Annotated in this window: 53 protein-coding genes and 1 other RNA gene (2 of these 54 cut by a window edge); 38 read left to right on the top strand and 16 right to left on the bottom strand. The window is 37.1% G+C overall.

All coding sequences use genetic code 11. The annotated features are described in order from the left end of the window. Window positions 1–1265 carry the 5' portion of a glutamine-hydrolyzing GMP synthase gene (gene guaA, locus BZZ03_RS04890; protein WP_017370164.1) on the bottom strand. Its footprint begins 277 nt before the window's first position, so 1265 of the gene's 1542 nt are visible here — the first part of the coding sequence; it begins with the start codon at window positions 1263–1265; its stop codon lies off the left edge, out of view. A 116-nt stretch (window positions 1266–1381) separates the two neighbouring features. Further along, entirely contained in the window at window positions 1382–2302 is a 921-nt protein-coding gene (coaA, locus tag BZZ03_RS04885) for a type I pantothenate kinase (RefSeq protein WP_019292344.1), read from the bottom strand. A 233-nt stretch (window positions 2303–2535) separates the two neighbouring features. On the opposite strand from coaA, the gene BZZ03_RS04880 reads away from it, so the two are divergent. The 7 genes from BZZ03_RS04880 (at window position 2536) to BZZ03_RS04850 (ending at window position 7759) form a co-directional block, all read left to right on the top strand. Next, window positions 2536–3141, top strand: a complete 606-nt coding sequence (locus tag BZZ03_RS04880; protein WP_086582668.1) for a class I SAM-dependent methyltransferase — start codon at window positions 2536–2538, stop codon at window positions 3139–3141. After that, the gene (locus tag BZZ03_RS04875) at window positions 3138–4430 is read left to right on the top strand and encodes a pyrimidine-nucleoside phosphorylase (RefSeq protein ID WP_086582667.1); all 1293 of its coding nucleotides are present in this window, start codon (window positions 3138–3140) and stop codon (window positions 4428–4430) included. The genes BZZ03_RS04880 and BZZ03_RS04875 overlap by 4 nt, the downstream gene beginning before the upstream one ends. Further along, window positions 4430–4624, top strand: a complete 195-nt coding sequence (locus BZZ03_RS04870; protein ID WP_086582666.1) for a hypothetical protein — start codon at window positions 4430–4432, stop codon at window positions 4622–4624. Before BZZ03_RS04875 ends, BZZ03_RS04870 begins: the two co-directional genes overlap by 1 nt. Before the next feature lie 71 nt (window positions 4625–4695). Continuing rightward, window positions 4696–5358, top strand: coding sequence for a deoxyribose-phosphate aldolase (deoC, locus tag BZZ03_RS04865; RefSeq protein WP_019293373.1), 663 nt, complete (start codon window positions 4696–4698; stop codon window positions 5356–5358). Next, complete coding sequence (locus BZZ03_RS04860; RefSeq protein WP_019293372.1) at window positions 5345–5737, top strand: cytidine deaminase; 393 nt, start codon at window positions 5345–5347, stop codon at window positions 5735–5737. Before deoC ends, BZZ03_RS04860 begins: the two co-directional genes overlap by 14 nt. Window positions 5738–5908: 171 nt before the next feature. After that, window positions 5909–6961: a BMP family lipoprotein gene (locus BZZ03_RS04855; protein ID WP_086582665.1), complete on the top strand. Its 1053-nt coding sequence runs from the start codon at window positions 5909–5911 to the stop codon at window positions 6959–6961. 90 nt (window positions 6962–7051) lie between these two features. Further along, window positions 7052–7759: a GntR family transcriptional regulator gene (locus BZZ03_RS04850; RefSeq protein ID WP_086582664.1), complete on the top strand. Its 708-nt coding sequence runs from the start codon at window positions 7052–7054 to the stop codon at window positions 7757–7759. 38 nt (window positions 7760–7797) lie between these two features. On the opposite strand, the gene BZZ03_RS04845 is transcribed toward BZZ03_RS04850, so the two are convergent. After that, window positions 7798–9378, bottom strand: coding sequence for a sensor histidine kinase (locus tag BZZ03_RS04845; protein ID WP_086582663.1), 1581 nt, complete (start codon window positions 9376–9378; stop codon window positions 7798–7800). After that, window positions 9347–10045, bottom strand: a complete 699-nt coding sequence (locus BZZ03_RS04840; protein ID WP_004256833.1) for a response regulator transcription factor — start codon at window positions 10043–10045, stop codon at window positions 9347–9349. The genes BZZ03_RS04845 and BZZ03_RS04840 overlap by 32 nt, the downstream gene beginning before the upstream one ends. A gap of 307 nt (window positions 10046–10352) precedes the next feature. Between BZZ03_RS04840 and BZZ03_RS04835 the strand changes: the two genes are divergently transcribed. From BZZ03_RS04835 to ssrA, 5 genes are all read left to right on the top strand, one after another. Next, on the top strand, window positions 10353–10688 hold the full coding sequence (locus tag BZZ03_RS04835; RefSeq protein ID WP_019294085.1) for a putative DNA-binding protein: 336 nt from the start codon (window positions 10353–10355) through the stop codon (window positions 10686–10688). A 24-nt stretch (window positions 10689–10712) separates the two neighbouring features. Beyond that, window positions 10713–10901, top strand: a complete 189-nt coding sequence (locus tag BZZ03_RS12415) for a PLDc N-terminal domain-containing protein (RefSeq protein ID WP_086582662.1) — start codon at window positions 10713–10715, stop codon at window positions 10899–10901. Next, the gene (locus tag BZZ03_RS04825; RefSeq protein WP_086582661.1) at window positions 10894–11781 is read left to right on the top strand and encodes an ABC transporter ATP-binding protein; all 888 of its coding nucleotides are present in this window, start codon (window positions 10894–10896) and stop codon (window positions 11779–11781) included. The genes BZZ03_RS12415 and BZZ03_RS04825 overlap by 8 nt, the downstream gene beginning before the upstream one ends. After that, the gene (locus BZZ03_RS04820) at window positions 11778–12527 is read left to right on the top strand and encodes a hypothetical protein (protein WP_019294082.1); all 750 of its coding nucleotides are present in this window, start codon (window positions 11778–11780) and stop codon (window positions 12525–12527) included. The genes BZZ03_RS04825 and BZZ03_RS04820 overlap by 4 nt, the downstream gene beginning before the upstream one ends. Before the next feature lie 45 nt (window positions 12528–12572). Then, window positions 12573–12929, top strand: a transfer-messenger RNA (tmRNA) gene (gene ssrA / locus BZZ03_RS04815). Window positions 12930–13022: 93 nt separating this feature from the next. Here the strand turns inward: ssrA and BZZ03_RS12160 are convergent. From BZZ03_RS12160 to BZZ03_RS04805, 3 genes are all read right to left on the bottom strand, one after another. Continuing rightward, window positions 13023–13181 carry a hypothetical protein gene (locus tag BZZ03_RS12160; RefSeq protein WP_165716880.1) on the bottom strand — a complete coding sequence of 53 codons (159 nt, stop codon included), beginning with the start codon at window positions 13179–13181 and terminating at the stop codon, window positions 13023–13025. A 105-nt stretch (window positions 13182–13286) separates the two neighbouring features. Further along, window positions 13287–13826, bottom strand: a complete 540-nt coding sequence (locus BZZ03_RS04810) for a YagU family protein (protein WP_061413011.1) — start codon at window positions 13824–13826, stop codon at window positions 13287–13289. Window positions 13827–14005: 179 nt separating this feature from the next. Continuing rightward, window positions 14006–15559, bottom strand: coding sequence for a glycosyltransferase family 39 protein (locus BZZ03_RS04805; protein WP_086582660.1), 1554 nt, complete (start codon window positions 15557–15559; stop codon window positions 14006–14008). A 401-nt stretch (window positions 15560–15960) separates the two neighbouring features. On the opposite strand from BZZ03_RS04805, the gene BZZ03_RS04800 reads away from it, so the two are divergent. Both BZZ03_RS04800 and BZZ03_RS04795 read left to right on the top strand, forming a co-directional pair. Beyond that, a complete protein-coding gene (locus BZZ03_RS04800; protein ID WP_086582659.1) occupies window positions 15961–16308 on the top strand; it encodes a YxeA family protein in 348 nt (115 codons plus the stop codon). 116 nt (window positions 16309–16424) lie between these two features. Beyond that, window positions 16425–16772, top strand: coding sequence for a YxeA family protein (locus BZZ03_RS04795; RefSeq protein ID WP_086582658.1), 348 nt, complete (start codon window positions 16425–16427; stop codon window positions 16770–16772). A 77-nt stretch (window positions 16773–16849) separates the two neighbouring features. Here BZZ03_RS04795 and BZZ03_RS04790 read toward each other — a convergent pair whose 3' ends face one another. Next, entirely contained in the window at window positions 16850–17593 is a 744-nt protein-coding gene (locus BZZ03_RS04790; RefSeq protein ID WP_086582657.1) for a hypothetical protein, read from the bottom strand. Between the two features lie 215 nt (window positions 17594–17808). Here BZZ03_RS04790 and BZZ03_RS04785 point away from each other — a divergent pair, with 215 nt between their 5' ends. After that, window positions 17809–18684, top strand: coding sequence for a cation diffusion facilitator family transporter (locus BZZ03_RS04785; protein WP_086582656.1), 876 nt, complete (start codon window positions 17809–17811; stop codon window positions 18682–18684). Between the two features lie 431 nt (window positions 18685–19115). Here the strand turns inward: BZZ03_RS04785 and BZZ03_RS04780 are convergent, their stop codons facing one another. Together BZZ03_RS04780 and BZZ03_RS04775 are read right to left on the bottom strand one after the other, a co-directional pair. Next, window positions 19116–19553, bottom strand: a complete 438-nt coding sequence (locus BZZ03_RS04780) for a DUF1398 family protein (protein WP_086582655.1) — start codon at window positions 19551–19553, stop codon at window positions 19116–19118. A gap of 185 nt (window positions 19554–19738) precedes the next feature. Then, on the bottom strand, window positions 19739–19894 hold the full coding sequence (locus BZZ03_RS04775; protein WP_225210226.1) for a hypothetical protein: 156 nt from the start codon (window positions 19892–19894) through the stop codon (window positions 19739–19741). A 220-nt stretch (window positions 19895–20114) separates the two neighbouring features. Here BZZ03_RS04775 and BZZ03_RS04770 point away from each other — a divergent pair, with 220 nt between their 5' ends. The 13 genes from BZZ03_RS04770 to BZZ03_RS04635 all read left to right on the top strand — a co-directional run bounded on the left by BZZ03_RS04770 (window position 20115) and on the right by BZZ03_RS04635 (window position 43867). Next, a complete protein-coding gene (locus BZZ03_RS04770) occupies window positions 20115–20540 on the top strand; it encodes a universal stress protein (RefSeq protein WP_086582694.1) in 426 nt (141 codons plus the stop codon). 245 nt (window positions 20541–20785) lie between these two features. After that, window positions 20786–21220, top strand: a complete 435-nt coding sequence (locus BZZ03_RS04765) for a universal stress protein (RefSeq protein ID WP_004256982.1) — start codon at window positions 20786–20788, stop codon at window positions 21218–21220. Window positions 21221–21867: 647 nt separating this feature from the next. Then, a complete protein-coding gene (locus BZZ03_RS04760) occupies window positions 21868–24195 on the top strand; it encodes a preprotein translocase subunit SecA (RefSeq protein WP_086582654.1) in 2328 nt (775 codons plus the stop codon). A 19-nt stretch (window positions 24196–24214) separates the two neighbouring features. Continuing rightward, window positions 24215–25243 (top strand): sugar transferase, encoded by a 1029-nt coding sequence (locus tag BZZ03_RS04755; protein WP_019294054.1) that lies wholly within the window; start codon window positions 24215–24217, stop codon window positions 25241–25243. Next, on the top strand, window positions 25230–26732 hold the full coding sequence (gene gtfA / locus BZZ03_RS04750; RefSeq protein WP_086582653.1) for an accessory Sec system glycosyltransferase GtfA: 1503 nt from the start codon (window positions 25230–25232) through the stop codon (window positions 26730–26732). The genes BZZ03_RS04755 and gtfA overlap by 14 nt, the downstream gene beginning before the upstream one ends. Beyond that, a complete protein-coding gene (gene gtfB / locus BZZ03_RS04745) occupies window positions 26725–28071 on the top strand; it encodes an accessory Sec system glycosylation chaperone GtfB (RefSeq protein WP_086582652.1) in 1347 nt (448 codons plus the stop codon). Before gtfA ends, gtfB begins: the two co-directional genes overlap by 8 nt. After that, window positions 28068–28247, top strand: coding sequence for a hypothetical protein (locus tag BZZ03_RS04740; RefSeq protein WP_017370017.1), 180 nt, complete (start codon window positions 28068–28070; stop codon window positions 28245–28247). Before gtfB ends, BZZ03_RS04740 begins: the two co-directional genes overlap by 4 nt. Window positions 28248–28276: 29 nt before the next feature. After that, window positions 28277–29524 carry an accessory Sec system protein translocase subunit SecY2 gene (gene secY2, locus BZZ03_RS04735; protein ID WP_086582651.1) on the top strand — a complete coding sequence of 416 codons (1248 nt, stop codon included), beginning with the start codon at window positions 28277–28279 and terminating at the stop codon, window positions 29522–29524. A 21-nt stretch (window positions 29525–29545) separates the two neighbouring features. Further along, on the top strand, window positions 29546–31120 hold the full coding sequence (gene asp1, locus BZZ03_RS04730; RefSeq protein WP_086582650.1) for an accessory Sec system protein Asp1: 1575 nt from the start codon (window positions 29546–29548) through the stop codon (window positions 31118–31120). Then, the gene (gene asp2 / locus BZZ03_RS04725) at window positions 31113–32666 is read left to right on the top strand and encodes an accessory Sec system protein Asp2 (RefSeq protein ID WP_086582649.1); all 1554 of its coding nucleotides are present in this window, start codon (window positions 31113–31115) and stop codon (window positions 32664–32666) included. The genes asp1 and asp2 overlap by 8 nt, the downstream gene beginning before the upstream one ends. After that, on the top strand, window positions 32656–33099 hold the full coding sequence (gene asp3 / locus BZZ03_RS04720) for an accessory Sec system protein Asp3 (RefSeq protein ID WP_019294048.1): 444 nt from the start codon (window positions 32656–32658) through the stop codon (window positions 33097–33099). The genes asp2 and asp3 overlap by 11 nt, the downstream gene beginning before the upstream one ends. Before the next feature lie 34 nt (window positions 33100–33133). Continuing rightward, window positions 33134–43207, top strand: a complete 10074-nt coding sequence (locus BZZ03_RS11980) for a KxYKxGKxW signal peptide domain-containing protein (RefSeq protein WP_158092867.1) — start codon at window positions 33134–33136, stop codon at window positions 43205–43207. 180 nt (window positions 43208–43387) lie between these two features. Continuing rightward, the gene (locus tag BZZ03_RS04635) at window positions 43388–43867 is read left to right on the top strand and encodes an SNARE-associated domain-containing protein (RefSeq protein WP_019294046.1); all 480 of its coding nucleotides are present in this window, start codon (window positions 43388–43390) and stop codon (window positions 43865–43867) included. 74 nt (window positions 43868–43941) lie between these two features. Here the strand turns inward: BZZ03_RS04635 and BZZ03_RS04630 are convergent, their stop codons facing one another. The 3 genes from BZZ03_RS04630 to BZZ03_RS04620 all read right to left on the bottom strand — a co-directional run bounded on the left by BZZ03_RS04630 (window position 43942) and on the right by BZZ03_RS04620 (window position 46099). Continuing rightward, entirely contained in the window at window positions 43942–44538 is a 597-nt protein-coding gene (locus BZZ03_RS04630) for a lipoprotein BA_5634 family protein (RefSeq protein WP_019294045.1), read from the bottom strand. Window positions 44539–44653: 115 nt separating this feature from the next. Then, entirely contained in the window at window positions 44654–45457 is an 804-nt protein-coding gene (locus BZZ03_RS04625; RefSeq protein ID WP_086582646.1) for a pyruvate, water dikinase regulatory protein, read from the bottom strand. Window positions 45458–45466: 9 nt separating this feature from the next. After that, window positions 45467–46099 carry a helix-turn-helix transcriptional regulator gene (locus BZZ03_RS04620; protein ID WP_019294043.1) on the bottom strand — a complete coding sequence of 211 codons (633 nt, stop codon included), beginning with the start codon at window positions 46097–46099 and terminating at the stop codon, window positions 45467–45469. 200 nt (window positions 46100–46299) lie between these two features. On the opposite strand from BZZ03_RS04620, the gene ppdK reads away from it, so the two are divergent. Next, window positions 46300–48918, top strand: coding sequence for a pyruvate, phosphate dikinase (ppdK, locus tag BZZ03_RS04615; RefSeq protein ID WP_086582645.1), 2619 nt, complete (start codon window positions 46300–46302; stop codon window positions 48916–48918). A 40-nt stretch (window positions 48919–48958) separates the two neighbouring features. Here ppdK and BZZ03_RS04610 read toward each other — a convergent pair whose 3' ends face one another. Further along, the gene (locus BZZ03_RS04610) at window positions 48959–49357 is read right to left on the bottom strand and encodes a phosphate-starvation-inducible PsiE family protein (protein WP_004257024.1); all 399 of its coding nucleotides are present in this window, start codon (window positions 49355–49357) and stop codon (window positions 48959–48961) included. A gap of 296 nt (window positions 49358–49653) precedes the next feature. Between BZZ03_RS04610 and BZZ03_RS04605 the strand changes: the two genes are divergently transcribed. After that, window positions 49654–50034, top strand: coding sequence for a VOC family protein (locus BZZ03_RS04605; protein ID WP_019294041.1), 381 nt, complete (start codon window positions 49654–49656; stop codon window positions 50032–50034). An 11-nt stretch (window positions 50035–50045) separates the two neighbouring features. On the opposite strand, the gene BZZ03_RS04600 is transcribed toward BZZ03_RS04605, so the two are convergent. After that, the gene (locus tag BZZ03_RS04600; protein WP_019294040.1) at window positions 50046–50228 is read right to left on the bottom strand and encodes a hypothetical protein; all 183 of its coding nucleotides are present in this window, start codon (window positions 50226–50228) and stop codon (window positions 50046–50048) included. Beyond that, a complete protein-coding gene (locus tag BZZ03_RS04595) occupies window positions 50218–51669 on the bottom strand; it encodes a Y-family DNA polymerase (protein ID WP_086582644.1) in 1452 nt (483 codons plus the stop codon). The genes BZZ03_RS04600 and BZZ03_RS04595 overlap by 11 nt, the downstream gene beginning before the upstream one ends. A 223-nt stretch (window positions 51670–51892) precedes the next feature. Here BZZ03_RS04595 and BZZ03_RS04590 point away from each other — a divergent pair, with 223 nt between their 5' ends. The 8 genes from BZZ03_RS04590 to ylqF form a co-directional block, all read left to right on the top strand. Beyond that, window positions 51893–52384: a hypothetical protein gene (locus tag BZZ03_RS04590; RefSeq protein ID WP_019294038.1), complete on the top strand. Its 492-nt coding sequence runs from the start codon at window positions 51893–51895 to the stop codon at window positions 52382–52384. A gap of 159 nt (window positions 52385–52543) precedes the next feature. Continuing rightward, complete coding sequence (locus BZZ03_RS04585) at window positions 52544–53683, top strand: ArgE/DapE family deacylase (RefSeq protein WP_086582643.1); 1140 nt, start codon at window positions 52544–52546, stop codon at window positions 53681–53683. A gap of 61 nt (window positions 53684–53744) precedes the next feature. Then, the gene (locus BZZ03_RS12260; RefSeq protein ID WP_233128955.1) at window positions 53745–54791 is read left to right on the top strand and encodes a hypothetical protein; all 1047 of its coding nucleotides are present in this window, start codon (window positions 53745–53747) and stop codon (window positions 54789–54791) included. A gap of 298 nt (window positions 54792–55089) precedes the next feature. Then, window positions 55090–55536: a hypothetical protein gene (locus tag BZZ03_RS04575; protein WP_086582642.1), complete on the top strand. Its 447-nt coding sequence runs from the start codon at window positions 55090–55092 to the stop codon at window positions 55534–55536. A gap of 190 nt (window positions 55537–55726) precedes the next feature. Then, window positions 55727–56143 (top strand): hypothetical protein, encoded by a 417-nt coding sequence (locus BZZ03_RS04570; protein ID WP_143466330.1) that lies wholly within the window; start codon window positions 55727–55729, stop codon window positions 56141–56143. Between the two features lie 49 nt (window positions 56144–56192). Further along, window positions 56193–56600 carry an NUDIX domain-containing protein gene (locus tag BZZ03_RS04565; RefSeq protein ID WP_233128954.1) on the top strand — a complete coding sequence of 136 codons (408 nt, stop codon included), beginning with the start codon at window positions 56193–56195 and terminating at the stop codon, window positions 56598–56600. Window positions 56601–56767: 167 nt separating this feature from the next. Then, a complete protein-coding gene (locus BZZ03_RS04560) occupies window positions 56768–57388 on the top strand; it encodes a DNA-3-methyladenine glycosylase (protein ID WP_086582640.1) in 621 nt (206 codons plus the stop codon). 278 nt (window positions 57389–57666) lie between these two features. Then, window positions 57667–57671, top strand: the 5' portion of a protein-coding gene (ylqF, locus tag BZZ03_RS04555) for a ribosome biogenesis GTPase YlqF (RefSeq protein ID WP_019294031.1). 853 nt of this gene lie beyond the right edge of the window; only the first 5 of its 858 coding nucleotides appear in the window; the start codon lies at window positions 57667–57669; its stop codon lies beyond the right edge, outside the window.

Raw genomic sequence — 57671 nt, 5'->3', positions numbered from 1 at the left:
TCTTCACGAAGAATAGCATCTGAATCACGGACGACCGCAATTTTCTCAGGTGTCAAGTCACCCATAACACGAATGGCAAGACCAGGTCCTGGGAATGGTTGACGCCATACAATCTCATCAGGCATACCAAGTTCTGTACCAAGGGCACGAACTTCGTCTTTGAAGAGAGTATTTAAAGGTTCAATCAATTCGAACTGCATATCTTCTGGCAAGCCACCAACATTGTGATGTGATTTGATTGTTTGAGCAGTATCTGTTCCTGACTCAATGACATCTGTATAAAGTGTACCTTGAGCGAGGAATTTAACATCTTTAAGTTTAGAAGCTTCATCATCAAAGACGTAAACAAATTCGTTACCGATGATTTTACGTTTTTTCTCTGGATCAGACACACCAGCTAACTTATTCATGAAACGTTCTTCAGCATTAACACGGATAATATTTAAGCCGAATTTGTCTCCCAACATGTTCATCACTTGATCACCCTCGCCTTTACGAAGGAAACCATGGTCCACAAAGATTGAAGTCAATTGGTCACCGATAGCACGCTGTAAGAGCACACCAACTACAGATGAGTCTACACCACCAGAGAGACCAAGCAAGACTTTTTTGTCTCCCACTTGTTCGCGGATTTTTTCAATTTGCATGTCAATGAAGCTCTCCATTGACCAATCACCCTTAGCGCCACAAATATTTAAAGCAAAGTTGCGAAGCATATCTGTTCCGTATACAGAGTGACGTACTTCAGGGTGGAATTGAATACCGTAAATGTTACGTTCTGTGTTTTCAACCGCTGCAAATGGGCTGTTTGGAGAAGTAGCAACCACATGGAAGCCTTCAGGGATTTCAACAACACGGTCACCGTGGCTCATGAGAACATCTTGTGTTTCAGGAGTATGAGCGAAAAGTTCAGATTTTGCTTTAAGTTCGATAGGTGCAACACCATATTCGCTTTCAGAAGCACTCTCAACTTTACCACCTAATTTGTGACTAATCAGTTGCATACCATAGCAGATACCTAAAATAGGTAATCCAAGTTCGAAAATTTCAGGATCAATATCAAATGAACCCTCGTCGTAAACAGAGTTAGGACCCCCAGAAAGTACAATCCCCAAAGGGTTTATTTCACGGATTTCTTGAGCTGTGACTTTGTGACTCATCAGCTCTGAGAAAACACCAATTTCACGAATGCGACGTGCAATCAATTGATTATATTGACTACCATAGTCAAGAACGATAATTTTTTCAAGTTGTTTATCAGACAAGTGGGCCTCCTAAAAATTAATATTAAAATATTTTATCATAAAAGAACAGATTATAAAAACGTTTGATACAAAAATACAGCATTTTTAATTAAAGAGTAAATTAATGTTATGCTTTTTCAAAACTTTTTCAAATAAATTTTATCAATGTAATGATTCTCTGTTTTATGTAAGATGACTTCCGCACGATTGCGAGTGGGCTCAATGTAGTCACGCAAATTAGGCAAATTTGTATTGGCCCAAGTCTGACGCGCTAGCTGCATCACTTCATCGTAAGGCATTTTTGTAAATTGGTGATAATAATTATTTGGATCATTTTCGGCAAGTTTGAGTAGACTGTCAAAACGCTCCAAATACCATCTTTCAATCACAGCTTCATCCGCATCGACATAAATAGAAAAATCATAAAAATCACTAACATACAGATGCTCGCTCTGTGGATTTTGGAGAACATTTATCCCTTCGACAATTAAGATATCAGGTTGATCAATTGTTTGAGTTTGATCTTTGAGTATATCGTAATTTTCGTGCGAATAAATCGGAATCTCACACGTTTCGCCGTTTTTTACGCGGTAAAGAAAGTTTAAGAGGTGCTCCATGTCATAACTTTCAGGGAATCCTTTACGGTCTAACATGTTTCGCTCTTCTAAAACGGCTGTAGGATAAAGAAAGCCATCGGTTGTCACAAGCTCTACGCTTAATTTTTTAAATTCACGGGACAAAAGAAGTTGAACAAGGCGTGCTGCAGTCGATTTTCCAACTGCAACAGAACCGGAGATTCCGATAATTAATGGCGGCGTTTTAACAATTTTTTGTAAAAATAAGCCTTTTGAAAAGCTTAAATCTTCAATATTTTTCTTATAGAGGCGGACCAGATAAATTAAAGGCAAGTATACATCGATAACGTCTTGGAGTGAAATTTCATCATTGAGTGAACGAATGGCATCGAGCTCCTTATTTGTCAAAGGCACGATTGAAGAAAGGTAGAGATTTTGCCACGTTTCTCGCGAAATTTCATCATAATTGATGAATTTATTCATAAGGATATTTTAGCATATTTTGCTTGTCGGCTGTGTTTAGAGACTTGTTTTAACAGCAAGATTAACTTTATAAAATTATCAAGAAAGCCCTAAACCTAAGCAGTATCCAAGCTAGGAAGCTCCGACTTGCTTGAAAAAACAAGATTAGAATGTAAGGGTTTTCTAATCCTTCCTCTCTATCTGTAAAGGTTTTCCCAGAAAAAATGAAATATTTTGTGATAAAATAAACTGTAATGGTAAAAACAAATATGTATTATGAAGACAATCGAGATTTAGCACATGACGTGCAGGAACTATCGGTTGAACTTTTAGGGCTTCCCCTCCACTTTCTGACAGATGCAGGTGTATTTTCTAAAAACGCTATTGATTACGGTTCACGTGTTTTACTGGATAATTTTCAACCAGAAGGAGCGAAGACTTTGCTCGATGTCGGTTGTGGTTATGGTACCCTAGCTTTAACTTTAGCAAAAAAATATGGCTTGAAAGCCACACTTGTAGATGTAAATAGCCGCGCCCTTGATTTAGCTAAGAAAAATGCTGATAAAAATAATATAGAAGTTAATGATATTTTTTTATCAAACATATATGATCAGGTTGAAGGAAAGTTTGATGCTATTATTTCTAATCCCCCGATTCGTGCGGGGAAAGAAGTGGTACACACTATTTTATCCGACGCCTATGAGTATTTAAATGACGGTGGGCACTTAACGATCGTTATTCAAAAAAAACAGGGAGCGCCCAGTGCGCAAAAGAAAATGAAGGATGTCTTTGACAATTGTGAGATTGTCGCCAAAGATAAAGGATATTACATTTTAAGAAGTTATAAGGAGAAACTATGACCTACAGAATGGTAGACCTGATTCAAAAAAAACGTGATGGCGGCCACTTTGAGAAAGCAGAAATCGATTGGCTTATCTCTGGTTATGCAACGGGTGAGGTTCCAGATTACCAAATGGCAGCACTTGCTATGGCGCTTTATTTTAAAGGCATGACGACAGAAGAAACAGCCAACTTAACCATGGCCATGGTTGCTTCAGGTAAAGAATTTGATTTATCGGCTATTCCTGGTGTGAAGGTAGACAAACACTCTACTGGCGGTGTAGGTGATAAAGTAACGATTATTTTAGCGCCTTTAGTGGCGAGTTTTGATGTCCCTGTCGCTAAGATGTCCGGCCGTGGTTTAGGACATACTGGTGGAACACTAGATAAGTTAGAATCCATTCCCGGATTTGAAATTGAAAAAACAGAAGAAGACTTTATCACCCAAGTGAAGAATTCCGGAATTGCGGTGATTGGTCAGTCTGATGAGTTGGTTAAAGCAGACAAGCTTCTCTATGCCCTTCGGGATGTGACAGCCACAGTCGATATTATTCCATTGATTGCAAGCTCGATCATGTCTAAGAAAATTGCTTCGGGGTCAAATGCCATTTTGCTTGATGTGACTGTCGGCGATGGTGCTTTCATGAAGAATATTGAAGATGCGCGTCTCTTGGCTCGCACGATGGTAGACTTAGGGAAAGCTGTTGGCCGTGAAACGGTAGCAGTTTTGACCAATATGAACCAGCCTTTAGGCCATGCTATTGGTAATCGTAATGAAATTACGGAAGCCGTAAATACGCTAAATGGCAAAGGTACACCAGAATTCCGTCACTTTATTGCGGAACTGGCTCAAATTATGCTTGCATTAGCAGGTGTAGAAAAAACCATTCCAGAAATCATCGAAAATCTTGATAATGGTAAAGCTTATGGTAAATTCCTTGCTATGTGTGAAGCGCAACACGGAGATGCAACAGCATTTAACCATCTGACTGCAGAGTTAAATGTGGCACATACTGTTGAAATCTATGCTGAGCGTGATGGTTTTATCTCACAAGAAAAAGCAATGGGAGTCGGCATTGTTGCGATGAAGCTAGGCGCTGGAAGAGCAACCAAGACAGATACAATCGATTTTGAAGCAGGTATTAATCTTGCGAAAAAAGTAGGCGATTCAGTCCAAAAAGGCGATCTTATTGCTACACTTTATAGCAATCGTGCAATTTCTTCCGATTTGATTGCGGAGTTTAAAGACAATATCGAAATTTCTGACCAACAAATCCATGCACCTGAAATTTTGGAAGTTATTCGCTGATGAAAAATGAACTTCCCCCTATTCCTAACGGAATAAAAGCTCTCCAAAGTGTAACAGCTGCTGTACTTGGCGCAATTGGAATGAATCTTTGGGCACAGAATACACTGCTTAAAGTTACACTTTTTATCCTTATCTTTATCTCGGTTTATACGATTATTGGTATGCTTTACCTTAAAAATCGCAAGCCCAAATAAATTTTAATGTTCACAACTAAAGCGTACTTGAAAGTCCGCATAATAAATAATAACTAGGAGAAGACCTAAAAATGAAAATCAATCAATACATTGACCACACAATCCTCAAAGCAGATGCAACACAAGAAAAAGTCCAAGCTATCATTGATGAAGCAAAAAAATACGAGTTTGCAAGTGTTTGTATCAATCCAACATGGGTAGCATTTGCTGCTGAACAACTTAAAGATGAAGTTTCAAAAGTATGTACAGTTATCGGTTTCCCTCTCGGGGCAAACACTTCAGAAGTCAAAGCCTTTGAAGCTGTAGATGCAATCAAAAAAGGTGCAGACGAAGTGGACATGGTGATTAATATTGGTGCAGCTAAAGACGGTAAATGGGACTTAGTGGAAAGTGATATTGCAGCAGTTAACGCTGTTAAAGATGGCCGTATCCTTAAAGTTATTATCGAAACAAGCCTTTTGACAGATGAAGAAAAAGTCAAAGCTTGTCAAGCAGCACAACGTGCAGGCGCAGATTTTGTTAAAACATCAACAGGATTTTCAACAGCTGGTGCCAAAGTTGAAGATGTAAAATTGATGCGTGAAACGGTCGGACCTGATATGGGTGTCAAAGCTTCAGGTGGTATCCGCAATCTTGAGGATGCCAAAGCCATGATCGCAGCTGGTGCAAACCGCTTGGGCTGTTCTTCAGGTGTCGCAATCATGGAAGGTGAAACAGCCAATGCCAGCTACTAAAGAACTTATTGAAGCAGCACGTGAAGCGAGCAGTCATGCTTATGTCCCTTATTCCAACTTTCCTGTAGGTGCAGCGCTTGTAACTACCGATGGTAAAGTATACCAAGGGTGTAATATTGAGAATGCGAGCTTTGGCTTGAGCAATTGCGCGGAGAGAACAGCTATTTTTAAGGCTGTATCCGAAGATCATTTGGAATTTTCAAGTCTGTATATTTATGGAGAAACTGCCGCTCCAATCAGTCCTTGTGGTGCATGTCGTCAAGTTGTTTCTGAATTTTGTGAAGCTGATATGCCAGTGTATCTTCTCTCAAAAACGGGAGAAGTCAAAGAGACATCAGTGGGTCAATTGTTGCCTTATTCCTTTAAAGAATTGGAATAAAATTCTAAAATTGACAGAAAAAAAGCTATTTCCGAACAAAGATGTGGATAAATCCCACATTTTTCTTTTTGGCTTGAATTAATATACAAAATATCTTAAAATAAACTTATACATAAAAACTCTTACTTGCGAGAGTTTTAAAAATTTTTAAATTTGGAGGAAAACGTTTCCATGAAAAAACGTATTTTCGCAGTTGGTGCTCTTGCACTTGCATCAGTAGCAGTTCTGGCAGGTTGCCGTGGACGTGACGCAGCTTCAGGTGGTGAAGCCAAAACAGATCTCAATGTAGCGATGATTACCGATACTGGTGGTGTTGATGACCGTTCATTCAACCAATCAGCTTGGGAAGGTTTGCAAGCATGGGGTAAAGAGAACAACCTTTCAAGAGGTAAAGGTATCAACTATTTCCAATCTAACTCAGCTTCTGACTACACAGCTAACTTCAACTCAGCTGTATCTGGTGGATATGACTTAGTTTTTGGTATTGGATTCGGCCTCCAAGAAGCAACTTCACAAGCTGCTAAAAACAATCCAGATACTAAATTTGCAATTATTGACTCTGTGATTGAAAATCAAGAAAACGTTGTTTCAGCAACATTTGCTGACCAAGAATCAGCTTATCTTGCCGGTGTTGCAGCAGCAAAAACAACCAAAACTGACCATGTTGGCTTCATCGGAGGGATTGCGTCAGATATCATCACAGCCTTCCAAGTTGGTTTCCAAGAAGGTGTTAAATCTGTCAATCCAAACATCAAAGTAGATGTTCAATATGCAGGTTCATTTAGCGATGCAGGTAAAGGTAAAACTATCGCTTCAGCAATGTACTCTGGTGGCGCAGATATTATCTATCAAGCAGCCGGTGGTGTAGGTACAGGTGTATTTACAGAAGCACGTGTTCTTAACGAAACAAAGAACGAAGCAGATAAAGTTTGGGTTATCGGTGTTGACCGTGACCAAGAAGACGAAGGTAAATTTAAATCTAAAGATGGTAAAGAATCTAACTTCGTATTAGCTTCTACACTTAAAGAAGTAGGTAATGTTGTCAAAGACGTTTCAAACAAAACTAAAGACGACAAATTCCCTGGTGGTGAAATTCTTAAGTACGATTTGAAAAACTCAGGTGTAGCTCTCGCTCGTAACAATACTTCAGATGAAGCATGGAAAGCTGTTGAAACTGCTAAAGAAAAAATCATCAATGGTGAAATCACAGTCCCTGCAAAATAATTATACCAATTATGTAAATCAGCTATTATAGCTGGTTTTTTATTTGAAATTGGTATATAATAATAAAAAAACAAGGCAGAGGGAGACACCATGCAAAGAAGCAATGTTCCAAATTATATAAGAATTCATGACGCGATAAAAGAAGAAGTTGAAAAAACAGTTTGGAAGATTGGTGAGCGGCTGCCGAGTGAACGAGATTTGGCTGAGCGCTTTGGTGTAAGTCGGATGACTGCGCGACAAGCTGTAACGTCACTTGTAGAGGAAGGAATCCTAGAGCGCCGTGTGGGGAGTGGGACGTATGTTGCCAGCCGCCGAGTGCGCGAAAAGATGCGGGGCACAACATCCTTCACAGAAATTATTACTGCTCAGGGAAAAACACCGTCAACTGAAGTTTTAAGTTATCTCAAAACTTTGCCTAACGAAGTCGAGTGCGAGAAGCTGGAAATTTCGAAAGAACAAATGATCATCCGGATGGAACGTGTGCGTTATGCAGATCAAGTACCCATCTGTTATGAAGTTGCAAGCATTCCTTATGATTTAGTAAAATCTTTTGAAAAGAAAAATATTACCTCTAACTTTTTTAATACACTGACACAAGCAGGTTATGAAATTGATCGCAGTCAACAAATTATTTCTGCCAAAAAAGTCAGCACCGAAGTTGCTGAATACCTGAAGATTAAGTCGGGCGATGCTATTTTAGGACTGACGCAAATTTCTTATTTGGCCGATGGTCGCGCATTTGAGTATGTCCTCTCTCAGTATGTTGGGGAGCGTTTTGAGTTTTATTTGGAACGCTAAAAGAAAAAAGACTCTCTTTAGAGAAGTCTTTTTTCTTTTCATAAAGTAACAGTAAATGTCGTTCCTTTACCAGGAACGCTGATTACCTCAATATGTCCTTGAAGTTCTCTAACGTTTTTATCCACGATAGACAATCCTAGACCAGTTCCTGTGACTTGGGTACGGCTTTCATCTACGCGGTAGAAGCGTTCAAAGATACGTGATTTTTCAATTTCTGTTAAACCAGGACCGTTATCCGTGACGGTAAAAACAACTTTTTTCTTGTTTTGATGGAGACCAACGTAGATTTTTCCATGGTCATCCGTGTACTTGATGGCATTTTCAATCAAATTTTCAAAAATGCTATGCACCATCTGACGGTTGGTAACTTGAGAGATAGGAGCAATATCTGTCTGAAGTGACAGGTGCTTTTCATCAAGCAAGGGTTGTGAAGTGTTTAAGATCTCTTCGACAAGGGCGGAGAGATTGATTTTTTTCTTGTCAATATGAATGTTTTGCTTGGTTAGGAGTAGAGTGTCTTGAACCAAAGCAATCAAGCGTGAACTTTCTTTGCTGATAATATGAGAAAACTCGTGACGGTCTGCTTCCGAAAGTGTGTCGTCTTTTAGTAACTCAGCGAATCCTTTAATTGAAGTTAGAGGCGTCTTCAGTTCGTGACTAACATTAGCAATCAGTTCGTTGTGGGCATTTAGTGTTCGTTTAAACGCAGTTATATCAAGTAAAGTGACTAAAAAACGGTTGTCCAAGTCTGGCAGGGGAGAAATACGTACCTGATAATAAGCGTTGATGTTTTCAAAGTAAAAGTTCTTTTCTTGTGTTGTCGGATTGAGCATCTTATCCACTAAGAAACTTAAAAAGTCAGCATAAGGACTGAAAATATCAAGGTTATGTGTATCCGCAAATTCATTTTTGAAAGCAGCATTTGTTTTACGAATTTTTCCTTTAGCATTGTAAATGAAAATAGGAAATTGAAATAGTTCAATGAATTCGTAAATGTTCTCTTTCTTTTCACTGTGCGATAAAATCTGATTTTGGATGTATTCGCCCAGAGAGTTTAGCGCCAGGGTTACTTTATCATCGTTTTCGCTCATCAAGTAACTCTGCGTGAGCGGGCTGCGTTCGATATTTTTAATTTTAGCAACAATATCTTGAGTGAAAAGATAATTACGTCTGGCATGAACAAAAACGTAAGAAGCACAAGCAAGATAAACAATTAAAGCAAAACCACCGACCATTAAGTTGGTAAACCAAGGCGAAGTTCGACTATCTTCAGCATGAAGATAACCTGTTATCACACCGTCAACACGGATAGGACTTGTAATTTCAATAGTATGACGGCTGACAGACTGTGCATAGTCTGCGCCCTCTTCAATTTTTGCGGTCTCCTGGTTGTGTGTACCTGCTGGAAGATACTGAAACTTGTTAGGAAGCGCAGAATTTGGATTTTCTGCGAGGAGTGTTTTTGTAGTGTCAATAGTGTGCAAGACACGATTGGTGTCGGTTTTTAGAATCTGTATGTTGAGAAAAACAAGCAGAATCACAGTCGCAACAAGATAAATGATTGTCGAGATGACAATATTTTTTAGCTTAATCTTTTTCATCAGAGAAGTAGTACCCAAATCCTCGTTTTGTTTTTATAAATTGATTGTCTAACTTTTTACGAATTTTGCTGATTAAAACGTCAATGGTTCGCGTTTCGGCAGCGGAAGAAATGCCCCAAAAGTGCTGCAACAATTCTTCACGCGAAATCACATCGCCTGAGCGTTCAATTAAAAGCTCTAAAATTTCAAATTCACGTTTAGTTAGCTCTAAAGGTTGTCCATCAAAGATACAAACTTTTTTAGTGAAATCAAGCTCCAATCGGTCAAATTTAATACCAGATTTTTCCGCAGATTTTTCATTTTCAATCGTTTTATTATAGTGCTGGTGGCGTCGAATGAGTGCATTTACTCGGACAATGATCTCCTTCATAGGAGTTGCTTTATCCAAGTATTCATCAGAACCTGAATTAAGACCAGTCAGTTTCATCTCTTCGTCATCACGCGCTGTAAGTATCAAAATTGGCGTGAAGTTTTGCTTTTTTCGCAAAATTTCCGTCACTTCAATACCAGAGAGTTCGGGCATCATTAAATCCAGCAAAATTAAATCGTAATGATTTCTCTTAGCTTTATCCAGAGCTTGTTTGCCATCACTGACTGTGGTCACTTCAAAATCACTCTGCCTAAAATTATAAGAAAGTAAGGTTAAAATCGAGCGATCATCATCCGCAATTAAAATCTTTTTCATTCCTCCATTATAACATATTGATAACAAGACAAAGAGAGATTTCGACTGAGGGAAGCAAAACTATTTTTGAGAGAGGACGAAGTTGTGTGACTTGCATAAATTTATGTTGAGATTTTCTGGTCTATTAGGGACATTGAGGTTCATGACAAGTTTCTATCTTAAAACAAAGCTACAAATCTGGGAAGATGTCCTTATGATTACGGCGATAATTATGATAAAATTATAAAAGATAACGGACAATTAAGTTATAAATAAGGATGAAAACAGCGATTAAAAATCAGGTGTTTTCTTAGAATATTAGGAAATTATGGAAATCGAAAAAACAAATCGTATGAACACGCTATTTGAGTTCTACGCGACTCTTTTGACGGACAAACAGATGAATTATATTGAACTTTATTATGCAGATAATTATAGCTTAGCTGAGATTGCTGAGGAATTCAATGTCAGTCGTCAAGCTGTATATGATAATATTAAGCGAACAGAAAAAGTATTGGAAGGTTATGAGGAGAAGTTGCATCTTTTTTCTAATTATGTGGTGCGCAATCAGTTGATTGATGAGCTTTTAGCAGAGTACGCATCGGATCAACACCTAACAACAATATTGCGTGAAATTCAAAAAATCGATGAAGATGAATTTTAAAAGACAAAGAATGGAGTGTACAAAATGGATACACGTATAATTGTTCCTTTAATTTTGCTGGTTTGTCTCTACTTAGGGGCTTGTTTTTACAGTATTTTTAAAAGTGCACATGTTAAGTACCTGCCAAGATGGGCTTGGGCACTTGTCTGTATCATTTCGATTCCTTTAGGCGGAATTCTTTATTTTATTGTAGGAAGGGACACATATGAATAAAATCATTGAAATAGAAGATTTAACGGTTTCTTTCGGTAATTTTGACGCTTTAAAAAACGTGACATGCTCAATTAGTGCAGATCCAGGAATTATTGGGTTAATTGGTCCTAATGGTGCCGGAAAAACAACTTTAATTCATGCGATTTTAGGTCAACATAAAGCTAGTCAGGGAGAAATTAAACTTGCGAATCAAGCATTGGCCTATTGTCCGGACACACCTGAATTTCCTGCCTACCTTACCGCAACAGAGGTGTTGCAACAAAGTTGCGCCTTGAACGAAAAAGCAGAAGACCTTCAACAAATTGAGGCGACACTCGAAAAAGTCGGTTTATCAGAGTATCCCAATAAGAAAGTGGGTGGCTATTCGCGGGGGATGAAGCAACGTCTGGGAATAGCTGTGGCACTCTTACTTGATCCCGTTTTGATATTTCTAGACGAACCAACAAGTGCCCTAGATCCTATTGGACGAATTGAGATTTTGCAACTGATTACTAAAGTATCACAGGAAAAAACAGTAGTTGTTTCCAGTCACCTTCTTGCAGATATTGAAAATATTGCTGATCGTCTCCTTGTTTTAAATCATGGAGAACTTATTTTTCAAGGCACACTTTATCAGTTCATTGAAAATAGTCAGATGGACGAGTTTGCAGAACTAGAGATTAAAAGTGAGCAAGTCAAACAAGAAGTCATGGATATTCTTCAGGTAAATGATATTGAATTCTATCCTGAAATTACGGGAAAATTGATGATTAAAAGTGAATACACAGAGAAACTGCTACAAATTTTCCCGGATATTGGGCAAAAAATAAGTACTTATCGTGCTACGAGCAACAGTCTTGAGATGGCTTTTGAGCGTGCGATTACAGGAGGAGAAAAGTGAGAAGATTAATTCTTTTGGAAACGAAAATGTGGTGGCGCAATAGCCGGCTCCTCATTCTTTTCTTTTTATTTGCTTTTTTTGGTATTACCTCACCTGTCTTGATTTATTATATGAAGGAATTTCTGGCGACTTTTGGTGGGACAGAAGGGACGATTATTCTCATGCCCGATCCCAACTGGAAAGCTTTGATGGAGTCGTATTTTAGTAATATTTCTCAGATTGGCCTTTTTGTTTTGGTTTACTTTACTGCTGATACTTTTAAGCTGAAAAAGGAGAGTTCCCTCGGACTCTACTACTCAACAGTAGCCCGAAATTCGTTTATTCTATGGACGCCTAAGCTTATCCTCGCCTTTTTAGTAACCCTAGTGAGCAATTTGGTAGGTGTGGTAAGTGCCACATATGTAACTTGGGTTTTCTTTCCTGAAATTGAGTTGGGCAGAGTGCTCTCAGCGAGTTTGCTCCAAAGTCTAGCTCTACTTACCTTGGTCATATTTGGCAGTGCTGTTGCTGTCTGGACACGGAAGGCATTTCTAGCAGTTGTTTCCGCAATAGTACTGATGGTAGTGAGTTCAATTATTCAGACACTGAGTGATATTTCCGACTGGTTGCCTCTCAGTTTGCTTTCTCCAATTAATGTGTTAAATGCGCCAGGGCAAGTTAATTTTGGTACTGTCAGCATTTGCGTTGGCATTATAGTACTCTCAATTATTGCTATCTTGGTTCGACCATTGCGCGTGAAATATTAAATGACTTGTGCTATAATTAATGTCTGGAAGTTATTCCACCGTAACGGGGGCGTTACGGATTCGACAGGCATTGTCGCGCATGAACTGCAACTGGTGGTGATGTCACCTAAATCCATCGCAGATAAATATAACTGCTAAAAATAACACTTCTTACGCACTCGCTGCCTAAACACCAGCTTGCGTAGCTGATGATCGTTCGCCGATGGCGGCCTGAAGCTCTAAACCTCAGTCGGATACGTTTTTATGGTGGCTTTACATAAAAAAAGAGATTTTAAAGCACCGCAAATTTCTGCTGTTTGAGACTGGCTTTGGAAATTTGTTAAACTAGAGAAAGTCCTATGGTTGTAGACGTTGATGTAGCAAGGTGTCTGGACAGGGGTTCAACTCCCCTCGCCTCCATTGTATATATAACTACTTTATTGTAGTTTAATAAAACCGCTCTATTGAGCGGTTTTTTTCATACAAAAAAGCGCCTAATCAAATAGGCGCTGTTAGTTATGCTATCGCTTCTAAATTATACACGGCTTCTTCAATGGTGTTGCCGAGACTACTTAATGAAGTAGTTGCATCTACCATAGAAGCTTTAAATAAATTCGTTGAAGTATCTAGAGATACTGTGTATTTGAAGTTTTTAGTGTTATTAGTGAATGTCATATGCATTCCCCTTTCTTGTTTCTCATCGAAAGGACACTATAACGAATATAACGAAATTCTATCCTTATTGTAGCACAATAAACTTAAAACACAAACTTAATTTACTTAAATGTTTGTTAAAATTCCACTGCTATCCTTTGATATTAAATAATATAGACAGGCAGCGATGGACCATGCCCAAACGATATGTCCAAAAAACTCTGAGAAATGTTCTGCGAAAGGCTGTTTCCAAGGTGCAGGGATGGTTTTCATCACAGGCAATAAAACGATATGCCAAACGAACCAGATGATGATTCCATAAGCAGCACCTTGCCAAAGGGCAATCCATGGCCAATATTGTGCAATGAAAATAAATAATGTAGCAAAGACTATGGAAAAACTAAAATGCAAAATTAAAGAAAACCAATACACTTTTTGATCACGCGAATACAAAACATAAGCATGAGTAAGTGAAGAAGGCACTCCAAATTGCTCCAGCATACGTTGGGGTGGATTAGTGGCATTCCTTTCAGAGGTTCTAGGTGGAAGGATTGCTTCCCAACCAATCTTAACCATTCCAGAAATCATACCTGAAATAAAGCCATACCAGATACTTTGAAAAATTATTTCCTGAAGAGAAGCGCTAGGGATAGTAAATGAAAACATAGAATGACTCCTTTTAATATAATTTATATTTTAACAAAAAAACTTTGTAAAATTGTGTACTAAAGCTTCATAAATAAAACCCCTATACAGTAGGAGTTTATCTATTTATGAAGTTGTGAGTTGTATAAGGAGTAAGCAGAGTCAGAATAGTTTTTGACTGTTAGATTTTTATTTACTTATTAATCCTTTTTTAAATCTTGAGTGCTAAATTTTGAATGATATCCATAAGCTGCTAAGATAACAAATACAGGCAAGGCTTGAATAAGATAGCGACTTCTCCCACCTTCAAAGAGAAGCAAGAAGAGCATAAGTCCAATCATAGATAAAAGTAACCACATAACTTTAAAATCATATCTTGATTTTAGAGTTGAAAGTAAAATCCCAAAAATCATAACGATATAGATAATTTGTGCAAAGAACCTGTAGAAAAAAGTATTTTTTCCATTGGCATAACCTTTACCATTGCTATCAGTATAAATAAAGCTTCTTAAAAACTTTCCGAAATTTGAATGAATAAAAGGTGAGAGTTTTTTGCTTGGATTGAGATTCTGTGTGACAAGGAAACCAGTTTTACCTCCACCGTCTGCGCCCCAAGCATAGGCACCATCACGGACAGTTTTACAATACTTTCCATATAGGAATTTGACATATCCTAGAGTTCCTAATTGTTTTAGTCTTTGCTTGAAGACGTCAATATTCACCTCTTTCTTTTCCTTAGCAGTTTTGGCTGATCTGGTAAGTCTCACGTCAGGTACATTATACATACCATTTTTAGAGATGCCTAACATCAAAAAATGAGTCATAGGAAACGCTTTATTTTTATCAAATTGAACATAGTTTTGATTGTTTTTATAAAGTGTAAAAGGCATTGCAAACATTAAAGCACCAATAATAAAGACTAAGAAGGAGATAAAGAAAGGTTTGAGTTTTCTTAGCTTAAGTATAGAAATTAAAAAGTATGCTATCACAAAAATAATTGCAGAGGGCTTTAGATAGTAAGCTATGGAGCTGAAAAAACCAGCAGAGAGTAAAGATATAAGTCTATAGTGAGCCGAAATATTGTCTTGGTTCCATCGAGTCAAAAAGAACATCCCTAAGCTCACAAAAGGCAACACAAAGGTGTCACTATATGTGTTTAAAAACCAAGGACTAAAACCGAGGGTTGCTATAAAAATTAAGATACTGTATCGAGCGGTTTGTTTATCGAAAAGATGCTTTGCTGTAAAATATGACATTGCTATAGAAAAATCTATTGCTATGATATTTAAAAGTTGTAAAAGAGTTAGACTATGAACGACTCTCATGAATAAGAAAAGTAAAAAATTATTAGGATAGTTCTGGAGATAGGTCCATTTTTGAGAATTTATATCGCCCATAGCAGCATGATATACTCCGTAAACATCATATCCTGAGAGGCCTGAAGCAAATAAAAGGGTAACTATTTGAAAGAGAACCATAATCCCAAATACTGCGACAATATTATTACCTAAAAATCTTATAACAGAGGATAACCCATGTTTTAAATTATCGCGATTCAGATAAGATACGATCAATGCTATTAAGCTAAGTATGAAGATATAAGCTCCATTTTTTGAGTAAATTTGCTCTAAAGAAAAATTTTCTGAACGAACAGCACTGAAAAGCCAAAAAGAACTCAAGAGAAAAGCTGCTACAAATAGTGCCTCATATAGAAAAAATTTTTTAGTGATTATTTTTTTTGAATTCTTTATCAAGAATGATTACTCCCATAAGTATAGTGGTCCCATATTTAAACTGAACAGAAAATTCCCTTGGAGATAAAATGAGTTATATTTTCTGTCTATTTAATCTTGGGCTTTTATACCTGTATTATAGATAAAAAATACCGATTATGCAATTTTTTATACGACTAAAGTTGCATATTTTTGATAATTTTTTTTAAAATATTTTCTAAAATAAAGACACAAAAAAGAGACATGTATATAGAAGAAATAATTATAGAATCATAAATAAAATTAAGAGTTTGTGTGGACGAATTCGCCCAGAGTTAAGAGGTCTCAAATTTGATTATTACAATAATGTAAGTCTATTTTAGACAAATTTGGAGTAAAATAATGCTAACAACTTAATGTTGTGAGTTGAATGGAAAAATAAAATGAAAAAAATATTGTTTGGTTTTTTAGGTGTACTCTTAATTTTAGACATTGGCTTTTTTTGGGAAAATATTAGCTATACACAAACGATTTACTTTGCACATGTTCAAGGGAAGGTAAATACGAAGACACTTAAAAATTCGGCTGGTACCTTAGGTCACTATAATTATACAGTAAAGGGAGTGAGCTCTAGAGGAGCTCTTAGGGAGATTCATCTTGAAACGGATCAACAACTCCACGCTGGGACTTATCTAGAAATTCACGCGGACAACAAAAAGGACGCAACCAGCTGGAAAATCAGGAAAGAATATGAAATCCCTAGAACGGCATTAGATAAACTTGATGAATAGTGGGTTCTTCAAATTTAATAAAAAATGAACATTACTTTCTTAAGAAAATGTAAGTTGTAACTGCAAAAATAAAGGTAAAATAATTTTATAGAAGAAAAATAAATGAGGTATGAAATATGAAAAAAGTATTAGTAGGAATCATGGCACTTGTATTAATTGTTGTCGGCGGAGGTTATGCTTGGTATCACACAGCATATGGTGGCGACAGTTACTACGTTCATATTCGAGAAGATGGTGTTGCTAAAAAAGAAAAAGACGATTCAGGGCAAGAATTTACGAGGTACTATTATACGTTGACCGGTTATAATGAAAAGGGTGAAGCCAAAGAAATGGAATTCACTGGAAGTCATAATCTCAGACATGATGCTTATTTAAGGCTAGTATATAACGATAAGAAAGGCGTAACCAGCTGGGAGGAAGTTCAGAAGCAAGATATTCCTCAAAAAGTACAGAATAAAATTTAGAAAAATTTACTTATAAAAAATCTACGGTCTAAGAACGTAGATTTTTTATTTATTATTTATAATGTAGGAATAATTGGTTATTCGGCTTTGGGGTATGTATTTGTTGCTACATCATAAGTTACAAGATAAATAGTGCCATTAGGTAAAACCTTGTATAAACCAACGGTTCCGCTCCCACCATTTGCTCGCATTTCTTTTGAAAAAACTTGAATTACAAAAGAATCTTGCGTATTCACAGCATCAAAATAATAATCATCTGGATTGGAAAGATAGCTCTTAAAATAATTAAGTACAGTATCCTTAGTAAAATTATTGCTGTCAAGTTGGGCAGCTAAAGTAAAATCAGCAGTAGTACCAGCATTATCTGTAATCTGAATTGTTTCAATCTTATCTGCTGTTGCATTAAAGTTGATCTCTATCTGGCCTTGATTAAAAAGATAAATTTGGTTAAAGGGTTGATTTTCGGTCTTAGATTTAAAAGTACTTTCGTTGATAATGACAGAGCCAATATCTTTTCCGGTATGAGAATAATATTCAATGTGGTCTTTGGTGATGATTAGAACATCATTGTTGCTGTTTTTATAGAGCCCATGAAAGTTTGAATAGTCTCCTTTAGCAAACTGTTCTAAAGCTTCAGGATAACTTTTTTGCTGCTCACTTGATGCGGCAGTATCCTGAGAAGAATTAGGAGCAGATGTAGAGGAGGAACTGTGAGCACTTGACTGTTTATCTTGAGCAAAATTGGCAGTATCCTCTTTTTTATCCGCTCCACAACCAACAAGTAAAAGTAGTGGAATAAGTCCTAATATAATTTTTTTCATAAATTAATCTCCTAGTTACAGTATATCACAGATGGAAAGAGTACGCTTTCTTTTACTGTAAAAGAGTAATTTTATAGAATAAAAGGAAAAAAGATGTGAGAAACCTAAAAATAATGCTCTAAACTTTCTTGATTAAATTAAAACAACATTTCATTTTGTTTTTACAATAGTCGATGATACAATAGAAAGGTTACTTTTTGCAGAAGGAGAAGGATATGGAAAACAAGAGATATAAAGAACTGAAAATCGCTGAGAAGGGCGCGTGGATTAGTATTTCAGCATATATCATTTTAGCTTTTACAAAGATATTTATGGGGATATTTGCAAATTCGGAAGCGTTGCGTGCGGATGGTTTGAATAATTTTACAGATGTGATTGCTTCAGTTTCCGTACTCATAGGCTTGAAACTTGCCCGCAAACCAAAGGATAATGATCATCGTTATGGACATTGGAAATTTGAGAATATTGCGAGTATGATTACTTCCTTTATCATGCTGATGGTTGGACTTGAAGTTTTATATTCTTCTTTTGAAAAGATTGTCAATAATTCTTTCACACCACCAAATCCTTTATCTGCATTAGTCGGTATTGGTTCTGCTTTAATCATGGTGGCTGTGTACATTTATAATAGTAGATTAGCAAAAAAAGTTAATTCGCAAGCCTTGATGGCAGCAGCAAAGGATAACTTAAGTGATGCTTATACATCAATTGGTGCGGCTGTAGCAATTGCGGCTTCTTATCTTCACTTTTATATTTTAGATACAGTAGCGGCTTTTATTATTGGTATTATCATTATCAAAACGGCCGTTGAAATTTTCAGAGAGAGTAGTTTTACTTTATCTGATGGTTTTCCTGAGGAAGATTTGGAAAAATATAAGAAGGATATTTTAAAAATTCCTGGTGTGAAAGGAGTACCTTTTCTTAGAGGAAGAACTTATGGTGCCAATATTTTTCTAGATATCGTTATCTATGTGGATGCTCAACTTTCAGTTGCGGAAAGCCACATGATTACCGAGGAAATTGAAAAACAACTGTCCGAAAAGTTTGAAGTTTTTGATATTGATGTACACGTAGAACCTTTTCCTGAATAAAAAAGTACCGGTAATTTACCGGTACTTTTTTGCTTACATGATAGGTAAGAATGAAGGTAACATCATCATTCCAAAAGAAATAATGATGAAAAGAGCAATCGCTACTTTAATAATTGAGGTAAATAAAATTTTAACCATTCCTTAATTCTATCAAAAGAAAGAAGATAAGCAAAAGAAGCTTAAAATTTTTTAAGCAATGAAGGCCAGCATTTTTGTGCCTACATAAATAAGAAGAAAGAGGCAAACTGCTAAAATAAGCAGTGCTTGAATTAATGCCTTAAAATAAATTTTTATCATAGATGAATTTTAACAAAAATGGCAACGAGAAGCAAAACTTCTGTGATAATGGTTTATCTTATGAAGATGAAAAAACATCACACTCTGCATAGTCGGTAATAAAAAAAGACCTTGACATTTCAAGAGCTTTTTAATTAGGGGAGAAAAGATTCGGTAGATGAAGTCTCGATTTCAACAGTGGGATAGTTTTCTTGATAGACTTGGTCAAATGCGCCAAAATAACTCATCTGTCGTGTAGTGAAATCAATCTCATATCGGATTACGCCCGCTTTCCAAAGTGAAACCAAGAATTCAGGGAAGGAAATTTTACCAGCTTGGTTTGCACGAATATTTTTGATAAGAGCAATTTGATCAAAATCTGGGCAAGGCCCAACACGTCCAATTAAAGGGTTCCCCGGATTTACAAGTGAGCCAGCTTGCGAAAAGTAGAAGCTGTCTCCAGAAGGGAGGTGCCATATATTTTTTACAATTCCTTCCTGTCTTAAACATTCGGCTAGATAGGGAAATCCCTTAGATTCAGCGCCGATATGGTTTGCTTTGAGCATTGCTCTTTGAATATTTTTTGAAATCATGTGTACAATCTCTTTTCTATTCAGATGTCTATGATGCCATTAAACCATAATTTAGGTAAGAAGTAAATTTTTGAGGATATATTTAGGGGAAGAGAATTAGATTTTTGAGTACAAAAAAAGGCATCTACTTAAACGTGTGAAGTAGATACCATCACGAGGAATATTCATCCATTGCTATGAGCTCCTTATGCTAATTCTTCCAAGTTTTGCATTGCTTCTTCGATGGTACGACCAAGCCCAAAAACAGCTGGATCATTAGCCAAAAATACTTTAAAAATATCTTTTGAAGTATCCAAAGATACAGTATACTTGAAATTTTTGTTTTTGTTAGTGAATGTCATAATGCATTCTCCTTTCTCTATATTATATCGACGAAAGGACACTATAACGTACATAACGAAATTCCATAATTATTGTAACACATTCTTTTAAAAAGTACAAAAAAGCTACTTTTAAAAGTAAACCTGAACATTTGCTCTAATTTTTCACTGAAATATTTGAATTGTTACGAGGAAAGAGCGATAATAGACTTAAGGAAAGAATGAAGCGGAGGTACTAATGATGGAAAAACAATATCACAATATTTTAGTTGCACTAGATGGTTCAGATCAATCTTATAATGCAGTGCACGAAGCAATTACTTTAGCAAAGAGAAACAACGCAAAACTTCATGTTTTGACTGTTAAGGATATGGAGCATCATTATGGCATGACAGGCTTTGGTGTCGTCGAAAATCCTGAAATTGATATGATGGCGCAAGATATCCTGAAGAAAGCAGCAGAGATTATTGGCGAAGAAGTACCTTATGAGAGTTATGAGATTGTTGGTGCACCTAAGCATATGATTGTCCAATTTTCCGAAGATAAGAAGATGGATTTGATTGTTATTGGCGCAACTGGAGCAGGTATGATTAATAAACTTATGTTAGGTTCAACCACCCAGTTTGTTGTAAATCATGCACCATGTAATGTCTTGGTCGTTAAATAGATCCAAAAAGTAGCTTGTCATCGACTTATTTAAAAGCATTAATTTTTAGTGTTACTTAAGAAAGTGGCGATATAATACAAGTATTCCAGTAAGATGTTTATCTTATCACTTCAATGCGCTCACTTTGTGGGCGTATTTCTTTTATGCTTTTTTCGGTCGAGCATTGCTTTCAAGGAAATGATTTCGTTTTTAGGGGAAGAAAATGTACAATAGAAGTAGAGAAAGATATAAAAGGAGGAATGATTATGACTGACTATTATAAAAATATTTTGGTTCCTGTGGACGGATCTGAACAATCTTACAAAGCAGTAGATGAAGCGATTCGTATTGCCCGTCTCAATCATGCAAAACTACATGTTCTGACTGTAAAAGATATCAATAAATATTATGGTGCTGTGCATAAAGGTATTGTAGAAACACCAGGATTGGATCAACTTGCGCAAGATATTTTGGCAAACTGTAAAGATATTATCCGCGAACAAGTTGAATATGAAACTTACGAAATTGCAGGTAAGCCAAAACTAAGAATTGTTAATTTTGCAGAAGAAGAAGATAAAAATATTGACTTAATCGTCATTGGTGCAACCGGAACAGATATGTTTGACCGCCTTTTAGTAGGCTCAACAACAAATTACGTCATTAATCACGCACCTTGCAATGTTATTGTGGTTAAAAAATAGTATCCTTTGTTTGATTTAAGAAAGAAAGGTTATACTTTACTTGTTCCAAAATTTTTCATAAAACTCCCCAGTCCTCGTATTGCGAGGGCTTTTTTAATTTTTAAATAACAGTCTCGAAGAACCTTCCTTCCATTTGACATACAACCTATAAGCCAGTAAGGTAAAAGCAAATTTTGTTGTATTTTTGATCCTGTTAAAGTGCAAAAAAATATTTGGATAAGAAAAGGACTTTCGTATTTTTGTTTTTTGGAAAGATTTGCTTATTGTGTTCATTTTAAATATATGATATTATGTAAGTGTGAGATAAATGAGAAGTTTTTTGTGAAATAATATTTCGCTACAAAATTTTCTTATGAACATCTGTAAAAAAAACCTTAATTTTATTGAAAGAAGCTCCTGTTTTCAGGGGCTTTTTTCAATATTTTTTTATTTTTTAGCCCATTTTTTATTGAATTATATGATTTTCTCTTTCAAAATAACTTTTCTATTATTATTTGAGAAAAATATCGTGAATAGATATACAAAAAAGTGAATTTTATTTCATTTTTTCTGTATAATTTTTTGTTTATACAGGTTAATTGGCAATAAAATTAAGGTTTGTCTAAAAAATGCGAGTGAATAAATAGTTAAAGAAGGAAGAGTAGAGAGTGTACAAGAAGCTGCTAAAAAAAATAAATAATTTATCAGAAATTGTAATGAAATTTAGTGACAAAGAACTCAGGAATAAAACCGATGAATTAAAAAAACGTATTTTAAATAATGAGAAAGAAATTGATATTATTGCCGAGGCATTTGCGGTAGTTCGCGAAGCAGATCGAAGGGTGCTAGGTTTATATCCTACAGATGAACAAGTGCTCGGTGCTTTAGCCCTTTATGAGGGGCAAATTGCTGAGATGAAGACTGGTGAAGGAAAGAGCTTAGTGGCTACTTTACCTCTTTATTTAAAAGCTTTGTATCTGGATACAGTCTTTTTAGTGACAACGAATGACTATTTAGCCAGTAGGGACTTTGAACGTATTGGTATTGTCTACCAATGGTTAGGGTTAGAAGTTGCTAATGGTACGAGTGATCCTGAGGAAGAAGAATTTGATGTAAAAAAAAGACAAGCAGTTTATGCTGCAAATATTATTTATATTTCAAATGGAACTTTGGCTTTTGATTTTTTAATTGATGGTTTGTCTGAAAAAAGAGAAGAAAAATTTATGTCGACATTGACTTATGCTCTTTTAGATGAGGTGGATGAAATCCTTCTAGATAGTGCGCAAATGCCTTTAATCATTTCAGGTGCTCCAAAAGTTCAGTCCAATTATTTTGAAAACACGAATGCCTTCATTACGATACTCCAAAAAGAAGCTGATTTTAAATTGGATGAAGAACAGAAAAATGTTTGGTTGACAGAAAAAGGCATTACAAAAGCGAAGAAATATTTTTCGATTTCAAATCTTCTTGATCAACAGTTCTTTACACTCTACCAACATATAATATTGGCCTTAAAAGCACATCATACATTAAAACGAGACCGAGATTATCTTGTGGAAGAGGGTGAAGTTAAACTGCTTGACCGCAAAGATGGACGAATTTTAGAAGGCTCGAATCTACAAAATGGCTTACATCAAGCTATTGAAGCAAAAGAATTTGTTGAATTAAGTAATGAAACACAGACGATTTCATCTATAACTTATCAAAATTTATTCCGTCAGTTTCGACAGTTGGCTGGTATGTCAGGCACAGCAAAAGTTGCGGAAAATGAATTTATCAATACCTATAATCTCCCAGTAAAAATGATAAAAACTCATAAAAAAAGTATCCGAGTTGATCACAAACCGAAAAGTTACACAAATTTTGCGGCTAAATTAGAAGCAAGCCTTGAAAAAATAACTTCTTTACATGCTGAAGGACGTCCTGTTCTCGTCATTACAGGGTCTGTTGATGCTTCAGAACTTTATTCTTTGAATTTACTTAATATAGGAATTCCTCATAATATCCTTAATGCAAAGAGCAGCTCTAAAGAAGCGCAAATTATCTCTGAAGCAGGACAGGTCGGAGCGGTGACTATTTCTACCTCTATGGCTGGTCGAGGTACGGATATTAAAATCTCGGAAGAAGCTAGTGAAAAGGGTGGACTTGCAGTTGTTATAACTGAGCGGATGTTAAATAGACGTATTGAATTACAAGCCAAAGGTCGAGCAGGTAGACAGGGAGAACCTGGGGATACTTATACCTTTGAGTCTTTAGAAGATGATGTTATTAAAAATTTCGTCCAAGAAAGCATACAAACTTATTATGAAAAATATAAAGAAGTTACAAAACCGATTCGTAATTATAAGGTAAAGCGTGCTTTTAGGAAAGCTCAAAAAATTTCAGAACAAAATGGTTATGATGAGCGAATAAAGGCTCTCCAATTTGATGAAGTTTTACGCCTGCAGAAAGAGCAAGTAAATAAGAAGCGTCAAGAAATTATGGAACTTAGAAGTGTGTCTGAAGCTTTATTAATCGTAAATTGGAGTGCAGAAATTGTCGTTAATGATTATTTTTCAACTAAAGAGAGACAGACATCACATACTATACAACGTTTTATTTTAGATCATATTGACTATAATTTTAAAAATGTTAATGAAGAATATCTGAAAACAAATGAACTTAAACAATGGTATATAAGGCATGTTTTAAAAGAAAATCTTCAAGCAAAAAGAGAAAAAATTGGCGATGATAGAGCTTTTCTTCAATATTTACAGATTACAATGCTGAAAGCTATAGATAATTCTTGGAGTAATCAAGTAGACGCAATGAATCAACTCCGCTTTGTTGTGCAAAGTCGATCGACAGCACAAAAAAAGCCCATTGCTGAATTTGAAAAGGAGGCTCAAAGAAGTTACCAAAAAAGACAAAGTGAGGTCTCACTCCTAATTCTAAAAAACGCTGCATTAAGTTTGCTAGATATTAAGAAAGGGGAACTTATCGTAACTTTTCCTTAGAGAAGTGATAAGAGGATAGATGAGAAAGTATATAACAAATTTATATGGACAAAGTGAACAAAGCACGGCTATGACTGCGCAACATATGATTACTAAGCTTGCACACGATGAAGGATTTAAAGAAATCAGTGTTTCGGCTTATTCGGTGAGTGAAGATACACCAGAGGAAAAAGAAAAAAGAATCATTGGCATGCTGTCTTCTGTCACACAAGGAGATTTGGCCATTGCTCAAATGCCATCTTGGAACGGGATTGCATTTGATGAAGTTTTTTTGAAAATACTTCGTGAAAGAGTAGATAAACTAGTCGTCTTTATTCATGATTTTGTGCCTCTTATGTTTCAAAATAATGACTATTTATTTGAGCGGTACTTAGAGGCTTACAATTTAGCTGACTTAGTAATATTGCCTTCGGAACGAATGGAGAAAAAACTACGAGAACGAGGTCTGACAAGCCCTGTGAAAATACAAGGTATCTGGGACCATTTGGTAGGAATTGATAATTTGAAATATCCAAAATTTCAACGCAAATTGAAATTTGCTGGAAATATTACACGTTTTCCTTTTGTGAAAGAATGGAGCAGTGATTTACCATTAGAAGTTTTTAGCAATGGTGAAGTGAATGCAAGAGGCTTTTTAAAGATGAAAGGTTGGCAACATGATGATCAACTTTTACGTGAACTTAATAAAGGTGGTTTTGGGTTAGTTTGGAGCGAAAATATTGAAAACCAATTTGAACGAGAATACTCAGAAATGAATGCTTCTTTTAAATTTAGCACCTATCTTGCTGCAGGCTTACCAATTATTGTTAATAAAGGTTTAGCAAAACAAAGCTTTGTGGAAGAGCAAGAGATTGGTTTAGTGGCAAATAATCTTGAGGAGGCAATAGATTATGTGAAATGCATGTCCTCTTCAGAGTACATGCGAATCAGTTCCAACGTGCAACGTGTGGGGGCACTTGTGAAGGAAGGTTTTTTCACTAAACAATTGCTTATGGAGATACAAAATTACTTATTTTTAGAAAAGGGAAAAGAAAATGACCATTTATAATTTCAATCTTGGCATAGGCTGGGCCAGTTCAGGAGTGGAGTATGCACAAGCTTATCGTTCCAATATTTTTAAGAAGAATAAACAAGAGGCAAAATTTATTTTTACAGATATTTTCCATGAAAACTTGGAACCAATGACTAAAAATATTGGTTTTGAAGACCATGAAGTTATTTGGCTCTATCAATACTTTACAAATATTAAAATTAGCCCGACAACTTTTACACTTAAACAACTTGAAAATAGCTTTGCAAACAAACCACAACATATAGAGAAAAATGAAAATTTAGTTTCATATATCTGGGAAGGCATACGGGTTACAGCTTTTATAGACAAAACAGGAGCAAGTGGGGCAGTCTACAAAACAGAAACGATTGTCAATGGGAATTTAATTCAGAGGGATTATTATAACTATGTCAAAATCTTTTCTGAATATTTTAAACCTGTCAATAATCAAGCGAATCTTTATCAACGTCGTTTCTTCAATGAAGATGGCTCCACTGCCTACGATGAGCTTCTTAATGGAGAACAAAGTTTATATATTTTTGAGGATAGAACCATTTATTCTAAAGAAAATCTTTTGATTCATTTTGTTGAAAGCCTAGGTTTAACTAAAAAGGATATTCTAATTATCGATCGTTCGACAGGAATGGGTCCAGAAATCATCAAGGCTAAAGGTGAAGCTAAAGTTGGTGTCGTTATTCATGCAGAACATTATAATGCGCCGTTAACGACCGAGAAGAAGATTCTTTGGAACAATTATTACGATTATCAGTTCGAAAATGCACGAAGTATTGACTTTTTCGTTACTGCCACAGAAGTTCAGAAGCAAGTTTTGGAACAACAGTTTTTTAAATATGGAAAAGGTCCAATCACTGTTTACGCAATACCAGTAGGTAGCATTGATAAACTCATGGTCAATAAAAAAAGGAAAGCCAATACCTTAATCACTGCTTCACGCTTAGCAAGCGAGAAACATTTGGACTGGCTTATACGGGCAACGGTGCAAGCACGAAAACAGATAAAAAATCTTAGCCTTGATATTTATGGACGCGGTGGTGATGAACCGATTTTAAGAAAGTTAATCGAGGAACTCGAAGCGAGTGATTATATACATTTAATGGGACAGCATAATTTAAAAAATATATATAAAAATTATACGACTTATGTTTCGACATCAACAAGTGAGGGTTTTGGACTTACATTATTAGAAGCAGTTGGTTCAGGTTTAGGAATGATTGGCTATGATGTTCCTTATGGCAATCAAACTTTTATTCAATCTGAAGTAAATGGCTTATTAGTGTCTTATAGTAAAAATGAAACACCTAAAAATATTTCAGCAATTGCAGAAGCAATTGTGAAACATCAAAAGCAAAGCCAGACAGCACTTGAAAAAGTTCGCGAGGCATCTTATCACATTGCTCAACCATTTCTAACCTCTCATATTCAAAAGAAATGGGCACAACTTGAAGCGGAGGTCACACATGATTAACTTATTTGAAAACTATCGCGAGGAAGAGAAAGATTTAGAAAGTTCCCTTCAACAGGCTGGCTATAAACATCAAACAATTGTTTTGAATGAAGATGGCTATCTTCCAGAACATGTCACTTCACCTATCAGTTTTTTTACCGGAATGAAAGAAGATAATTCCTCCAAAAATGATTCTCCTAAATTTTTTAATGAAATTTCCCTCCCTAATTATTGGGAAATCAAAGGGGACGGGCAAAAAGCAGAGATTTTTGAAGGTTATAAAAAAAGAGGGCACATCAATTATAGTCAAAGAAAAACGGACTATCGTGCAGTGAAGTCCGTAGAATGGCTGAACGACTCAGGAAGAGTTCGAGCGATTGATCTTTACAATCAATATGGAACATTGTTTGGTAGAGAGGCTTACAGTGATGGACAGCGGACTTTGACAACTTATTTTGATAAAAAACAAGCAGAAGTGATTTTGATAAACCATATCACTCAAACCATTCAACTCAATTATAAAAAGAAACAATATGTTTTTGAAACTTATACTGACTTCATTATCTTTTATTTGGAAGAATCCAAAAGCAATACGCGTGAAATATTTTATAATTCACTCGGGCGTCCCTTTTTCATTACAGAAGCTTTAAAGGCTAAGAAACCAAATAAGGCATATAACCATACTTTATTTTGGCAAGAAGAATCAGCTGAAATACCAGGGAATATGCGGATGATATTATCTGATAAAGCTGCACCAACGAAACGTATTGTGATTCAAAATCGTGAAGAATACATTCGAATTCAGCAACAAATTAACGAGCAAACAAGTGTACAAATTGAGTATCTCGGCTATCTCTACAATTTGAGAGCACGTAAATCCATAAATAAATCTATTCTAATTCTTACCAACTCTGACCAAATTGCACAACTCAACCAGCTTCTAGATGCTTTACCAAATTATCAGTTTAATATCGCAGCGAGAACAACGATGTCTCAGAAATTACATGCTTTTGAAAATTATTCAAATGTGCAATTGTATCCAACAGTGGATGACTTAGAGCTAGAAAAACTTATTTCAAAAAGTAGTTTTTACTTAGATATTAACCACGGAAATGAAGTTGAGCACATTATTCGTACAGCTTTTGAGAATAATCAACTTATTTTGGGATTCAATGAAACAATTCACAACAAACGCTATACAAGTGCAGAGAATATTTTCCACCAAAACGAATGGATGAATCTCGTCCAAAGAATCCGTGAAGTAGGTAAGAATTTTAAAGCGTATCGTAAAGCGATGGGTAGTCAATGGTGGTCATCTGGGCAGTCGACAATTGATGATTATAAGGAAGTACTCAAATGAAAAATCAAGATCCCGTTTTAATAAAAATCCAAGAGAAACAAGCCAAAATCGAAGAGGAATCACGCTTAAGACCAAAACATCAGATAAAAAATCGAATTGTGATTGCGACCTCAATCCTTTTGTTATCTGGTATCCTTATTGGACTTCTGAGAATAATTCTCACACTTGTAAAATGATTATTTTAAAAAAAAGGAAAACATAAAAGATGAGTTTAACAATTTATAAGCAAAAGGCTATTAAACGTCTTCTCTTTTCACTCATGATCGTGCTCATCTATATATTGGGGAGTAATATACTTATTCCTGGAATAGATGCTCAAGCTCTATATGAACTTTCGCGTAAAACAGTTGGTCTATCTTTTGCAATGAGTATGACCGGACTTTCTATTGACAGACTGTCATTGTTTTCTTTAGGGCTAGGACCGTGGATGTCAGCTATGATTTTTTGGAGAGTGCTTACGGTCAGTAAAGTCTTTCATATTGAAAGTTTCACTCCCCAGCAAAATTATCGCATGAAATATATTTTTAGTATTCTGCTGGGTTTGGTTCAGAGTTTTAGTATTATAACGCAGGTTGAAATTTTGGGAGATGTCTATAAACCTATTGGTAATCTCTCTTTAGCTTTGATACTCGTAGCTGGTTTAGCTGTCCTTATCTGGTTAGGCAATCTTAATACAGATTATGGTATAGGCGGACCTACTATCATTATTTTAGTAAGCATGCTTCGAAATTGGCCTGCTCGCTTTCTGGAGCCTTTAGTGAAGAATTATCATGGTATCATCACTCTTTTAGGTTGGCTTTTAGCTTTTACCCTTCTTTTGCTAATATCTTTCATGATTTTTAGATTTTATCAAGGAGAACGTCGGTTACCTTTGATGCATGTGATGTTGGATGACCGTTTCGCTGCACAATCCTACCTTCCTATTCCCACAAATCCAGCGGGAGGAATGCCATTTATGTATGCTTTCAGTGTAGTCTTATTTCCGCAGTATATTCTATTCATGCTAAAAAGTTGGGATAAAAATAATCAGTTCTTAAGTTTTCTTTACGAACAGGTGCAGTTGGATCATATTTTGGGTGTTATACTCCTTCTTATTAGTTTGGTCCTACTGACTTACGGTTTTGCCTATGTCAATATTGATTATAAAGAAATTGCAGATAATTTGAAAAAAAGTGGAGATTACTTTAATAACGTTTATCCAGGAAAAAATACAGAGCGTTATCTTTTTCATAACGTCTCTCGCATGGCAGGGATTTCAGCCGCACTAAACTGTACGATAATCGGTCTACCTATGTTTGCTGCTCTTTATTGGCCTCATATCAGTGTTTGGGCTTATTTCGTTCCTACTTGGCTCATACTTATGATTTTGATGCGAGAAATCACAGTGCAGTTTTCAAGATACTACCATCGAAATGATTATGGTGCTTTTATACCGGAAGTTGAAGGATTATAAAAATAGAAGGAGAAAAAAACGATGATTTATTTTGTACCGGCCTGGAATAAAAAAATACAGTCAGGCATGTCTACAGATGATCTGATGGGACAGATACAGTCTTTCATGTCTTCTGATGTTGCCTATAAAATTCTTATCAGTGATTATATGCCTGAACTCCGTTACTTCCTTCACCGCTATGATTTGTTAGAAAGCAGCTATGTAAGCATTTTTGATGAGTTACAAACAATCAAACACGTGGAGCAAAAAAGCTTAACATTGAAGGATTTAAATTTTCCTGATACGGCGACTTTTTCTTATACGCCATTTAATATTTTAGTTTATCAGGAAGAGGCACTTATTGGTCAGATTACTTTAGGAGAAGCATCTTATATTTCTGAAGTGACATATATTAGTGGAGGAAAGGTAACTTTAGTCGAAATCTATGATGACCGCGGTTTTATTTCTAGTCGTGATATTTATGAAGATGGCAACTTTTGCTATAAGGAGTATTTGAATCAGCAAGAACACTGGGTTATTCGCACATATAAAGATGCTGCGTGTGAGGTAAATGAAGAATATTCAGCAGGACTAAGGCAAAGATACTATGAGAGCTTAGAAGAAATTAAGTTTGAAAAATTAGAGAGTTATTATGAACAACTTGGTGCAGATGATTCAATAATCGTATCATTGACAGAAAAGAACTTACCTTATTTCCAGAAAAGTAAAGTTCTTCCAAAGATGACACTCTCACTATTTGGCAATCGTTTAAGTAGTAAAATAAAAACTCAAAAAGAATTAGAAGAAGTTACTGGACAGTGCTTTGCTGTGATTGTGGATTCGAATCAGAATATGCAGAAAGTAAAAGCATTTACTGAAGAAAGCAAAATCCACCGCATTAGTCCTTATGATACGCGATTCGAATTAAGCAGAAGTCATGAGTTAAAAGAAGAAGTTATTTATTTTGAGAGCCGAGACATGACAAAAGAAGCAATTGGACAAGCCATAGAGATACTTTTTTCTTATTTAGTTGATGTCTTTGATAATTGCGAAGTTGAAAGAAGTTTTCGAATTATTATACGTATGGCATCGCATCCCTTAATTTCGGCTTTTTCAGCAAAAATACGTGCTCTTTTTATTGAAAAATTTCCCGAAGAAATGCCGCTTGTAGAAGAACTGCTCCCCATGTTGACAGGAGAAAATTCTATCGATGCAACACTTTTGAAAAAGACTAACCCTGAAGTAAAAGGGGTAATGCAATTATGGAAAAGTTTTGACCTTCAGATAATAAACAGTGATGATGAGCTATTTAGAATCATTAACGAAACACGATTAATTATTGACTTAAGAGAAGAGCCTGATCTTTTTACTCAGATTGCAGGTATAAGTGCAGGTATTCCTCAGATAAATCAAGTGGAAACAGAATATGTGCAAGCCTATAAAAATGGTTTAGTGATCGCGGACTGGACCGAACTTTACCAAGGATTAAGTTATTATCTGGATCGATTAAAACACTGGCAAGAAGCACGGATGTTCGCTGTCCAACAAATAAAAAAATATTCAGGAGTTGCTCTTAGAGAGAAGATATGCCAAATTTTAGGAGGAATAAATGAATAAAAAGACACACGTTTTACAAATCGGTCAAAAAAACTGGCAAGAGTACATATCCTTGCAAGACAGAGACAAACTGGAGTGGACCTATTTTGATATGTGGGCAGGAACAGATGAGGAGGCTCTTGCACTCATGAAGAAGAGGAAGGGACGAACATTTGATGCTGTGATATGTACAGACGAAATAAACTGGACACAAGTGGCTAAGTTTTCAAAAGTTATTGAAGCTTATAGTCTGATTATTAATCAAGATTATGAAGAAGAGATTCCTCAAGATTTTGCCTTAAAAAAATGTCCCTTATTTATGAACACAGAAGATAAAAAAGAAGAAGTGATAAGGAGTGTATCGCAAAATTTCTTTTCCGGACAAATGGGTTCAAAACTTCATGTGAACACTCTAACAGTAAATGATGAATTTAGAGGAGAGATTGAAATATATGGGCAGGATTATCTGCAATTAACAGGAGATTTTTCCGGATTTTCTCAAAATTTCTTAGTAACATGGCAGCATAATATTGGCATGTATGGCCGTTCTAAAAAAATATGGTTAGAGTTTGAATGCCAAGGCAACGCAAAGATTTCCTTCACGCTACTTAAAATACTTGAGGGAAGCAGCCAAATCATTGAAAGACGAGTTTACACACAAGAAGAGATAAAAAAAGGAATAGAAGTTCCCTATGAGAAAAATATCGGTTACTTAAGTTTATCGCTAACAGCTACAGGATCTGGTACTTTAAAAGTTGGACCTTTGCACTTTAGAGATTCTCGTCAACATTATGGAGAGTACATTCTTGGTGGTAGAAAAATTGTGGATGAAAGAAACCAAGAACTTTTTTACTACTTTCATCCAGGAGATTTAAAACCACCACTTAATGTCTACTTCTCAGGCTATCGATCAGCTGAAGGTTTCGAAGGTTTCTTTATGATGAAGAAGCTAGGGACACCGTTTTTGCTGATTACTGATCCTCGGTTGGAAGGGGGAAGTTTTTATATGGGAAGTATGGAACTTGAAAGGCAGTTGATTGAGATTATTCAGAGGTATTTACAAGAACTTCATTTTACAAGTGACCAACTCATCTTGTCAGGACTTTCGATGGGAACTTATGGAGCCCTTTATTATGCAAGTGAACTGTCGCCTGGTTATGTTATCGTGGGTAAACCTTTAGTGAATATTGGTGACATAGCTTCTAATGAAGAGCTTGTAAGACCAGGAGGATTTCCCACTTCTTTAGATATTTTACACTCGTTGTCAGGGAGCCTCTCAGAGGAGGGTGTAGAGATTTTGAATCAACGCTTTTGGGATTCATTTGAGAAGTCAGATTTTTCAAATACACGTTTTATCATTTCCTATATGAAAAATGATGACTACGATAAAAATGCGTACCCCAATATTATCACAGCCTTATCTGACAAGGATTCAGCAGTCATAGGCAAAGGAATACCTGGGCGCCATAATGATAATTCACAGGCAATTAATCAATGGTTTATTAATCAATATAATCGAATTTTAGTGGAAACTTACGGTCGAGAGAGGAAACAAAATGGATTTTGACATAGTCTGGAATACTTCGCAAATAAATTTTTACAAATATGGTGCAAAAATTGTATACCGCTCGGATCATACAGTTTATTTCACGAATAATTTTTTTCCTTCGGGGGCAACTATTGTGAAGTGGACTTCCAATTCTCTCTACCAAGGGGAGCGCACGTTGCTACAACTTCCCCTTTTAAAGCGTGGAAAGCACTATGAATTAATAACTGACTTTACTTGTGAACCTCAAGACTCAGTTTTAATAAAAATGGAATTCTACGAGCGCTCAGGAAAATTAATGGAGACATGTGTTTTTGAAGGTAAAGGAGGTGATGTAACATATCCAATGGGTGCATATTTTTACTCTATTTCTCTTATTAATATGGGGATGCGTGAGCTTTTATTTAAAAAAATAAAGATAATTCATGCAAGTAAAGGTACAGAAACAGTATAAAAGTATTGACAAATTAAAAGAAAGAAAAAGGTTAATGAATAAGAAAAAGGGACTTATAAAACAAGTAACACGTTTTAAAATGCATAAGTCGGGAAAATTTTGGGTAATCTCCAGTTTAACGCACTTTAGCTGGTTAAATTTATCCAAAAAATCCGCACAGCAAGTTAAAGCAGAAATTAAAGAAACTTCTTACCAACTATTATACGGTGAAGAAGATGAATCAACATATAAAACAAGATTTGGTTCGGGACTAAAAGCTTTAACTGGACTTGTAGCAGGTCTTGGATTAGGTGCCGGGATTTCACAAGGGCAAACCTATGCTGAAACGACACAACCATCAGTGGAGAAGCAGAGCGGAAAAGAAACGTTAGCTCAAAAAGATAGTGTCGCAATTAAGTTAGAAACGAGTGAATCTGAAACGAATACTAACTCTGTATCAGAGTCACAATCACAATCACTTTCTACATCTGAATCAAATTCTGAACTTGCATCAGAAGCTCAAGTACTGCAAGGTCCAGTTCGAAGAGCTGCTTATGATGACGGACAAGTCACTGAAAACCAGATCTATGACGTTAATTATAAAGGTTATTACTATCAGTCCAGTAAAGGGACGGATCCTTCAAAATATGACGGTTTGATGAAGGTTCAGATGAATAAAGATAATGTAACCGTTCAATTTGATCCAAGCAAACCGCTCCCAAGAAGTGTTGCGGTTAAATTAAAATCTGAAGCTGATCCTTCTGTTCCACAACAAAATGTATTGAATTTAACTCTCGGAAAAACGGTGACAGATTATACAACCCAAATTTCTTATGATGGAGATTTGAGCACTTATTGGACGAACTATATTAAGAAACATCCAGAATGGGCGGATACAAATCCAGCCATTCAAATTGTGGTAAATGATGGACACTGGATTGCGAATGAAAATGGATGGACAACAGTTAGCCGTTATGAAATTCCTGTAATTAGTGATTCATCCTCTACATCAGAAAGTGTGAGTGGGTCTGAATCTATTTCACAATCAGAAATTGTAAGTGACTCAGACTCGAAAAGTGATTCAAAAAGCTTATCCGATTCTAGCTTTGAATCACAATCTGATTCGGATTCAATTTCAAAGTCGGAATCTGTATCTGAATCATTGTCAGAGACCCTTTCTGAGTCAAGCTCAGAATCAATATCTGACTCCCAGTCGATTTCTAGCTCTGAATCTACTTCAGAAACCCTTTCTGAATCAAGCTCAGAATCAATATCTGACTCCCAGTCGATTTCTAGTTCTGAATCTTTATCAGAAACCCTTTCTGAGTCAAGCTCAGAATCAATATCTGATTCACAATCAATTTCTGGTTCTGAATCTACTTCTGAATCAGAAGTTATAAGTGAATCTGAGAGTGTTTCAAACTCTGTGAGTGATTCTCTTTCAGTATCTATGAGTGAGTCAGAAAGTGTCTCAAATTCATTAAGCGGCTCTCAATCTGTATCGATAAGTGAGTCTAATCGAAATTCAAATAGCGAATCTGTTTCGGTATCTTTAAGTGGCTCAGTGGAAGATTCAGAGAGTGATTCTGCCAGTCATTCACTATCAGTAAGTGAATCTAATCGAAATTCCAGCAGTGATTCTGCAAGTGTTTCGAATTCTACAAGCGACTCAAACCGCGCTTCTAATTCGGAATCTTCTTCGCTTTCAACTTCCATGAGTGATTCACAATCAGAATCAACATCAATTTCCGATTCTCAAAGTGTCTCGCTATCTGATTCAATCCGTGATTCAAATTCAAATTCAAGCAGTAGTTCAGAATCTCTCTCAGACTCGCTTCGAGATTCTTTATCAGAGTCTGTCTCAACTTCAGGATCAATAAGTGACTCAGATTCAGTCTCAACTTCTATATCTACATCGCAAAGCACGTCACTTTCAGACTCAAAACGTGAGTCAGTTTCGGAATCTGCATCAGAGTCATTGGCATCAAATTCAGAGACGAATTCAGCCAGTGAGTCAGCATCCGAGTCTGGTTCAACTTCAGTTTCTCAGTCGATTTCCGATTCTATTTCTTCATCAGAGTCGGGCAAAGGCTCAATTTCTGATTCGATTTCAGAGAGTCTTTCTGTAAGCGAATCTATTTCAACATCAGATTCAAATCGTGCTTCTGTAAGTGAGTCAGTATCAGATTCTCACTCACTTTCAGTTTCAGAATCGATATCTGATTCTGTATCTTCCTCGGAATCAGGACAAGGTTCAATATCTGATTCAGCTTCAGAAAGTACATCGGTGAGTGAATCACTCTCAAATTCTGAGTCAGAACGTCAGTCTTCATCAGATTCAAGTTCTGAATCAAACTCGACATCCGTGTCCAACTCAGTAAGTGATTCAGAATCGATTTCAAGCTCTCTTTCACATTCAGAACCTATTGTGTCTGGATCAGAATCTGATTCTTCAAGCCAGTCAACTTCAAGCTCAGAATCGACTCGCGATTCACAGAGCGAATCTTCAAGTCTTTCTGACTCAATCAGTGCATCGTTATCAGACTCAATTAGTGATTCTGCTTCGAATTCATCCTCACATTCAGAATCAACGCGAGACTCAAACTCCGATTCAGTGAGCGGATCTGTCTCTACGTCTGATTCTAATCGTGAGTCAGCAAGTGAGTCAAGCTCAGAATCAGGCTCTATTAGCCTATCGATTTCAGAATCAAGTTCAGAGTCTACTTCAATAAGTAGCTCAACTTCCGAATCAACGCGTGAGTCTGAATCCGATTCCTCAAGCACGTCACATTCACTTTCAGTTTCAGAGCAGGAATCAAGTTCAGATTCAGCAAGTGAATCAAGTAAAAATTCAAGTAGCGATTCATCTTCTGATAGTAGCTCGCTCTCAGAGTCAAGTCGTGAGTCAAGTTCAGAATCCAGCAGTCTCTCAACTTCGCTTTCAGATTCAAATCGGGAGTCACTCTCAGATTCAGTATCTGATTCTCGTTCGCTTAGTGAGTCGACTTCCGTCTCAGACTCAGCATCTAATTCTCATAAAGATTCGCAATCAGATTCGAATCGCGAATCAACATCTGACTCAAACAGTCATTCGGCCTCAGTTTCAGATTCAAATCGAGAATCAAGCTCAGAGTCAATCTCAGACTCACAGTCACAAAGTGAAGAAGTATCACAGTCAGAATCATTGTCAGCTTCAGTTAGCGAATCACTTTCTGACTCAAACCGTAATTCTATATCGGACTCAATAAGCGAATCGACTTCAATTTCGACTTCGGAACGTCCATCAATTTCTGAGTCTGTATCAGAATCGCTTTCGACAAGTACCTCAACAAGTGATTCAATTTCAACTTCGGTATCAGTATCAAGCTCAGAAAGTACATCACTTTCCGAGTCAAGTCGTGATTCCTCTTCAGATTCAGCCTCAGAATCACTTAATTCTAATTCGAATACAAATTCGGCATCAGAATCAAGCTCAGAATCAGCTTCAATTTCGACTTCGAACTCAGTCTCTGATTCTGTTTCGTCTTCAGAATCTGGACGAAATTCAAGTTCCGACTCAAGCTCAGAGAGCAGCTCAGTTTCAGATTCTGCCTCAATATCTGATTCAGAGAGAAATTCACAAAGTGATTCTGAGTCAGTTTCAAGTTCTACCTCTGACTCTGTTTCAGCTTCAATTTCTGACTCAAGCTCAGATTCTGGACGAAATTCAAACTCCGAGTCAAGCTCCGAAAGCAGTTCAGTCTCAGAATCAATTTCTCAATCTGATTCAGAACGTGTTTCGACAAGCGATTCTAGCTCTGACTCAAGCTCCAATTCGACTTCAGTTTCAGCTTCTGAGTCACTCTCGGCTTCTGAATCGGGACGTGAGTCAAGCTCGACTTCAGCTTCAGAAAGCACTTCATTAAGCGACTCATCATCACTTTCAGAATCAGGCAACAATTCATCTTCTGAATCTAACTCTGTATCTGGATCAACTTCAACGTCACAATCAGTAAGTGAATCTGTATCTGCCTCAAGTTCAAACTCTCATTCTGACTCTTTAGAATCAGGTTCTGAGTCGGACTCTCTAAGCGTTTCAAGTTCATTGTCTGATTCAAACCGTGAATCTAATAGTGAATCTGCATCACATTCGTCCTCAATAAGCGAATCTAATTCGGTCTCAGTCAGTGAGTCGCTAAGTGATTCCATTTCTAATTCAGGATCAATAGAAGAATCAGTTTCTGACTCTACATCAGATTCTCTTTCCCTTTCAGGTTCGGAAAGAGAATCAACAAGTGATTCAGCAAGCCTTTCAACATCTACAAGCGAATCTATATCACAATCAATAAGTGAATCAAGTTCGATTTCATCTTCATTATCAGAGTCGAGTCGTGATTCTCGTTCAGAAAGCCAATCTGCCTCTGATTCACAATCAGTATCAAGTCGTGAATCAACAAGCGATTCAAGCAGTGACTCTCTTTCAACAAGTGATTCCCTTTCAACCTCAGTAAGCACATCTGTTTCGGAATCAATTTCGCATTCAACTTCAAGTCGAGAATCAAGTTCAGAATCAGCAAGTCTTTCAACTTCACTGTCAGCTTCGGAACGTGACTCTTCAAGTGATTCAGCGAGTGAGTCAAGCAAAGCCTCAAGTTCAGAATCAGCTTCAGCAAGTCTTTCACTGTCAGAATCTGGACGTCAGTCAAACTCAGAATCAGCTTCAGTTTCTAGTTCTATGAGTGACTCTGCTTCACTGTCTGGTTCAGTTTCCGTTTCAATCAGTGCTTCAACGTCAAACTCAAGTAGAGAATCAAATAGTGACTCCGCCTCAGCTTCCGTTTCATCATCAGAGTCAAGTCGTGAATCACTTTCAGATTCGAACTCGTCTTCAACATCTGTAAGCAATTCTCTCTCTGATTCATTGTCAGTTTCTGGTTCAGCTTCAGATTCTCTTTCAACTTCTGAGTGGGCTTCTATGAGTGATTCAAACTCCGTTTCTGGATCTTTGTCGGAATCAAGTCGTGAATCACTTTCAGAATCAAGTTCTCTCTCAACTTCAATAAGTGACTCTATATCTGAGTCAAGTAAAAACTCAGCTTCAGAAAGTACTTCACGTTCAGAATCAACAAGAGATTCATTATCAGATTCTGCATCAAACTCACTTGAGTCTAATTCTGATCAAAACTCAGCGAGTGAGTCAAGTTCCGCTTCAGGTTCTCTTTCAGCTTCCGTTTCAAGCTCAGAGTCAAGCTCAAGTTCAGAATCAAGTAAAGCTTCAAATTCAGACTCCGCTTCAGAAAGTCTTTCAAATAGTGTTTCAGAATCACTTTCAAACTCAGCACAAGAGTCAAGTAGCGAATCAGTGTCAGGATCACTTTCGGTTTCTGAATCAATTTCAGGTTCTATTTCTAACTCTGTTTCAAATTCAAACCTTAATTCTGATTCAGAGTCGGTTTCAAACAGTACTTCATTGAGTGAATCAGGCTCAAGCTCAGAGTCAGAGCTGGTTTCTACCAGTGATTCAGCTTCAGCATCAACTTCTGTATCAGAATCGCAGTCTGTTTCAAACTCAAGCTCAAGTTCAGAATCAAGTAAAGCTTCAAGTTCAGACTCCGCTTCAGAAAGTAACTCTGTCAGCAACTCACTTTCTGTTTCAGATTCAGAACGTAATTCTGACTCAGAGTCAATTTCCGCTTCCGTTTCAAACTCTATATCTCAATCTGAGAGCCAATCTGTTTCTGTTTCAACTTCAGATTCAAACTCTGAGCCTGTCGAATCTGGTTCAGACTCCGATTCGCTTAGCGCTTCAAGCTCGCTTTCAGAATCAAGTCGTGTTTCATCAAGTGAATCTTCAAGTCTTTCAGCATCGTTGAGTACATCACTTTCGACATCAGGAAGTCTTTCAGATTCAAACTCTGCCTCAAGCTCAGATTCGAGTCGTGAGTCATTGTCAGATTCTTCAAGTCTTTCTGCCTCGACTTCAGAATCAAGTCGTAATTCAGAAAGTAACTCAGCATCGCTATCTACTTCAACAAGTAGTTCACTTTCGACATCAATGAGTGATTCAAGCTCGCTCTCCGATTCGTTGTCAGCTTCGATAAGTCTATCTCTATCAGTATCTGACTCTTCAAGTCACTCAATCTCAGACTCTCTGTCAGATTCTGCACGTGATTCAATAAGCGAGTCGGTGAGTGATTCAAGCTCAGCAAGTGATTCAACTTCGAATTCTCTTAGTGAATCGATTTCGGACTCTGTTTCAGTTTCTAACTCAAGTCGTGATTCTATCTCAGATTCTGCCAGTCTTTCGACATCTGTTTCAGACTCTGCTCGTACCTCTCTGAGTGAGTCGGCAAGTGAGTCAAGCAAGCATTCAAGTAGCGAATCAGCTTCTGAGAGTACTTCGCTTTCTGTTTCAGGCCGTGATTCGATGTCAGAATCTATTTCTGAAAGTAGCTCTCTTTCAGAATCAAGTCGTGATTCTCAATCTCTATCAAATTCAACATCAAGCTCGATGAGTGTTTCACAATCCGAGTCAAGAAGTAGTTCTAGCTCTGAGAGCAGTTCTCTTTCAGAATCAAGTCGTGATTCGCTCAGTGATTCTGTATCAGCTTCACAATCGGTGTCTGACTCAGCACGTGAATCTCATTCTGAAAGCATTTCAGTATCAAGCTCAATTAGTGAATCGCTTTCTGATTCGCGTAATGATTCAAGCTCAGAAAGCACTTCAAACTCTGACTCAACACGTGATTCAATTTCTGACTCAAGTTCAGATTCTCTGACTTCTAATTCTGATACAAACTCTATGAGTGAATCCAGCTCAACATCGGGGTCTCACTCAACTTCAATTTCAAGCTCAGAGTCTAGCTCAAGCTCAGAGTCTGGAAAAGCTTCAAGTTCAGAATCTGTATCTGAAAGCAGTTCAAATAGTCACTCAGACTCCCAGTCTGTATCTAGTCGTGATTCAGAAAGTGAGTCAAGCTCGGTTTCTGCATCTAACTCAGATTCCCAGTCTGTTTCTGAGTCAATCTCAATTTCGGACTCAGGACGCATTTCAAGTTCAGAATCTGTGTCTGAAAGTGTTTCAAATAGTTTATCTGGATCACAGTCAGATTCATCACGTCAATCCGATTCCGACTCATCATCTGAATCCAGCTCAACCTCACTTTCTCAGTCTGTGAGTGAGTCAACTTCGGTATCACAATCATTGTCTCATTCTGTACCTCTTGAGTCAGGATCAGAATCTGATTCGTTGAGCATTTCAACGTCTATGTCAGATTCGAACCGAACTTCAAATAGTGAATCAAGTAGTACGTCAGCCTCAGTAAGTCATTCACAATCACAGTCTAATAGCATTTCAGCCTCAGAGTCTGTTTCGACATCAAACTCTTCTCGTGAATCTGTTTCTGACTCAGTGAGTGCTTCAAGCTCGTTGTCAGCCTCAGAACGAGATTCAAATAGTGCTTCAACGAGTGCATCTGTTTCTGTAAGTGAATCTGTGTCAGAATCAATAAGTGATTCGACATCAGTTTCAACATCAGTTTCAGCTTCGAGTCGCGACTCTCTCTCTGATTCAGCAAGTGCTTCAACATCAACGTCAGCCTCAGAACGTGATTCAGGTAGCCTTTCTGCAAGTGAATCAAGCAAACTTTCAAGCAGCGAATCAGCTTCTGAAAGTACTTCACTTTCTATTTCCAGTCGTGAATCAGCTTCAGATTCAAGTTCAGAGAGTAGCTCAAGCTCAGATTCTAGCCGTCAATCAGCTTCCGAGTCTGCTTCGCTTTCCACATCAATGAGTCTATCGACATCAAGTTCAGTCTCTGAGTCAAGTTCAGAAAGTCGTTCACTTTCAGATTCAGCACGTGAGTCTGTGAGTGCATCAGAATCAATTTCTGAATCGTTCTCTTATTCAAGTCGTGAATCGACTTCTGAAAGTCTCTCAACATCAAGTTCCGTAAGTGACTCTCTTTCAGACTCTAGTAATGCTTCCAGCTCAGAAAGTACTTCAGCTTCAACTTCAATACTTGAATCAAGCAGTGAGTCAGCATCACATTCAACCTCTGGTTCACAGTCAGATTCAGTATCTGCCTCACTTTCAGCTTCAGAATCTATAAGTGGTTCACAATCACTTTCAGGTTCACAAAGTGAATCTAGCAGTCAATCAGGCTCTGTATCTGAGTCCGTAAATAATTCTCAAAGTGATTCAGTATCTGTTTCCTTATCAACATCAAGCTCAGAGCAAGAATCTCTTTCTGATTCGGTATCAACATCAGTATCAATCAGTGATTCACTTTCGACATCTTTATCCTTGTCAAGTTCAGAGAGCCTATCTGCATCAAATTCGAACCGTAACTCTACTTCGGAGTCAGCTTCAGAATCATTAGCTTCAAATTCTAATACTAACTCTGCAAGTAATTCGGCTTCAGGTTCTGCCTCACACTCAGTATCTACATCAGCCTCAGAATCACTATCTATTTCGGGTTCAGAGCAAGCTTCAAGCTCGGACTCAGTATCTGAAAGTGTATCTGTGAGTGGATCTGTATCCTCCTCAGCATCGGAAAGAGACTCTTTAAGTGAATCTGTCTCAGAATCCCTATCAGGCTCAAGTTCAGCTTCAATATCAGAATCAGTATCCTCGTCGGATTCAAGTAGAACTTCAAGTTCAGAATCAGCTTCAGATAGTTTGTCAATAAGTGAATCAATCGTTCACTCAACTTCAGAACGGGATTCGTTGAGTGAGTCAATCTCAACTTCAGTGTCAACCTCAGCTTCCTTATCTGTCTCAGATTCGGCATCAGCTTCAGAATCAGGGAAGGTATCAAGTTCAGAGTCTTCATCTGAAAGTAGCTCAAATAGTATGTCGGGCTCAATTTCTGATTCACAACGTGAATCACAGAGTGATTCAATTTCAGATTCTATCTCTATGTCTGGTTCGACATCAGTTTCAGAATCAATCTCAGCATCTCTTTCAGGAGAGCTCTCAAGTTCAGAGTCTTCATCTGAAAGCAGTTCAAATAGTCTATCTGTATCTCAGTCAGATTCTGACCGTGGATCAGAGTCAACATCGAGCTCAACTTCAACATCAAGTTCAGCTTCTCAATCCGTGAGCGAGTCAACTTCAGTATCACATTCACTTTCGCAGTCTGAACCAGTAGAGTCAGGTTCAGATTCAGATTCGTTAAGTGATTCGACATCAGTCTCTGATTCAAACCGAAGCTCGCTCAGTGAGTCTGTGAGTCATTCCGTTTCAGCAAGTGATTCCGCATCATCTTCATTGAGTGATTCAGTCTCTGTTTCAGATTCACTCTCTGCTTCAGGACGTGAGTCAATGTCTGAGTCTGCCAGCCTTTCGACATCTATTTCAGCATCAGAGCGAGATTCTCTCAGCGATTCAGTGAGTGAGTCTGGTTCAACAAGTGCTTCGCTGTCGGTATCCACAAGTGATTCAGTCTCTGTTTCAGATTCCATCTCTGCTTCAGGACGTGATTCAGTGTCTGAGTCTGCCAGCCTTTCGACATCTATTTCAGCATCAGAGCGAGATTCTCTCAGCGATTCAGTGAGTGAGTCTGGTTCAACAAGTGCTTCGTTGTCGGTATCTACAAGTGATTCAGTCTCACTTTCATCATCAAGCTCTGAATCAAGTCGCGATTCCGTCAGTGAGTCTGCCAGTCTTTCAACATCTGTTTCAGCATCAGAGCGAGATTCTCTCAGCGATTCAGTGAGTGAGTCCGGTTCAGCAAGTGCTTCGTTGTCGGTATCCACAAGTGATTCAGTCTCACTTTCATCATCAAGTTCGGAGTCAAGTCGTGATTCCATAAGTGATTCAGCAAGTGATTCAACTTCGATATCAACTTCAAATAGAGAGTCTGTTTCAGAATCAGCATCAGAAAGTGGCTCAACATCGCTATCACTAAGTGATTCAGTCTCACTTTCAACCTCATCATCAATGTCTGAATCAGCATCTGTATCAACAAGTGAATCAATTTCCGCATCACTAAGTGCTTCTGAATCAACATCATTAGCATCTAGAAATTCAGAACACATGAGCACTTTGCCACATACTGGTGATAAGGACTCTATTGGCTTAGGTGTTTTAGGCTTAGGATTAATAGGTGCCGCAGCTCTAGGTAAGAAGAAAAAGAAAAAAGCTTAAGAACAAATAACAAAAATATTTAGAAAGGAATAAAATAAAGTAAAAAAGCAAGTACTAAGGTATTTGCTTTTTAGTTTATATTTGATGTAAAACAAAAGAATTTGACTTTTTAATATATTATGTTTCAATAGTAGAGAGCTTTATAATTTAGCTTATGTAAAATAAGAGGAGTAAAAACAGATGGTTGAAAAGATGCTAAATTGGGTGGCAAGTTTGCCACTCTGGCAAGCCACCTTGTTCTTGTTTATTGTTGTTTTCTTTAGGGCACAGATGACATTTGGTCTAGGAAAACTCATTCATATGGGACTATTGAAGACAAAATGGGGGAAAAAGGCAGAGAAATCCGAAGAAAATCGAGCAGGAATGCTTGCTCTTCAAAAATATGGATGGCCCGTTATACCTTTGAGTTTCTTGACAGTTGGTTTTCAAACTGTGGTGCAGCTTGCTGCTGGTATGTTAGATTGGAAATGGAGCAAGTACACACTGGTCGCTCTTCCAGGCTATTTAGCGTGGGGCTTTGTCTACGCTGCAGGAGGACTAACCTTATTCCGCTCGATTGCTAATGGCTCAATTGGCTTATTGATTCTTTTTGTTATTATCGTATTGTTACTTTGGAGTGTTGGGACATTTTTAGTGAAAAAACTTAAGCCTAATACATAACACAAGGGACTTGTTCATATTTCATTTTTTCTTTAAATATGGATTCAATATAAAAAACACAACCTTAGTTGTGTTTATTTTTGTTTAAAATTAAAAATTTGTGCTTTATCGGCTTTATATTCTGTTAAAGCATGTGCAGCATCTCGTTTTTCTTCAATCATGCTGACATATTTGGCAGGAGCTTGAAACTTGCTGAAGTCTTCTTTGTCAAGAACGAGTGTTTTTTTCGTCATACTTGATTCACCTAAGACAACATATTCCGTTGTAGCAGCAGTAAAACTTTGTCCTTTTTCATCTTCGATATTTTTTACTTGTGTATCAGCGGTCCATAAAGCAGGAGTTTTCGAAAGCGAGGTAATATGTTTGAATTTGAATTCGTCCCCTTTTTTGCTGACTGCGTTGACAGCTTTTGCCTGAATCAATTTTTCAGCAGATGTCGCATCTAATACCAAAGTATCTGTTTCAGCGACATATTTTCCTTCAACAGTGATGTTATTTTTTATGTAAGATTGGTTGTCTTTTAAGCTTTGATCAAGTTCTTTTTTGTCTGAACTATAAAGAATGATGCCATGAACAGGCTGGTGGAATAAAGAGATAACTTTACTAACGGCAAAGTAGCCTCCTGCGATAAACAAGATGAGTGCTGGAATAATCCAAAGTTTCTTTGTCAATGTAGTGTTGTCCTTTTCTAAAGTTTTTTTTATTTCTTTATTTATTTTATCAAGGAATTATGACTCAAAAACTTACTCTTCTGTAAGATAAAAAATAAAAGCACTTGTGTGCTTTTTATTTTTGGATAAGATTCTCAATAAGCATTGAACTTTCTTCAATCGAACGTTTACTGACATCAATTGTCTCTATGCCTAACTGCTCAAAGAGTGTATCGGCATATGCCAACTCTTCAAGAATACGTTTTTCATCAGAATACATGGATTTTGTTTTAAGTCCGAGCGTTTGCTCCCGGTAGCTTCGTATATTACTTAAGCTTTCAGAAGTACTGGTTAAGCCAATAATCTTATGCGGATTCACTTTATAAAGTTCTTTAGCCACTTCGACCTCCGGAATAATCGGGAGATTTGCTACCTTGTAACCTTTGTTGGCCAAGTACATACTCAGTGGGGTTTTCGAAGTTCGAGAGACACCAAGAAGCACAATATCAGCATTTAAAAAACCTTTAGGATCTTTCCCATCGTCATATTTCACCGCAAATTCGATAGCAGCGACCCGATTAAAATAGGCTTGATTTAACCGATGCACACTGCCGGACTCTTGTGTAGGTTGCTCACCTGAACGTTTTTCAATAAGTTGCATGAGCGGCGACATAAAGTCCACATAGGCCAAATCATGTGTATCTGAAAATTTTTGGACACACTCCACTAAAGACTTATCAACGAGAGTGATAGCGACAAGGGCATTTTCTTTTTTGGCATCATTCAAAATTTCTAATAGTGAATATTTATCATTGGTAAAAGGATAAAGCTGAACATCTGATAAATCAACAGTTGGAAATTGTGCCACAACAGCAGAAATAATTTTTTTTGCTGTTTCACCGACAGAGTCAGTAATGAGATAAATTTTTATATTTTGCATTTTGTCCCCTTAATCTTCGCTTTGCATTTCGTTTCCTGTTTGGATGAAAGCTTTCATGATGTGTTTAATGGATATTTTACCGATTATTTTTTTCGAGTCTGCTTTTTCAAGCACAGGTAAACTATCTACTTCGTATCGAGAAAGAATATTCCCAGCTTCTAGTAAAGTCTTATCGGCGGTTATAGTATGGATATTAGGCATACGTGTCATTATTACAGCAACAGGAGTTTTTTCCAGATTATTGCCACTTATAGCGAAGCGGAGAAGGTCTTTACGAGAAAGAAGTCCAGCTAAATCGCCATTTTCATTTTTGACATAGATACTGCCAATATCATAGAGAAAAAGACTTGTCGCAGCATCGTAAACAGACATATCTTGCGCAACAATCAGGGGTGAAGTCATAAAGTCAGACACTTTTTTTGAGTAGCAACTTTCAATATAAAGAGGCTGCATTTTTTGCCCAGTATAGAAATAGCCAACCTTTGGCTTTGCATCAAGTAACCCTGTCATGGTAAGAATAGACAGATCGTTCCTTAAAGTTGCACGGCTTAAGCCTAAAGTTTGAGCAATTTTTTCACCACTGATGGGCTGTTCCGCTTTTACGATATTAATTATTTCAGTTTGTCGAGTTGTTAATTTCAAGTGTCACTCCTTAATAAATAGGACATACTATATATTATATGTGTTTTATCTTTTTAAATCAACTAATAAAAGGGATGGTTGCCACATGTAATGTTAACGAGCTAAAAAGAATGCGATTACAAAAAACTTGACAACGAATATGACATACTATATAATGTGTTTATTCACCAAATAGTATGTCATATATAAAGGAGACGCGAATGTCACAAGCAAAAAAACGTGTTTATAACTTTACAGAAGGTTCAAAAGAACAAAAGGATCTCTTAGGAGGAAAAGGAGCAAATCTTGCAGAGATGACTGGGATTGGTTTACCAGTACCCAAAGGATTTACCATTACTACAGAAGCTTGCTTAGAGTATCTGGACTCGAAAAAATTATTGCCTGAGTTGGTTAAGGAAATAGAAGAACATATTGCTAGGCTAGAAAACGAAACTGGAAAGAAATTTGCAGATGAGGAAAATCCGCTATTAGTTTCGGTCAGAAGTGGCTCAAAATTTTCAATGCCGGGTATGATGGATACTATTTTGAATTTAGGCTTGAATCATCAAAGCGTTGAAATCTTTGCCCACAAGACTGAAAATCCTGTGTTTGCTTATGATTGCTATCGTCGTTTAATCCAAATGTTTGGCGATGTGGTTAAAGGGGTTGATAAAAATATTTTTGAAGAAGCACTAACGCTATATAAAGCGACCCAAGGTTACAGTTCTGATATTGAGATGAAAGCGGAAGATTGGAAGGAGATTATTCAACAATTTACCACAATCTATCTGAAAGAAGTTGGTGAAAACTTCCCTCAAGATCCCTCCAAACAACTTTATGCGGCTGTAGAAGCGGTGTTTACTTCTTGGAATAATCCGCGTGCTGTAACTTACCGTCGGATCCATGAAATCTCTGATAAACTTGGAACAGCCGTTAATATCCAAGAAATGGTTTTTGGAAATACTGGAGGGAATAGCGGTACAGGTGTTGCCTTTACACGCAATCCTGCAACAGGGGAAGCTGGTGTTTTTGGCGAATTTTTGTTGAATGCGCAAGGAGAAGATGTTGTTGCAGGGATTCGGACACCACGTCCAATACAAGAGTTGAAACAAGAACAGCCCACGATTTATATGCAATTTGAGAAAATATGCCATCAGTTGGAAGCTCATTATCAAGATATGCAAGATATCGAGTTCACCATAGAAGAGGGAAAACTTTTCATTCTTCAAACACGTAATGGCAAACGAACAGCAAAGGCTGCCTTTAAAATTGCAACGCAAATGGCAGAAGATGGCGTAATAAGTAAGGAGGAGAGTCTGAAACGCTTAACACCTTCAATGATTACCCAGCTGCTTCATCCTGTGTTTGATGAACAAATGTTGGCGGAGAGTAAATCTGTGGCAAAGGGTTTACCTGCAAGTCCTGGTGCAGCATCTGGCAGAGTCTATTTCCATGCGCAAGATGCGCAAAAAGCGCATGCAGCTGGGCAAAAAGTTATCCTTCTTAGAACAGAAACTTCACCAGAAGATATTGAAGGCATGGTTGTGAGTGAGGCTATTGTCACTTCTCGTGGAGGAATGACCTCTCATGCTGCTGTCGTAGCACGAGGAATGGGGGTGTGCTGCGTGGTTGGATGCGAACAATTAACGATTAATGAAAAGCTCAAACAAGCATACGACGGTACACACACTATAAACGAAGGTGATTTACTCTCAGTAGATGGAACAACAGGAAAAATCTACCGCGGGGAAATTAAACTCGATAAGGTACAAGATCTAGATCTTTTAGTAAAAGTACTTCAGTGGGCCTCTCACATCGGAAATATGCAAGTCAGAGCAAATGCTGAGACAGTTGAAGATATTAGAGCTGCACTGGATTTTGGTGCAAGCGGCATTGGGTTGGCACGTACAGAACATATGTTCTTTGGGAAAGAACGAATTTTGGAAATGCGTAAAATGTTTCTCTCAGAAGATCAACTGCAGCGTAAGCAATCCCTTGAAACACTCAAAGAATTCCAGAAAAAGGATTTTGCTGAAATTTTGAGTCTGACGGAAGGAATGCCATGTACGATTCGCCTTTTAGATCCGCCACTTCACGAATTTATGCCCAAAACTAAGGAAGAATATGAGCAAGTGGCTGAAGCGTGTGGACAAACGGTTGACTTTATTATGCACAGAGGTAAAGATCTTGAAGAGTTCAATCCGATGCTGGGGCATCGTGGTTGTCGTTTAGCCATCACCTATCCCGAAATATATGAAATGCAGGTTGAAGCAATAATGGAAGCTGCTTTGGAACTCGCTAAAACAGGAAAGCAAGTCAAGCCAGAGATTATGATTCCTTTAGTTGCTGAAGAAAAAGAATTGTCTTATCTTAAAAAGATGTTAGAAGACAAAATCCAAGATGTCTTTGAAAAACACCAGCTGAAAATTGCCTATAAAATCGGCGCAATGCTTGAAATTCCAAGAGCTTGTTTGACGGCAGATCAGCTTGCGACATCAGCACAGTTCTTTAGCTTTGGTACCAATGACCTGACACAGCTGACCTATGGCTTTTCTCGGGATGATTCGGTCAAATTTTTGCCCGATTATGTTGAAAAAGGTATTTTAGAAGATGATCCCTTTCAACATTTGGATCAGAAAGGAGTGGGCAGTTTGATGAAAACGGCAATAGAGCTTGTCAAACCACAACATAAAGATATCAGTTTTGGGGTATGTGGCGAAGTAGGAGGTGATCCAGACTCTGTTGCTTTCCTTCAAAAAATCGGTTTGGATTATGTATCATGTTCGCCATATCGAGTTCCAGCAGTTCTTCTTACTGTTGCACAGATGAGTATTAAGTAAGAGAATGTAAAAAACCTTCGACGATAAGCGAAGGTTTTTATTATTTTAAATCTCCCCAAAGGTTGAGCATCACGGTTCCAATGATAAGGACTAAAATGGCTGAACATTGGAGGAACAGGCTGAGTTGAGAAGTTTCGTGATTTGAAATTAAAAGCCGAACGATAGAAGCAACCGCGATATAGATATATTTCTTGATTGTTGGGTGATCATTATCGGAGAGATAGTGAATAATGAGTTCTAAGAATTCCAAAAAGAGGAAAAAGGTTAAGATACGGTCAATAATATCGTAGAAACTGTAATCAATAAATCCTGTAGTAAATGAGGAGAGAAGAACCCAAATCTCTTTAAACATAAGAAAGGCAATGACCAGCCCGAGTAAACTTAAACAGACTTTTATAATGACATTAAAAGTTTTTGATAAAAAATTAAATTGAATCAAATGAGAACCTCCCTGATTAGTCGTGTAATTTTATAATTCTAGTATAGCACAGAAACATCAGCTTTGAGGAGAGATTAGACTTGGAAAAATGAATTGAATATTTGAAAATAAGAAAAGTCTTATTAAAAAGATACATTTTCTTATCACATTATCTCAATGTATAAATTATCCCTATCGGAATTCCAGCGTTTCTAAATTGTTTTTTACCTTAGACTGTGGGATAATCAATGTAAAAGAAGAAGGTGCGTTTTAGAGCAAGTCACCATCTGTTTACTTTATAGAAAAGAGAAAATACTATGATTAATCTTTGTAATATGCTTTATGTTTCGGATGTCCCAACGCACGCAGAATTTTGGGCGAAAGTTGGCTTGAAAGAACTTCGTCGCCAAGGTTCAGGCTCGCAAGAAACGGTGATTTTCGCAGTGGATGCGGATGCTCCAAGCGCACGTATTCAATTATGGAATCTTGACTTTATTCGTCAAAATTCACCAGAAGTAGCAGATATGAAAGGCTCAATGCTTTTTACTGTGGATGACTTAGAGGAATGGCATACGCGTGTCTCTAAAGCAACGAACACAGCAAGCGCAATCAATGATTTCCAAGGTATGGTGAACTTTAATTTCCAAGATCCTGATGGAAATTATTATGCATTTGCGCAGACTGAATTACCAGAATGATGTGCAAAATCTTAATCGTCTGATTTTGAAGTTGCTTTCTTTGATGATATTTCACTTTCTAATTCCTCTTTCTCTCGCAGTTTTCGTTGTGCCTCAGAGAGCTCTCCTGTGGCGAAAGCGCCCCATTTCATCATGCCTCTGTCATGATAGTTACGGATAGATTCATAAGGGCTATATGAGCGATCAACTGTCATTTTTTTCTCCTCCTGCGGCTGCATGGCCGCCAATCATTTTGCTTCTTTCTAAAACTCTAGAGCCAGTTGTCAAAACGCTGGCTTTTTGAATGGCTGTAAAATCAAATTTATCACGTATTTCATCAATGGCATTTTGTAGAGCTTCCTGTTTTTGATGAGTGATGACCTTAGATTCATTAGGGAGCATTGTTTCAAAAAGATTAAGTTGCTTGATATTTTCGCTAGATAAATCAAAACCGCCGATACCGATTTCTCTTACAATTTCACCATGATATTTTTCTCTAAAGAGGCGCAAAAACTCGCTTTGAATATCCGTTGTACTTTGAGTGGGCTCAATTTTACTGGCTATTTTTATCGAAGAAGAGTGTTCTTTGTAGGAAGGTTTGACATAAAGTGAGAGACCACCCGCGAGCTTTTTACCTTTTCGAAGTCGGATAGCAAGATGCTCAGCCATTTCCTTAATCACTAGCTCAATTTCATCTTGCTTTACGTAGTCGCGTGGCAAAATCTGACTGTTGCTGTAGCTTTCTGATTTTTTGTGGTGCTTCTCGCGGACATTGGTTTCATCAATACCATGTACATGAAAAAATTGTTGTAGACCAACGATTCCCATTTTTCGTTTAATTCTATCAGGGTTCGCATGAGCCAGATCCTTGATAGAATAAATTCCTAACTTATTGAATCTTTTCTCTGTCCGTCTCCCAATCCCCCAAAAATCAGTCATCTTTGGAAGTGTCCAAATCTTCTCGGGGACGTCCTCATAACGAATGAGCGCCCGCATAGTTGCGCTGTGCTTGGCATAATTATCCATCGCTAACTTGGCCAGTAAAGGGTTATCCCCCATTCCAACAGTCACAAATAGGCCCATTTGCTTAAGGACTTTTTGCTGTAAATCCTGAGCTAACAAATCCATTTGTTCATATTTATTTTTGATTTCAGGGTAGAAAAGGTTCAGAGATTCTGTAACATCAAGGAAGGACTCATCAATAGAATACGAGTGAATTTCTTCAGAAGAAGTATAGTTGGTCAAAAGTTGCTGCATCTCGATATTCTTATCGATATAAAGAGCCATCTGTGGAGGGACGATATGTGTACGTTTAGCCCAGCTTTCAATAAAAGCGACATGTTGCATAGAGGGTTCTGTGCGTTGCCCGTAAATGTCAGTATGTTTGGCATACCAACGCCGATAGTTAAATTTCCTATTTTCCAGTAAAAAAGGTAAATCTGCCGCACGACTGACGTTAGATTTTCCAAAAACCTCTTTAAATTTCGGACTTGAAGCTAAAATAAGGCCATAGGAGTGATCTGAGCGACTCATGACACATAGAGAAGTATCTAAAGGATGAAGCCCTCTCTCTACACACTCGATTGAGGCATAGTTCGATTTTACATCCTCAAAAAAAATTGCGCGCCGTGGTTCATACGTATAGTCAATAAACATATTATACCTCTTAACAAATATTGATTTATTCAATATTATATACCTAAAAAAGAAAGAAAACAAAGAAAAATAATTATAAACTCAATATTTATTCTTTGCGTAACCTAAATGATGTTTTATAAAAAAATGTAACACAAAAAACATGGCTCTCTCAAATTATTAGTAAAAACAGAAAAGGGAATGCTATAATATAAGTAACGAAATTGTAATATAAGGAGGAGCTATGAAAATTTTAATCAATCAAAAAAAGCCCTTATACTGGAGTAAGGTAAAGAAAGCTTCAGTGGTTGGTTTGACCACTTTACTGGTCGTCGCCAAAGGAACAGCGCCTGCCGTTGCAAATACTGTGCGCACTCGTTTCTGTGGTACAGATTTTACTATTGGGCAAATACATGAAGTACCAGAACAAGGTGTATTGATGGATCACTTTGTCGGGCAGGAAGACGGAACGCAAACTCCAATGACTTCTGAGGATAAACAAAATAAGATTGTAACAGAAGCAGGTTATGTTCCGATTATGCCATTAGCTGAAACTCAGGAAGAAGCACCGGCACGCCTCAAAGGTCCGCGACAAAATCCTGCTTACTATATGAAAGAAACAGTTGAACATCTTACAGAAAGACCTTGGAATATTGTGACAAAGACAACACTTGCTACAGGTGTATTGTTGGCAGTAACCAGTGGAATTGTCTTGAAAAACATTTTGAAGAAATAATAAAGAAGAATTACTTCTAAAGTGGTTCTTTTTTTGTATGAATAAAGTTTTCCCAAAAATAAAAAGTATAATTATTGGCAAGACGAAATGACATAGAGTACAATTATTAGTAGAGGTTAAATTAATAATGCAAATGAATTAAAAATTAGGAGGGATTTCATGGAAAAAGAAGAAAAAGTTAAAATTTTACAAGATTTGATAAAAATTAAATCAATTAACGGAAATGAAGAAGAAGTCGCTGTTTATTTACAAAACTTATTGAAAAATCATGGAATTGACTCCAAATTAATTCAATATGCCGAAGGGCGCAGCAGTTTAGTAGCTGAAATTAAGAGTGGCTCAAGCAGCCGAGTTTTGGGGCTGACAGGTCATATGGACGTTGTTGATATTGGTAACGAATCCCTTTGGACTTACCCGCCATTTTCTGCAACTATTGATGGTGATAAATTATATGGGCGTGGTTCAACGGACATGAAATCTGGGCTTGCAGCCATCACGATTGCAATGATTGAATTAAAAGAAGCTGAGACAAAATTTGATGGAATCATCCGTTTATTGGCTACGGTAGGTGAGGAAGTTGGCGAACTTGGTGGACGTCAGCTTACAGAACTCGGTTACGCGGATGATTTATCCGGCTTAATTATTGCTGAGCCGACCAATTATAACTTGGTCTACACGCATATGGGATCGATTAACTACTCTGTATTTTCAGCAGGTAAAGCAGCACATAGCTCACAACCTCAGGAAGGCTTTAATGCCATCAATCACTTGAACGAATTTATTACTGCTGTTAATGTTGAAATGGATAAAATTGCTGAAGAATACCCTGATGCAGAACTGGGAACGACTATACATAATGTGACTGTTATCCGAGGGGGTGACCAGGTGAATGCAATTCCGGGAGAAGCCAGTCTTGAAGGAAATATCCGAAGTGTACCAACCTATGGTAACGATAAGATTAAGGCCAAACTTCAAGAAGTAGTTGATAAAGTGAATGAAAATCATGATTATAAGTTGACATTAACGATTGACGAGGATAAAGTGGCAGTGCAGTCGGATAAAAACTCAATCTTAATCCAAACTATTCAAAGTGAGTTTGATACGCCTTTACCAGTTATTGGCATCGCAGGAACTACTGATGCTGCCGAATTTGTGAAATCCAAAAATAAATTTGACTTTGTCGTCTTTGGCCCAGGAGTAAGTAATCTCCCTCACCAAGTTAATGAGTATGTTGAAATTTCAAATTACTTAGATATGATTGATACATACCAGAATATTGCGAAAAAATATTTAGATTAGAATATAGAAAACCAAGTTTTTGCTTGGTTTTTTATATTCTAATCTGCGTTTATATTACTTTATGTTACAATTTAAATATGAAAAAATATTTATTGGTGGTCTATTGGGAGTAGTTCTTGTCAGCGCAGCTCTCCTTACTTATCTCTTTTTAGGCCCAGCCACAACAGATGTTCGGGGGAAGTGGGTCAGCTTTGGGGAAAATAAACTCCGTGTTTCTGCCGGCTCATTACGAGGAGATTTGGTGCAAGCCAGTCCTTTTACCAAACAGGAAATGGTGATTCGTTCAGATAAAAATGTGAAGATTAATCCTATTACGCACACGATTACAGAAAAAGCGGGTGATTTCTCAGTCACACGCAAGTTTCGTATGGAAAATAATAACGAGGTCTTAAAAATCCGTACCAAACTTGGTGAGAAGGAAATCTGGGAAACGTATTACTGGCCAGGAAGCAAAGCTTACCAACAAAAAGAAGAATCTTTGGTTAAAGAAAGAGCAGAAAACGTCAAAAACAGTACAAAAATTAACGAAGCATGGAAGAAGCGGGTAGAGGTGCTAAATAATGAATTATTTTCGGCTCTTGATGATACAACATGGCAAGGCTATGATATGACCAATGCCATTCATATGAAGCCTAATGCAGAAGTCACTGTTCATATTCAGACCGAACCTTCGAAAGAGACAGAACATGGGCATTTTGAAGCTCAGGCTACGGTGGATTTTCAAATGATTGGTTTTGAAACTGAGGAAATCTATGAACCTGTCGTGAAGGGTCAAGGTTTTGGGGCTTACGATATGCTAAGTGAAGGGGCATTGAAGACACTTTTTACAGATAACCCTTTAAAAAATATTAATACAGAAAAAGTCTTAAAGCATATTCCTCAAATTACTTGGAAGGATATTTTTGCAAAACAAAACGCGATTAAGTTCCGCTACGGTATTTCCAACACGCTCACTACCCAACAGCTGGTCATTAAGAAAGAGAATATTGATTTTAGTCAAGATAAGCTGCAGATTAATGCCATACGTATGGAAACATATCTGAATGATGTAGATGGAGACGCATCAAGTAAACAGGATATGATTGCGGATCCTTTGGATAGAATATAAAAAAGGCATGAATGCATGTCTTTTTAAAAATGATACAATATACTTAAATAGTGATATCATCAAGGAGAAAATAATTGATTAAGGCATATCAATTTTTTCTCTTTACGTAAAAATTAAAGGTCAGGTTAAAATGATAGAGGCAATTATCTGTAAAAATTGTGGAGGATCAAGTTTTATAAGAAAGCAAGGGAGACTTATTTGTTCCTATTGCGCTACGCAGTACAAGGAGGAGGATGCTCCCAGAAGAAGTCGGAAAAATATTTGGCTTGCTATCGGAGCATTAGTTTTTACAACTTTTGTGATTGTCTGGTTTTTAGTTTCTTATGGAATAAACAATTCGGGAAGGAAATCAACAACTTCTCAAAATCAAAAACTATTCCAAAGTGACTCCTCTTTAAAGAAAAACAGGAACCAATACGCGCGTGAAAATATTGATAAAATAAAGGGCTGGTCTTTAGAAAAATACAACAATATCCAACGAGCCGAACAGATTGTCTCAGCGGAAAGTAAATATCCAATTTACCAAAATGGTATGCACTTTTCGGACCTTGAGCGAAGTGTTGGTTATTCTCCAGATAGCTTAAAAGAAAGTCGCGTTCCGGGAAACAAAATTGAAGGTATAGCAACTTGGTCCACAGGGTCTTATTTAAAAGACGGAGAAGTAACAATCTCAATCAGTTATGATAAAGAAACAGGACAAATTTTAAGAAAAGACTTGATGGGCAACATTTATGACAAAGAATGAAACAGTGAAATGTAAAAATTGTGGCGCTAATGAATTTGTTCAAGAAGCAGGAACAACAAGATGTCTTTACTGCCAGACTGAGTATATAAGCTATCCCATACACAAAAGTAGAAAAATGATTTGGCTGTCTCTTTTCATTTTGACCCTCAGTCTACTGATAGTAATGGTTTTTATCTTAAAAAACACGAATTTGAAAACATATAAAGTTGAAGAAAAAGCCACGGCTGTAAATATGTCAACGAAAGAAGTTAAGCTTTCAAAGGAAAAAGAATATGCTGAGAAAAATGCATCAACAATTGAAGGTCTGAGCTTAGAAAAGTACGATAATATACAAATTGCTGCGCTGCATCGTTCCCCAGATAAGAAAGAGCAGTACTACGCACATGGTACACTCATGAAAGAACTAATAAAAGAACTTGGCCCCCCTGAGGAGCTAGTTGAATATACGCAATACTATCCGGGAGGGGCCGCAGTTGAGGGTAAAGCAAACTGGTCCAGTGGAGAAACACTCTCTGATGGATCAGTTGGTCTGTATGTTATCTATGATAAGGATTCAGATCAAATTCTACATAAAAATCTATCTGCTTCTATGTATGGGTTAGAGTAACAAAGAAGTTAAAATGGAATAGGATATTCGGAAGGAAGGAGACTAGGTAATGAAAAAAGAATTTTCTAGAGTTTTTTTTGAAAGATGCAAGTGGAGATGTTTTAGTTATAAGAGATCGAAAGGCAGTTTGGAACATTCCAGGAGGAAAAAAGAACAAGGAGAATCCTCAATTGCTTGTGCAATAAGGGAAGTTGAAGAAGAAATTTCTTTAACTATTTCTGATTTGGAAGAAGTGTATTCTGATGATTTTGTTTTTGGAGATATAGAGTGGAGAGGACATTTCTATTTTGCAAATACTGCCAAAGGACTTCCCACACTAAATGAACCTAATAAAATAAAAGGAATACAATTTATTGAAACACTGGACATGGTAAACTTTTCTTACGTTTTAAATCCATTACTGTCTTATTTAGATAAACATAATATTCTTGATGCTAAAACAACGAAGTGGGTTTGAACTTTTTGTTGGGACTTAGTAAATATATGATGGTAATTATTTTTTCTAAGCCACCCTCCTCCAATGTTAAAGATATATTAGCAATCATGGATTGTCTAGATTCCAATTAAGTAAAGGTAAAACCGGCACCCAAAAAGTACTTTGCTATGTGAAAGATCAGGTAATTTATGAAAGATAAAAATTTTTTAGATATTATAAATAAGAGCACAATTGAGACGGCCAAAAGCCTTCTTGGTATGAAACTTGTCATGGAAACAGGCGGTGAGTCGCAAATACTTGGGAATATCGTAGAAACTGAAGCTTATCTTGGGACACTGGATAGTGCATGTCATAGTTTCATGGGAAAACGAACACCTCGTAATGAATCCATGTATCTCTCCGCTGGTCACTGGTATGTATATCAAATTCATGGTCATTTTATGTTAAATCTAGTAACTATGGACGAAAATATCCCAGAGGCTGTTTTAATTCGTGCCGTTCAAGCAGATGCTCCAGAACATGATTGCAGTGGTCCTGGAAAGCTCACGAAATCCTTTGGCATAACGAAAGAGATAGACGGAGAGTATTTTCTTGACTCACGTTTGACATTAGAAGTAGACAAAACACCCAAAGAGATTGCTAGCCGAAAAAGGATTGGAATAACATGTATGGATGAATGGCGAGATGAACCTTTAGGGTTTTATGTAAAAGGAAATTCGCAAGTTTCCCGTATTCGGAAAAAAGAAATATTAGATGATGATGAGTTGACTTGGGAAAACCACCTTTTCAGAAAAATAAAGACGAGGTAAAAGAAACGATACCAAAGGCATGAATTCATGCTTTTTTCATAATAGTGGGTAAGCGCACAAACTCCACAAAACGCCTACATATTAGCGCAGAATCTTAAAAAATGATAAAATAGCCTAGTATGATATGCTCTACAAGGCTTTTTTATGTAAGAAAAAACACAGAGAGCAGGTTCAAGTAAAATAGAGATACGGACATCTCTAGATGTATTTAATACTTATTTTCATCACTAAAAAATAAAAATGAAAGGCTATGACATCAGTTATAGCAGGGTTTAAAAATGGG

This window comes from Lactococcus petauri (genome assembly GCF_002154895.1).
Taxonomy (GTDB): Bacteria; Bacillota; Bacilli; order Lactobacillales; family Streptococcaceae; genus Lactococcus; species Lactococcus petauri.
Note: the sequence above shows the minus strand (reverse complement) of the source record. Positions and strands in the feature narration are given on the sequence as shown.

What these genes read in the sequence shown, in the direction of transcription:
- BZZ03_RS04855 (WP_086582665.1), top strand. Translation starts at nt 5,909, where the DNA reads ATGAAAAAACGTATTTTCGCAGTTGGTGCTCTTGCACTTGCATCAGTA.
- BZZ03_RS04785 (WP_086582656.1), top strand. Translation starts at nt 17,809, where the DNA reads ATGGAAAACAAGAGATATAAAGAACTGAAAATCGCTGAGAAGGGCGCG.
- BZZ03_RS04585 (WP_086582643.1), top strand. Translation starts at nt 52,544, where the DNA reads ATGGAAAAAGAAGAAAAAGTTAAAATTTTACAAGATTTGATAAAAATT.
- asp3 (WP_019294048.1), top strand. Translation starts at nt 32,656, where the DNA reads ATGGATTTTGACATAGTCTGGAATACTTCGCAAATAAATTTTTACAAA.
- BZZ03_RS04835 (WP_019294085.1), top strand. Translation starts at nt 10,353, where the DNA reads ATGGAAATCGAAAAAACAAATCGTATGAACACGCTATTTGAGTTCTAC.
- BZZ03_RS04860 (WP_019293372.1), top strand. Translation starts at nt 5,345, where the DNA reads ATGCCAGCTACTAAAGAACTTATTGAAGCAGCACGTGAAGCGAGCAGT.
- BZZ03_RS04840 (WP_004256833.1), bottom strand. Translation starts at nt 10,045, where the DNA reads ATGAAAAAGATTTTAATTGCGGATGATGATCGCTCGATTTTAACCTTA.
- BZZ03_RS04625 (WP_086582646.1), bottom strand. Translation starts at nt 45,457, where the DNA reads ATGCAAAATATAAAAATTTATCTCATTACTGACTCTGTCGGTGAAACA.
- gtfB (WP_086582652.1), top strand. Translation starts at nt 26,725, where the DNA reads ATGATTAACTTATTTGAAAACTATCGCGAGGAAGAGAAAGATTTAGAA.
- BZZ03_RS04880 (WP_086582668.1), top strand. Translation starts at nt 2,536, where the DNA reads ATGGTAAAAACAAATATGTATTATGAAGACAATCGAGATTTAGCACAT.
- BZZ03_RS04800 (WP_086582659.1), top strand. Translation starts at nt 15,961, where the DNA reads ATGAAAAAAATATTGTTTGGTTTTTTAGGTGTACTCTTAATTTTAGAC.
- asp1 (WP_086582650.1), top strand. Translation starts at nt 29,546, where the DNA reads ATGATTTATTTTGTACCGGCCTGGAATAAAAAAATACAGTCAGGCATG.
- BZZ03_RS04595 (WP_086582644.1), bottom strand. Translation starts at nt 51,669, where the DNA reads ATGTTTATTGACTATACGTATGAACCACGGCGCGCAATTTTTTTTGAG.
- BZZ03_RS04775 (WP_225210226.1), bottom strand. Translation starts at nt 19,894, where the DNA reads ATGACATTCACTAACAAAAACAAAAATTTCAAGTATACTGTATCTTTG.
- ppdK (WP_086582645.1), top strand. Translation starts at nt 46,300, where the DNA reads ATGTCACAAGCAAAAAAACGTGTTTATAACTTTACAGAAGGTTCAAAA.
- coaA (WP_019292344.1), bottom strand. Translation starts at nt 2,302, where the DNA reads ATGAATAAATTCATCAATTATGATGAAATTTCGCGAGAAACGTGGCAA.
- BZZ03_RS04605 (WP_019294041.1), top strand. Translation starts at nt 49,654, where the DNA reads ATGATTAATCTTTGTAATATGCTTTATGTTTCGGATGTCCCAACGCAC.
- BZZ03_RS12160 (WP_165716880.1), bottom strand. Translation starts at nt 13,181, where the DNA reads ATGACATTCACTAATAACACTAAAAACTTCAAATACACAGTATCTCTA.
- BZZ03_RS11980 (WP_158092867.1), top strand. Translation starts at nt 33,134, where the DNA reads ATGAATAAGAAAAAGGGACTTATAAAACAAGTAACACGTTTTAAAATG.
- BZZ03_RS04850 (WP_086582664.1), top strand. Translation starts at nt 7,052, where the DNA reads ATGCAAAGAAGCAATGTTCCAAATTATATAAGAATTCATGACGCGATA.
- BZZ03_RS04635 (WP_019294046.1), top strand. Translation starts at nt 43,388, where the DNA reads ATGGTTGAAAAGATGCTAAATTGGGTGGCAAGTTTGCCACTCTGGCAA.
- BZZ03_RS04875 (WP_086582667.1), top strand. Translation starts at nt 3,138, where the DNA reads ATGACCTACAGAATGGTAGACCTGATTCAAAAAAAACGTGATGGCGGC.
- BZZ03_RS04810 (WP_061413011.1), bottom strand. Translation starts at nt 13,826, where the DNA reads ATGTTTTCATTTACTATCCCTAGCGCTTCTCTTCAGGAAATAATTTTT.
- BZZ03_RS04795 (WP_086582658.1), top strand. Translation starts at nt 16,425, where the DNA reads ATGAAAAAAGTATTAGTAGGAATCATGGCACTTGTATTAATTGTTGTC.
- BZZ03_RS04565 (WP_233128954.1), top strand. Translation starts at nt 56,193, where the DNA reads ATGAAAAAAGAATTTTCTAGAGTTTTTTTTGAAAGATGCAAGTGGAGA.
- BZZ03_RS04780 (WP_086582655.1), bottom strand. Translation starts at nt 19,553, where the DNA reads ATGATTTCAAAAAATATTCAAAGAGCAATGCTCAAAGCAAACCATATC.
- BZZ03_RS04765 (WP_004256982.1), top strand. Translation starts at nt 20,786, where the DNA reads ATGACTGACTATTATAAAAATATTTTGGTTCCTGTGGACGGATCTGAA.
- secY2 (WP_086582651.1), top strand. Translation starts at nt 28,277, where the DNA reads ATGAGTTTAACAATTTATAAGCAAAAGGCTATTAAACGTCTTCTCTTT.
- BZZ03_RS04590 (WP_019294038.1), top strand. Translation starts at nt 51,893, where the DNA reads ATGAAAATTTTAATCAATCAAAAAAAGCCCTTATACTGGAGTAAGGTA.
- BZZ03_RS12415 (WP_086582662.1), top strand. Translation starts at nt 10,713, where the DNA reads ATGGATACACGTATAATTGTTCCTTTAATTTTGCTGGTTTGTCTCTAC.
- BZZ03_RS04770 (WP_086582694.1), top strand. Translation starts at nt 20,115, where the DNA reads ATGGAAAAACAATATCACAATATTTTAGTTGCACTAGATGGTTCAGAT.
- deoC (WP_019293373.1), top strand. Translation starts at nt 4,696, where the DNA reads ATGAAAATCAATCAATACATTGACCACACAATCCTCAAAGCAGATGCA.
- BZZ03_RS04755 (WP_019294054.1), top strand. Translation starts at nt 24,215, where the DNA reads ATGAGAAAGTATATAACAAATTTATATGGACAAAGTGAACAAAGCACG.
- BZZ03_RS04870 (WP_086582666.1), top strand. Translation starts at nt 4,430, where the DNA reads ATGAAAAATGAACTTCCCCCTATTCCTAACGGAATAAAAGCTCTCCAA.
- BZZ03_RS04790 (WP_086582657.1), bottom strand. Translation starts at nt 17,593, where the DNA reads ATGAAAAAAATTATATTAGGACTTATTCCACTACTTTTACTTGTTGGT.
- gtfA (WP_086582653.1), top strand. Translation starts at nt 25,230, where the DNA reads ATGACCATTTATAATTTCAATCTTGGCATAGGCTGGGCCAGTTCAGGA.
- BZZ03_RS04825 (WP_086582661.1), top strand. Translation starts at nt 10,894, where the DNA reads ATGAATAAAATCATTGAAATAGAAGATTTAACGGTTTCTTTCGGTAAT.
- BZZ03_RS04600 (WP_019294040.1), bottom strand. Translation starts at nt 50,228, where the DNA reads ATGACAGTTGATCGCTCATATAGCCCTTATGAATCTATCCGTAACTAT.
- BZZ03_RS04560 (WP_086582640.1), top strand. Translation starts at nt 56,768, where the DNA reads ATGAAAGATAAAAATTTTTTAGATATTATAAATAAGAGCACAATTGAG.
- BZZ03_RS12260 (WP_233128955.1), top strand. Translation starts at nt 53,745, where the DNA reads ATGTTACAATTTAAATATGAAAAAATATTTATTGGTGGTCTATTGGGA.
- asp2 (WP_086582649.1), top strand. Translation starts at nt 31,113, where the DNA reads ATGAATAAAAAGACACACGTTTTACAAATCGGTCAAAAAAACTGGCAA.
- BZZ03_RS04740 (WP_017370017.1), top strand. Translation starts at nt 28,068, where the DNA reads ATGAAAAATCAAGATCCCGTTTTAATAAAAATCCAAGAGAAACAAGCC.